The following is a 57,671-nucleotide window of genomic DNA, read 5'->3' as shown; positions in this document are numbered from 1 at the left end:
CCGAGGAGACCACCACAGGCGTCCTGCGGTTGTACCAGTTCGCCGCCGCCGGCGACCTCGCGTTCCCCGCGATCAACGTCAACGACTCGGTCACCAAGTCGAAGTTCGACAACAAGTACGGCACCCGTCACTCGCTGATCGACGGCATCAACCGCGGTACCGATGTTCTCATCGGCGGCAAGAAGGTGCTGATCTGCGGCTACGGCGACGTGGGCAAGGGATGCGCCGAGTCGCTCGCCGGCCAGGGCGCCCGTGTCCAGGTCACCGAGATCGACCCGATCAACGCGCTGCAGGCGCTCATGGACGGCTTCGACGTCGTCACCGTCGAGGATGCGATCGGCAACGCCGACATCGTCATCACCTCGACCGGCAACCTCGGCATCATCACCCTCGAGCACATGCGAGCGATGAAGCACCAGGCGATCCTCGGCAACATCGGTCACTTCGACAACGAGATCGACATGGCCGGACTCGAGCGGTCGGGCGCCAAGCGCATCACCGTCAAGCCGCAGGTCGATCAGTGGATCTTCGAGAACGGCAAGTCGATCATCGTGCTGTCCGAGGGGCGACTGCTCAACCTCGGCAACGCGACCGGCCATCCGTCGTTCGTGATGAGCAACAGCTTCTCGAATCAGGTCATCGCCCAGATCGAGCTGTGGACCAAGAACGACGAATACGACAACGAGGTCTACCGACTGCCCAAGCATCTCGACGAGAAGGTGGCCCGGATCCACGTCGAGGCGCTCGGCGGCAAGCTCACCAAGCTCACCAAGGAGCAGGCCGAGTACATCAACGTCGACGTCGAGGGTCCGTACAAGCCCGAGCACTACCGCTACTGATCCAGTAGCTGGAAAGGGAGCCCCGCTGTGCCGGTGGGGCTCCCTTTTCGGTTCGGTGCCGACATCTAAGGCGGCGATCGAGGTGCCGGTGATCAGGTACCGATGATTCAGGCGCCGATGTCGGGTTCGGCGTCGGGGCAGTAGATCCACGAACCCTGCTCCTTGAGGAACCGCTCCCGCGACTTCTCCGAAGCCGTTCTCTCCGTGCCCTTCTCGAGGTGGGATACGACCTCGGACTGGGCGACGTCGCCGTCGAAGACCGTGTCGAGGAACCCGTCGAGGACGATGTCTCCGCCGTCCGAGGGCGGTGCACCGGTGATCCGGTCCCGAGACTGGGTGCACACCGCGGCGCGCATTCGGCCGACGTCGCGCGCGTTGCGGGCGGTGATGTAGGCGAGGAGGGCCGCGCGGATCTCCGTCAGCGCGGCGGAATCGGCCGACTCCGGCTCCGACCCGGTCCCGCTCGGGGACGGGTCGCTCGACGTCGAGGTCGGGTCCGACGACCGGGTCGACGCACCGGCGACCACGGAGTCGTCCGACGTCGACCTGGTCACGACGACGGTCACCACCAGTGCGATCACCGCCACCACCGCGACGCCGCCGAGCACCCACGCGACGATCACGCCGGTGTTGCGGGGAGGCCGCGGCGGAGGCCCGGGCGGGCCGCCGAAGCCAGGGCCCCCGGGCCCCTGCGGGCCGTACTGTCCGGGAACGAACGGGGGACGGCCATACGAGACGCCGGGAGGCGGCACCGGTCCGCGGACGGGTGGGCCGTACCCACCGGGTCCCGGTGGACCGGGGTGGCGACGTCCGAAGCCCTGCTGACCCGGACCCTGCTGACCTGAACCCTGCTGACCCGGCCCCTGCCGCCCGGGGCCTCGCGGACCGTACGGCGGCGGTCCGCCACCGGGTGGAGGTGGCTGATAGGTCATCGAACGCCTTCCGAAATCGTTGGCCCAAGGCTATCGAAACGGTGCGGCAAGAGCATCGACCGTGTCATTCGGTCGGTGCCGTCCGGCCGGTGCCGAGATCATCGGCCAAGTCGTCGATGTTCTCTCCGTCGAACCGGTACCAGGGCGACATCCAGGCGGAGTCGGCGAGCTCGCGGTAGACGGCGTCGACGCGGCGCTGGAGTGCGTCGTCGCGTTCGTAGGCGTCCCGGGCGCGAGTGGCGTCCTGCTCGGCGCGCGCCGCGGCGCGGCGCATCGCCACCTCTGGTGAGACGCCGAGCAGCACCTGGCGGTCGGGGACGGGCATGCCGAATCGCCCGAACTCCAGATCGACGACCCAGCGCACCACCTCACCGCCGGCGTCCTGCCCGAGCCGCGCCGCGTTGTAGGCGGCGTTGGAAGCGACATAGCGGTCGAGGATCACGATGTCGTGGGTCTCGGTGGCGGCACGGATGTCGTCGGCCGCGCCTGCCCGGTCGAGGGCGAACAGCAAGGCCATCGCGTACACGCTGTCGCGGAGGTCACCATGCGAACCGTGGAGGGCTTCGGCGGCGATGTCGGCGGTCGCGGACCGGCCGTAGCGCGGAAAGGTGAATGTCGCGACCCGCAGTCCGGCCGTCGACCACCGGTCGATCAGACCGGTGACCAGAGTGTTCTTGCCGGCGCCGTCGAGTCCTTCGACGGCTATCAAATGACCCACGCGGGGGAGTCTAGGTGCGAGTGACCAATCGGGTCAGAAGGCCGGTCCCGGCGCGTCGATCACCACGGTTTCATCACGGTGATGTCACCATTGACAACATGAAGCCCCGCATCCTTGTCGTCGACGACGACGCCGCGCTCGCCGAGATGCTGACGATCGTGCTGCGCGGAGAGGGTTTCGAGCCCTTCGTGGTGGGCGACGGGACGCAGGCCCTGACCGCCGTCCGGGAGATCCGTCCGGACCTCGTGCTCCTCGACCTCATGCTGCCCGGCATGAACGGCATCGACGTGTGCCGGGTGCTGCGCGCCGATTCCGGTGTGCCGATCGTGATGCTGACCGCGAAATCCGACACCGTCGACGTCGTGCTGGGCCTCGAGTCCGGCGCCGACGACTACATGGTGAAGCCGTTCAAGCCGAAGGAACTGGTGGCCCGGGTGCGCGCTCGACTGCGCCGGACCGACGAGGAACCAGCCGAATTGCTGTCCATCGGACCGGTGGAGATCGACGTGCCCGCGCACAAGGTCACCCGCGACGGTGTGCCGATCTCGCTGACCCCTCTCGAGTTCGACCTGCTCGTCGCCCTCGCCCGCAAACCGCGGCAGGTGTTCACGCGCGATGTCCTCCTGGAACAGGTGTGGGGATACCGGCATCCGGCGGACACTAGACTCGTCAACGTGCATGTCCAGCGGTTACGCGCCAAGGTCGAAACCGACCCGGAGAACCCCGAGGTCGTCCTGACGGTGAGGGGGGTCGGCTACAAGGCCGGCCCGCCGTGATCGGGCGATCTCGACGACGGGTCAACAGCACTCTCGGACGCTTCACCCGCACCGCCGGCGCTGTCGGACGTGCCTTCGGGCACATCTGGCGGCGCTCGCTGCAGTTGCGGGTCGTCGTGTCCACGTTGGTGCTGTCGGTCGTCGTGCTCCTGGTACTCGGATTCGTGTTGGTCTCTCAGATCACCGACCGGTTGCTCGACGTGAAGCTGGCGGCGGCGACCGAGGAGATCGACCGCGCCCGCATATCCGTGGAGCGTGATCTCTCGAGCGGCGCGGGGAACATGTCGGTACAGAACCGCCTGCGCCAGACTCGATCACTGCTCACCGACCGGGATGCCGACACCGGCCAGGCGTCGGGCACTGTCGGCGCGTTCGACACCGTGCTGCTGGTGCCGGGCGGCTCGGACAACGGCGTCGCCAGCGGCGTCGGGCCGACCGCGGAGGTGCCGTCGAACCTGCGCGACATGGTGCGCGGCGGGCAGGTGGCCTATCAGTACACCCAGGTTCCCGACGGCACCGGCGGGCGGGCGCCCGCGCTGATCGTCGGCACGCCGACCAATGCGTCGGTCCCGGGCTTGGAGCTGTATCTGGTGTTCCCGCTGACCGCCGAGCAGAACACCCTCGACCTCGTCCGCGGGACCCTGCTGACGGGCGGCATCGTGCTGCTCGGGCTCCTCGCCGCGATCGCCTGGCTGGTCTCGCGGCAGGTCGTCATCCCGGTGCGTTCGGCCTCCCGGATCGCGGTGCGCTTCGCCGACGGGCGGCTCAAGGAACGAATGCCGGTTCGCGGCGAGGACGACATGGCACGCCTGGCCATGTCGTTCAACGACATGGCCGAGAGCCTGTCCAAGCAGATCACCCACCTCGAGGAGTTCGGCGGTCTGCAGCGCCAGTTCACCTCCGACGTCAGTCACGAGCTGCGCACCCCGCTGACGACGGTGCGGATGGCCTCCGACGTGCTCTACGAGGGCCGAGACGAACTCGACCCGGTCCGTAAGCGCTCGGTGGAGCTGCTCGACAAGGAACTCGATCGATTCGAGACGCTGCTCAACGAGCTGCTCGAGATCTCCCGCCACGACGCCGGTATGGCCGAACTGGCCGCCGAGCGAATGGACATGGCGATCCCGATCGACGGTGCGCTGGCCACGGTCGGCCATCTCGCCGAGGAGACCGGCACCGAGCTCATCCTCGACCTCCCGGCCGAACCGGTCCTGGCCGAGATCGACCCGCGTCGCGTCGAGCGCATCCTGCGCAACCTACTTGCCAACGCCATCGACCACGGTGAGCGGAAACCGGTCACGCTCACCATGCGTTCGGATGGTGACGCGGTGGCGATCACCGTGCGCGACCAGGGCATCGGCCTGCGTCCGGGGGAGGAGAAGCTGGTGTTCAACCGATTCTGGCGTTCCGACCCGTCCCGGTTCCGACGCTCGGGCGGTACCGGGCTCGGGTTGGCCATCAGCATCGAGGACGCGCGCCTGCATCAGGGTCGGCTCGAGGCGTGGGGCGAGCCGGGCAAGGGTGCGTGCTTCCGCCTGACCCTGCCGCTCGTGCGGGGTCACAAGGTCCTCGGCTCGCCGTTGCCCCTGAAGTCGGTGGGGACTGTGCAACGCACGTCCACCCCGAAGACCACCGGGCGCGCTCCGGCCGGGCCAGGAGTGGGTGCCGAATGACCCGGTCATCCCGCGGCGTTCTCGCGGCGGCACTGGCCGTCGCGGCGCTGCTCCTGGTCGCCGCATGCGGTGCGATCCCCAACGACTCCTCACCGCAGCCCATCAAGTCGTTCGAGCGGGAGGGCGCGACCAACGCGGTCCCGGTGCCCCAGTCCGACATGGATCCCGAGGCGCTGGTCCGGGCCTTCCTCAAGTCCACCGTCGACCCGGATTCGGCGCATCGCGCGGCACGGGCGTTTCTCACCCCGGTCGCGTCCCAGCAGTGGGACGACCGCGGGGACGCGCTGATCGTCGACGAGATCAACACCTTCGTCGACCAGCGCAACGAGGACTCGGTGCGGATGCGGTTGATCGGCGACAACGTCGGGACCCTCAAGTCCGACGGCCAGCTGCTGCCCGCCTCGGGGCGGGTGGAGACCAGCATCAGCCTCACGCGCTCGGGCGACCAGTGGCGGATCGACGGGCCGCTGCCGACCGGCACGATGATCGACCGCGACCAGTTCGACAACACCTATCGCCCGGTGTCGCTGTACTTCAGCGACCGCACGGGGCGCCGGCTGGTGCCCGACCCGCGCTGGCTCTACGCCGGACAGGCCACCGACCCGACCGTCCTGGTGAACCGGCTGATCGCCGGTCCCGCAACGGATCTCGCGGCGGCCGTGGACAGCGGCTTCCCCAACGACGCCGCACTGCGGGGCCCGGTGGTGGGCCTGGCCGGCGGCGGGGTGCGGGTGGACCTCGACGGCATCGGGAGCGCGCCGGCCCGCGACCGGACCGTGCTCGCGGCACAGATCATCTGGACCCTTGACGGCGCGGACATCTCCGGGCCGTATGTCATCGACGCCGACGGCGCCCCGCTGGCCGCCGAGCGCGCCTCGGGCTGGCAGACCGCCGACGTGCGCGCCTTCGACCCGAACTCCGTGCCGACGACCGACGTCGGGCTCAACATCGTCGCCGGCGGGGCCCTGCGCGCGGTGACCGACACCGCGACCGTGGCCGTCCAGGGACCGTTGGGGGCCGCACGCGACGTGCGTTCGGCGACCATCTCCGACACCGGCGTACGGGTTGCCGCGGTCCGTGGCCCGTCCGGTCCCGACCGCAGGCTCGAGCTGGTGATCGGCGACTACGGCGGCGACGTCGGGCCGGTCGTCGGTGGCTCCTCCATCACCCGGCCGTCGTTCGGTTCCGACGAGAACACCGTCTGGGTCGTCGTCGACGGCAGGCCGGTCCAGTGGCAACGCGACGACGACGGCACCCAGACGGTGCCCGTCGAGGCGTCGTCGATCCCGACGGTGGCGCGCGGGGCGATCACCGAGATGCAGGTGGCACCGGACGGTGTGCGAGCCGCGCTGGTGGTCGGCGGCCAGATCGTCTTCGCCGTCCTGTCGATGAACGCCGAGGGCCAGGTGTCGCTGACGAGCCCGCGGATCGCGGCCTACAACATCGGCAATCGCGCGGTCTCGGTGGACTGGGCGTCGCCGACGACGCTGATGATCGCGCGGGAGGCGCCGGAATCGCCCGTCGTGCAGCTGTCGATCGACGGCACCCCGGCGGTGGGTTTGCTGAGCGGGAACGTGTCGCCGCCGGTGCGCGCGGTGGTCGCCAACACGTCCACGATCTACGTCGGCGATCAACGTGGGGTGCTCCGGCTCGGCAGCAGCAACGGACAACCCGACCAGTACTGGACCGAGGTCGAGCCGGCGATGATCGAGGGCGCGATCCCGGTCCTGCCCTGAGGCGCAGGTCGCCCCAGCGCGGATCCATGTCAGGTGGCGCTCCTGTCGCGCCGACGCGAGTCAGGCCGCCGCAAGCACGACGACGGCCACGACGTCGAACCCGTTCTCGGACAGCACGCGCACGGACTCGGCCGCGGTCGCGCCGGTGGTCAGCACGTCGTCGACCAGGATGGCGGCGGCCCCGCGGGTGGGTGCGACGCCCGCGCGCAGCCGCACGGCGCCGCGGAGATTGCGGGCGCGCTCTCGGGCGTCGAGTCCGGCGGAGTCCCGTGCCGTCGCCGAGGTCCTCAGCAGCGGTGCCACCTGTACGCGTCGGCCGAGCGCCGGTGCCGCATGCGTCGCCACCGAGGTGACCGGGTCTCCACCGCGGCGTCGGGCGGTCATGCGGCGCGTCGGGGCCGGGATCAACAGCATCCGGTCGGCGTCGGGCAGCTCGCCCCAGCCGGCGAGCACGCGGATACCGCGTGCGAGTGCGGCGCCGAGTGGCCGCGCGAGATCGCGCCGGTCGTGTTCCTTGATCGCGATGATCGCCTGCCGGTGCGGACCGCGGTACCGGCCCAGCGCCCACACCGCGACGCCCGCCTCCACCCGCGGATGGGCGGCGACCGGCACGTCGGACAACGCCGCCTCGCACCGCCGACACCACCCGGATCCCGGGCGTCCGCACCCGCCGCAGAGCACGGGGAACACCAGATCGGCACCCGCGTCGAAGACCTCCCGCCGCCATGTCACGCGCCGACGGTAGAACACCTCGCAACGGTGTGACGGGATCCCGGCTCGGGTGTGGACAACCGGCGCCGGGGCTCGGCCGGAGCACGAAACCGTCGCCGATCCGGATCGACTGAGACCCGGCGACCCCGATCGTCCCGACATGCCGACGCGGCACCGGCAAAACGTGGCCGATACCGGAACTTGCGGCTACGGTCGGGGGTACAGCAGGTTGCCGGTGGCCCTCGAGGCCGGTGCCGGCCACGACCGCTTCTGCCGGAGGTGATGCCCCTGTCGCCAGAGTGTCAGCTGTCAGCTGACATGGACACATCCTCGATGCTGTTCGAATCATCAGTGCGACAACAGATCACGATGGTTCAACCGGTTTCGGGACAATTCAGGAGGTAGTTGAATGTCCACAGTCATCCACCGCAAAGGCCAGCGCGAACCGAAGACCGCCGACCCACGACCGACCGTGGAGGAGGGCCTCGCGCCCGACCGCCGGCAAGCCGAGAACGATTCCTACGACCCAGAGTTCGCCTTCGTCCGCCCACCGGGAACGAAGGACTCCGACGATCCAGCCGAACCAACAGCGAAGGTCGTGTTCAGCGGCCGCAACGTCGAGATCCCCGACCACTACCGCATCTACGTCGGTGACAAGCTCGCTCGCCTCGAGCGATTCGATCCGACCATCTACCGATTCGACGTCGAGCTGAACCACGAACGCAACCGGAGACAGTCCAAGGTCTGTCAGCAGGTGGAGATCACCGCGACGGGCAAGGGGCCGATCGTGCGAGCGCAGGCCTGTGGCGAGAACTTCTACGCCGCGCTCGAGCACGCGCTGGACAAGGTCGAATCCCGACTACGACGGGTCAAGGACCGGCGGCGTGTCCACCACGGCAACCGCCGGCCGCTCTCGGTCGCCGAAGCCACCGAGATCGGTGCCCCGCCCCTGCGCGACAATCAGCTCTCGGTCGACGGCTTCGTCGGTGATCCCGGGGCCGATTCCGCACGTGCCGCCGATCAGTGGGACGACGGCGTGGAGGATCACACGCCAGGTCAGATCGTCCGCGTGAAGGAACACACCGCGGTACCGATGACCGTCGACGACGCGCTCTACGAGATGGAGCTGGTCGGTCACGACTTCTTCCTGTTCCACGACAAGGAGACCGACAAGGCGTCCGTGGTCTACCGCAGACACGCCTTCGACTACGGGCTCATCAGGTTGACGTGAACCCCGGGCGGGCACCCGTCGGCGGTCACCCGGTGGGCATCCGACGTCCACCTCGTCGACCCACCTGACGGTCCGATCAGGGTCTGCTCAGCTCACATCGCTACCATGGGATCCGGTCTGTGCGTTCGCGCGGGCCGGATTCCGTGTGTTTTCTACAGGTGAGGGACTCGATCCACGGTGCTGAACAAGCTGTTGCGTGTCGGCGAAGGCCGCATGGTCAAGCGACTCGATGCGATCGCATCGCACGTCGAGACGCTGTCCGATGACGTCGAGGCGTTGACCGACGCCGAGTTGCGTGCCAAGACAGACGAGTTCAAGGAGCGGATCGCCGACGGGGCGTCGCTCGACGAGCTTCTGCCCGAGGCGTTCGCGGTGGCCCGCGAGGCCGCGTGGCGAGTCCTGGACCAGAAGCACTTCCACGTCCAGATCATGGGTGGCGCGGCGCTGCACTACGGAAACATCGCCGAGATGAAGACCGGTGAGGGCAAGACGCTCACCTGTGTGCTCCCGGCGTACCTGAACGCACTCGCCGGGGACGGCGTCCACGTCGTCACCGTCAACGACTACCTGGCCAAACGTGACTCCGAGTGGATGGGTCGCGTGCACCGGTTCCTGGGTCTGGACACCGCGGTGATCCTGACCGGCATGAGTTCGGCCGCACGTCGCGAGGCCTACGCCGCCGACATCACCTACGGCACGAACAACGAGTTCGGCTTCGACTACCTGCGCGACAACATGGCGCATTCCCTCGAGGATCTCGTCCAGCGCGGCCACGCCTTCGCGATCGTCGACGAGGTCGACTCGATCCTCGTCGACGAGGCCCGCACGCCGCTGATCATCTCCGGCCCGGCCGAGGGGTCGAGCAAGTGGTACACCGAGTTCGCCCGGATCGCGCCGCTCCTCGAGCGCGATGTGCACTACGAGGTCGACATCAAGAAGAAGACGGTCGGCGTCCACGAGGCCGGCGTCGAGTTCGTCGAGGATCGCCTCGGCATCGACAATCTGTACGAGGCCGCCAATTCGCCCCTGGTCAGCTATCTGAACAACGCGATCAAGGTCAAGGAGCTGTTCCAGCGCGACAAGGACTACATCGTCCGCAACGGCAACGTGATGATCGTCGACGAGTTCACCGGCCGTGTGCTCGACGGGCGTCGCTTCAACGAGGGCCTGCATCAGGCCATCGAGGCGAAGGAGGGCGTCGAGATCAAGGCCGAGAATCAGACGCTGGCCACGATCACGCTGCAGAACTACTTCCGCCTCTACGAGAAGCTGGCCGGCATGACCGGTACCGCCGAGACCGAGGCCGCCGAGTTCGACCAGATCTACAAGCTCGGGGTGCTGCCGATCCCGACGAACAAGCCGATGATCCGCAAGGACCAGGGTGACCTGATCTACAAGACCGAAGAGGCGAAGTTCGCCGCCGTGGTCGACGACGTCACCGAGCGCCATGAGGCGGGCCAGCCCGTCCTGATCGGTACGACGAGCGTCGAACGTTCCGAGTACCTGTCACGCCAGCTCAAGAAGCGCGAGGTGCCGCACAGCGTCCTGAACGCGAAGTTCCACGAGCAGGAAGCGCAGATCATCGCCGAGGCGGGTCGGCTCGGTGCGGTGACCGTGGCCACCAACATGGCCGGTCGCGGCACCGACGTGGTGCTCGGCGGCAACCCCGACATCATCGCCGACACCCGGCTACGCAAGGCCGGACTCGACCCGGTGCACACCCCGGACGAGTACGAGGCGGCGTGGGACGAGGCCATCGAGGTCGCCCGCAACGATGCTGCGAAGGACGCCGAGAAGGTCCGCGCGGCGGGCGGGCTCTACGTGCTCGGCACCGAACGCCACGAGTCGCGCCGTATCGACAACCAGCTGCGCGGTCGCTCCGGCCGTCAGGGCGACCCGGGCGAGTCACGGTTCTACCTGTCGGTCGCCGACGAACTCATGCGCCGGTTCAACGGCGGCGCGCTCGAGGCGATCATGAACCGCCTTCCCGACGACGTGCCCATCGAGGCCAAGATGGTCACCAAGGCCATCCGCAGCGCTCAGACGCAGGTCGAGCAGCAGAACTTCGAGATGCGCAAGAACGTGCTCAAGTACGACGAGGTGATGAACGAGCAGCGCAAGGTCATCTACGCCGAGCGCCGCACGATCCTCGAGGGCGAGGATCACCACGAGCAGGTCAAGGAGATGGTCTCCGACGTCGTCGGAGCCTACGTCGACGGCGCGACGGCCGAGGGCTACGCCGAGGACTGGGATCTCGACGAGTTGTGGTCCGCCCTGCGCGCGCTGTATCCGATCGAACTCGAGCCGAAAGATGTCGTCGGCGAGTCCGAATACGGTGAGCGCGATGACATCTCGGCCGAAGAGTTGCGGGAGAGGCTCGTCGCCGACGCGCGCGCCGCCTACGACGCCCGTGAGAAGCAGATCGACTCGATCGCCGGTGAGGGTGCGATGCGCCAGCTCGAGCGCAGCGTGCTGCTGAGCGTGCTCGACCGCAAGTGGCGAGACCACCTGTACGAGATGGACTACCTGCGCGAGGGCATTCACCTGCGTTCGATGGCCCAGCGCGACCCGGTCGTCGAGTACCAGCGCGAGGGCTTCGACATGTTCCACGGCATGCTCGAGGGCCTGAAGGAAGAAGCGCTGACCATCCTGTTCAACGCGCAGGTGCAGACCGAGCAGCCGGCCCAGCAGCAACCGCTCCCGAGCGCGGCGGATCTGCGAGCGGCAGTCGGCGCGGGCGCCCCGGCGCCCGTCCCCGCGGCCCCGGTCGCGGACTCGGGTGCGCAGGCCCCGGCCGCCCTGCGGGCTCCGTCCCAGTCCGGTGACCCGGCGGTCACGTACTCCGGTCCGGGGGAGGGCGGCGGTACGGTCGTCCATTCCGAGGAAGAGGAGCTCTCGGGCGCGGCGGAATCCGCCAGCCGCCGTGAGCGTCGCGCCGCGGCCCGTGCGAAGGGGGGCACGGCCCAAGCCCCCGAAGTCGAAGAAACAGCGCCGCTGACGAGCAGTCGGCCGCCGGTGGCCGGTCCCGGATTCTCCGAGGGTCGACCGCCGGCGGTTTTTTTTTTCGTACTTGATGGAACCGGGACGGCGCCTGGTGCGTCCAATCCCCATGCGTCCACTCCTCACGGGTCCCGAACTCGCCCACACGGGCACATCCGGGCCACACGAGCCCCGGCCGATGCAGACACCGCGGGTCCGGGTTCGTCCGGCCCCGCCGTACGAGCCCGACGGTCCGGTGGTGACGGCAGTCCGCAAGGTTGCCCATGTCCCCTCACCCCGTCCGTATCCGGCAGCCGCCCCCGGCACGACGTCGGCACGCAAGACCGCGTCGGCCGCCGCCGAGGCCCGCCGCTTCACCGTGGCGGTGTCCCGGGTGCTCTTCGAGGTGCTCGACCGACGCCGCTCGATCGCCCACCTCGGCGATGTCGTGGCGCCGGCGGTCGCCGACCAGATCGCGGCGCTCGTGCGGCACGACGCCTTCCGCATTCCCGAGGCATCCGGCTCCGGCACATCCGGGACCGGACCGGCGCCCTCGGCGACGCAGGTCCCGACCGGGAACGTGCTGCGGCGGGTGCATGTCCAGTTGTGCGATCCCAGCGCTGCCGAGGTGTTCGGGTCATATGAGGGCGGTGGACGGACCCGGGCGTTCGCCGGACGCATCGAGCGCAAGCCGATCCGGGTTCGAGGTGCTATGCCCGCGGGCCGGCGCTCACTGGGTCGCGTCGAGTACCGCTGGCAACTGGTCGCGCTCGAGTTCGGCTGACAGTGCGCGTGGCCGAACGTTCATCGCGCGGCCATCGCGCTGCGCCGACCACGAAACCCAGCATCGGCGATTAGGATCGGCGACGTGGTCACCCGTCTGTCGCCCCGCGACGCGATGTACTACTTCCTCGACGATTCGCGTTCGACGACCCACCTCGGGGCGTTGCTGATCGTCGATCCCGTGGCCAAGCGCGACACCGCGGGCGGTTCCGAGCCGTCCGAACGTGCGGCGCGCGAGCCGATGTTCGACTACTCGCGTCTGGTGTCGCTGGTGGAGAACCGTCTGCAACTCATCCCGCGGTACCGCCAGACGGTTCGCGAGGTGACCCTCGGACTCGCACGCCCGGTCTGGGTCGACGACCGCGACTTCGACATCAACTTCCACATCCGTCGTGCCGGCCTGCCCCGTCGAGGTGAGAGTGTCGACCTCGACGACTTGGTCGCCCGCGTGATGTCCCGGCCCCTCGACCGCACCCGACCGCTGTGGGAGATGTACCTCATCGAGGGTCTCGCCGACGGCCGGCTGGCGATCCTCACCAAGTCGCACCGATGCCTCATCGACGAGCACGGGAGTCGCGAGATCAGCGAGGTCATCTGCGACGGCGCCGAGGCGGCCGAGCCGCTGCCCGAGGAGTTGTGGATGCCCGGGTCGCCACCGGGGGGCACCAACCTCGTCGTCGGCGCGCTGGCCGAGGCGCTCGCGCGGCCGGGCGACCTGGTGGACACGATGCTGCACGGCAACGGAATCGTGTCCGAGATGCGCGCCGCGATGGGCACGACCGTGCGACGCGTCGGAGATGTGGTGTCGCAGCTGAGCGACTCCGCACCGCGCAGCCCGCTGAACAATCCGGGCACGACGACCCGGTCCATCACGACCGCCCGGTTGCCGCGTCGGGGATGTGCGAAGGTCGCCGAACACCACGGGTGCACGATCAACGACGTCGAACTCGCGATCATCTCCGGGGTCATGCGCAAGTGGATGCTGTCGTTCGATCCGGCGGAGGTACCCGCCGACACGGTGCGCGTGGTGGTCCCGTTGTCCGCGCGCGATCCGGGAGTGGAGCGCACCGCCGAGCCCGAACCCGGGTGGATCGGCGTGGGCAAGCCGAGTTTCGTGACGGATCTGCCGGTGGGAGAGAGCAATCCGGTGGTTCGGCTGTCCCAGGTGGCTGGCCTGGCGGATCGGTACGCGCAGTCGTCACGACGGATGACCCTCGGCCCGAGTCCGTTGTTCCCGGAGCTCGGTGCGGTGCCCTTCCCGGAGTTCAGTTCGCGGGCGTTCCGGTCGCTGAACAGTCGTGCCTACAACGTGCCGGTGGCGATGAGCACCGCCCCCGTCCCGGACCGGTTCGTCCTCGGCGCACCGGTGTCGCAGATGTTCTCGATCCCCACCCTCGTGTCGCAGCGTGCACTGGCGATCAGCATCGTCGAGTACCGTGACCAACTGCACTTCGCCTTCGTCGCCGACCGCGGTGTCATCGCCGATCTGCCGGCGATGGCCGATTACGTGTACGAGTCCTACGAAGAGCTGTCCCAGCCCTACCGCGAGCCGACAGGAGCAATCGACGAATGAGGGTGTACCTGCCGGCGACGTTGGCGATGGTGTCGCGACTGACCACCGACGGCGAGTTCCGTCCGCTCGGTGGTACCGGCTTCGCGCTGACGCCCGCGCTCCGGGAGGCCTTCGTGTCCGGGGACGACGAGGAGCTGTCCGAGGTCGCGTTGCGCGAGGCCGCGCGGGCATCGCTGCGCCTGCTCGCCGGGGAGGCGCCGGAGCCGGGCGATGTGGATGCCGACGCCGATCTCGCCGCCGACGAGGCGGTCACCTCGCCGGGCGACACCCCGCGCCTGCCACCGCGGCGGGTGGTCGTCGCGGCCGATGTCGAGGACGTGACACCGCGTCCCGATCTCGACGACGCGGTGGTCAAGATCTCCGGTGCCGTACCGCTGTCGGCGATCGCGTCCGTTCACGTCGACGTCGCCGAGGCGGAGCCGAAGGTCCGGGCCGCGGTGGTGGTGATCGACGCCGCCGACATGGGTGACCTCGATGCCGAACTCGCCGTCGGTGACGTCGAGGACTTCGACCTCGCGTGGTACGCCACCCAGGAGCTGCCTTTCCTCCTCGAACTGCTCTGAGCCGGCACGCCAACCTACGGTTCCGTAGGTTACTGTGTGTCCGACACGCTCCCGACGAAGGCGGTTAGTGAGATGGGCTTGCTCGAGCGATTCGAGGAACCGGTTTCGGGGGTCGCGGCCCGCAGCCGCGGCGCGCAATGGGCGCGAGCCGCGCTCACCCGGATCACGACGCCGCTGCTTCCCGACGACTACCTCCACCTGGCGAATCCGCTGTGGTCGGCCCGCGAACTGCGCGGCAAGGTCGTCTCGGTGACCCGGGAGACCGAGGACACCGCGACGATCCGCATCCGGCCGGGATGGGGCTTCTCCTTCGACTACGTGCCGGGACAGTACGTCGGCATCGGCGTGCTGATGGAGGGTCGCTGGGCATGGCGGTCCTATTCCCTCACCTCGACCCCCGATTCGTCGGCGAACGACAAGACGATCTCGATCACGGTCAAGGCGATGCCCGAGGGATTTCTGTCGAGCCACCTGGTCAACGGCCTGACGCCCGGTACGGTCGTTCGTCTCGCCGCACCTCGCGGCGAGTTCGTACTGCCCGACCCGCTGCCGGAGAAGGTCCTCTTCGTGACCGCGGGAAGTGGTCTCACACCGATCATCTCGATGCTGCGCACCGTCCGGCACCGGGGCCAGCACACCGACATCCGGCTCATCCACTCGACGCCGACTCCGGCCGACCTGCTGTTCGCCGACGAGCTCGGGGGACTGGCGGCCGACGGCATCGTCGACCTGCACGTGCAGTACACGCGCTCGGACGGGCAGATCACGCCGGAGGTCCTGCCGTCTCTCTGCGCGGACTGGCGCGAGCGCCAGACCTGGGCGTGCGGACCCGCCGGGTTCCTGGACGGCTTGCAGCGCCTGTACTCGGAGGCCCATCTGGCCGAACGCCTGCACATCGAGCGATTCGCACTCGAACGCGGCGTCGTCGGGGCCCAGGGCGGCACCGTGACGTTCTCGCGGTCCGGGAAGTCGGCAGCCGTCGACGGCGCGACCACACTGCTCGAGGCGGGGGAGTCGGCGGGCGCGATCATGCCGTTCGGGTGCCGGATGGGGATCTGTCAGAGCTGCGTGGTCATGCTCGACAAAGGATGTGTGCGCGATCTGCGTTCGGGCGTCGAACATGTCGAGGGCGAACGGATCCAGACCTGCGTCAGCGCCGCGGCGGGGGATTGCACCCTCGACGTCTGACCGGGGAGTTCGTCGCGAGCCGCTCGTACCGACCGGTGACCCGGTAGGGTGAACGACGTGCGTGGCGAGAGGACACCGGCCCGTGGAAACGCCGGCGAAGGCACCCGTGAGAGCTGAGGCTTCGGTCCCCAGCCAGATCCCCGTCCTGAGTGACGGTGGGGTCACGTTGCGGCCGCATGAGCCCCGCGATCTCGATCGCATGGTGGAGCTGGCGGCAGATCCGGCCATGATGCGGTGGACCCCGATCCCGGCACCGTACAGCCGCGCGGCGGCGGAGCGGTTCGCGCTCGACTATGCGCCCCGGAGCTGGTCGGACGGAACCCGGATGCTGTGGGCCGTCGAGTTCGACGGCAGGTTCGTCGGCACCGTCGACATCGAGGGCGAGGGCCCGCTCACCCGACTCAGCTACGACCTGCACCCCGACGCCCGGGGATGGGGCGTGATGAAGCGCGCCGTCCTGCTGGCCGTGAACTACGCGTTCGGTGAGGCGGGCAAAGAGGTCGTCCGCTGGACGACGGTGGCCGGCAACATCGACGCGCTGCGGGTGGCCCATTCGTGTGGATTCCGCCTCGACGCCGCGGTACAGAACGGTGTCGAGGTCCGTGGTCACATCCGCGACGCCTGGGTGGGATCGCTCCACGCAAACGATCCGCAGCACCCGAAGACCGACTGGCGGACAGACGTTTTCGAGACCGATCGGTTCCGTCTCCGGCCGCTGGCGGAGACCGACGACCCGCGGATCCGGGAGACACTCGACGACCCGGCATCGCGCAAGTACCTGTTCGCACGCCCCGATCCGTTGGAACTCGAGCATGCCGCCGCCGAGCGGCTTCGCAAGTGGTGGACCGCCGCGCAGGGTACGACGTGCACCTGGGCGGTGGCCGACCGCGAGACCGACGCCTATCTGGGTGACATCACGCTGCTGCACATCGACGAGGTCACCGGGGCCGAGGCCGGCTTCTACACGCATCCGGAGGCTCGCGGGAAAGGTGTTCTCGCCGAGGCGTTCCCGGCTGCGGTCCGGTACGCCTTCGACAAGCTGGGCTTTCGTCGCCTCACCCTCTTCGCCGCCGACAGCAACGAGGGCAGCAAGAAGCTCGCCCGCAACGCAGGCTTCCGGGAGTTCGGCACCCAGAAGCTCGCCGCCCGCTCCGCCGGAGTCTTCGAGGACCTCATCGGCTTCGAGCTGTTCCGCGACGATTACGAGGCCAACCGCAACAAGTGACGGCTCCTGCCTGAGGCCCCTTCGTCGACTGGGCGTCGTTTCCCGTCGACTGTGCGTCGTTTCCCGTCGACTGTGCGTCGATCCCCGTCGACTGGGCGTCATTCGCGTCGACTGGGCCTTGACCCGTCCCGCGGCCGGATGTCCCGGGCCGGGTGAGCCCCGTCGAAGCCCTCGTCACACTCACTGGACACATCGCCGTCGCTAACCTACGCTTGCGTAAGTTACGGAAACGTAGGCGTAGGCAGCGGTCACCGGCGCACCTCGAATGCGCGCGACCGACCACCGGCGAAGGGAACCACACATGGCGATCTCCGACATCCCCGAATACGCACATCTGACCGAATCCGACGTGGCCGCTCTGGGAGCGGAGCTCGACGCGATCCGCGCCGACATCGAAGCCGACCGCGGCGAGCGAGATGCGCGATACCTGCGCAACACGATTCGTTTCCAGCGCGGTCTGGAGGTTGCCGGTCGTGCCCTGCTCTTCGGCTCGACCCGTCGATCGGCGTGGTGGGCGGGTGCCTGCACGCTCGGCGTCGCCAAGATCGTGGAGAACATGGAGCTCGGGCACAACGTGATGCACGGGCAGTGGGACTGGATGAACGACCCGGAGGTGCACAGCACCACGTGGGAGTGGGACAACACCGACCCGTCGGCGCACTGGAAGCACACCCACAACTACATCCATCACAAGTACACGAACGTGCTCGGCATGGACGACGACGTGGGCTACGGTCTCCTGCGCGTCACCCGCGATCAGCGGTGGCGTCCGTTCAACTACGGAAACCTGGTCTACAACACGATTCTCGCGCTGGCCTTCCAGTACGGGGTCGCCGTGCAGCACCTCGAGCTGGGCAAGAAGCGCAAGACCCCCGAGGCGCAGGAGGAGTTCCGGCGCAATCGCAACGATGTGCTGTCGAAGATCGGCAAGCAGGTCGCCAAGGACTATCTCGCGTACCCGGCGCTGGTGAGTGCCGCCACGGGGCACAAGGTCGGGTACGGCCGCGCGTACGCCAAGGCCGCGACCGCGACCGCGCTCGGCAACGTGATCCGCAACGTGTGGAGCAACGCCGTCATCTTCTGCGGACACTTCCCCGACGGCGCGGAGAAGTTCACCAGGCAGGACATCGACAACGAGACGCAGGCCGAGTGGTACCTGCGCCAGATGCTCGGCAGCGCCAATTTCGACGCCGGATTCGCCCTCGCCTTCATGAGCGGCAACCTGTCGTACCAGATCGAGCACCACATCTTCCCGGACCTGCCCAGCAACCGGTACGCCGAGATCGCGGTGCGGGTGCGGGCACTGTGCGACAAGTACGACCTGCCGTACACCTCGGGACCCTTCCCGGTGCAGTACGCGAAGGCATGGCGGACGATCGCCAAACTGTCGCTCCCGGACAAGTACCTCTCCGCGACCGCCGACGATGCGCCCGAGACGGCGTCGGAACGTCGCTTCAAGCAGGGGCTCCCCGACGGTGCCCGACTGCAGGCGACGGTCGACGAGACGACCGGTGCCCGCCGCGGGCTGCGCTCGGCGATCGACAGCCTGCGCTCCCGGCGACGGGACAAGCTGGTCCGCTCGCTGCGCAGCCGTCCGGGCCGTGCCGATGTGTCCGAGGGCAACGTCCGCCGCGACGACGAGGCCGCCTGATCCGCGCAGGTCAGACGGTTGCATTTGTCAAACAAACCGCATGTGCGGACGGCGAGGGCATAATGAGGCGTAATGGCAATCACTGACATCAACGAGTACGCGCACCTGACCGACGCCGACGTGGAAGCACTCGGCGCCGAGCTCGACGCGCTCCGTCGCGAGATCGAGGCGGACCGCGGGATGCGTGACGTCCGATATCTCCGGCGGACGATCTTCGCGCATCGCGCCCTCGAGGTCGCGGGTCGCGCCGCGCTGCTGGGCAGCCGCTCCCGGCCCCTCTGGCTGCTCGGTACCGGTGCCCTCGCGCTCTCGAAGATCATCGAGAACATGGAGCTCGGGCACAACGTGATGCACGGGCAGTGGGACTGGATGAACGACCCGGAGGTCCACTCGACCACCTGGGAGTGGGACATGGTGTGCGCCTCGCCGCACTGGAAGCACTCCCACAACTACATCCATCACAAGTACACCAACGTCCTCGACATGGATCACGACGTCGGGTACAAGACGCTGCGTGTCACTCGCGACGAGCCCTGGCAGCCCAAGATGCTGTTCCAGCCGCTCACCAACATCGTGCTCGCCGCGTTGTTCGAGTGGGGCATCGGCCTGCACGACCTCGACCTGAAGGACGCGCTCACCGGGAAGAAGTCCCGAGAGGTGGCTCTCCCGCAGCTGAAGGTCTTCGCACGCAAGGTCGGTAAGCAGCTGGCGAAGGACTACCTCCTGTTCCCGACGATGTCGGGCCCGAACTTCAAGCACACGCTGACGGCGAACCTCACCGCGAATCTGATCCGCAACGTGTGGGCCTACGTGGTGATCTTCTGCGGGCATTTCCCGGACGGCGCGGAGAAGTTCACCGCGGACACGCTCGAGAACGAGACGCAGGGTCAGTGGTACCTGCGGCAGATGCTCGGCACGGCGAACTTCAACGCCGGCCCCGCCATGGCGTTCTTCAGCGGCAACCTGTGCTATCAGATCGAACACCATCTGTATCCGGATCTGCCGAGCAATCGGTACGCCGAGATCGGCGTCCGGGTCCGCGAGCTGTGTGACAAGTACGACCTCCCGTACACGACCGGATCGATTGTCGTGCAATACCTTCAGACGTTGCGCACGATCAACAAGCTCTCGCTGCCCGATTCGTTCCTACGCGCGACGCCCGACGACGCGCCGGAAACCGCGTCGGAGAAGCGTTTCGCGGGGATGACGCCGCGCGCGAACGGTCTCAAGACCGCCATCCGCGAGCTGCGCGCCCGTCGACGTCGGCGCTGACGGCTCGCACCGTCAGTGCGGCTGCTGGGACTCCGGGGACCGGGGCTCCTCGACCGGTTCACCTTCGCCGCCGCTGACCGCCACCAGTAGGTGGCGCACCGCCATGGCGCGTCGGTATGAGTGACCGGCGAGCTCGTCCAGTCTGCACTCCGGGTCCGCCGGCGGGCCCAGATGGGTACAGCCCCTGGGGCATTCGGCGATGGCGGACTGCAGATCGTCGAAGGCGGCGACGATGTCGTCGGGTCCGACGTGCGCGAGTCCGAAGGACCGGATGCCGGGGGTGTCGATCACCCAGCCGCGCGGGCCGGTGTCCTCGGGCAGTGCCAGTGCCACCGACTGTGTCGAGGTGTGCCGGCCCTTGCCGACTCCCGACACGACGCCGGTCGCTCGATATGCATCCGGCACAAGGCGATTGACCAGTGTCGACTTGCCCACCCCGGAATGGCCGATGAACGCGGTGATCCGGCCGCGCAACGTCGCGAGGATCTCGTCGAGCGGGTCGTCGCGACCCGCGCACACCACCGGTAGGTCGAGATCGGCGAAGGCCGCGGTGAACTCGGTCGGATCGGCGAGGTCCGACTTGGTCAGGCACAGGATGGGGGACAGGCCGCCCACATACGCCGCTGCCAGCGCGCGTTCGACGAACCCGGTGCGCGGCGGTGGATCCGCCATGGCGGTCACGATGAGGAGCTGGTCGGCGTTCGCCACGACGATCCGCTCATAGGGATCGGAGTCATCTGCGGTGCGACGCAACACCGTTCGACGATCAGCGACCCTGACGATCCGCGCCAGCGAGTCGGGACGGCCGGACAGGTCGCCCACCACGGACACGTCGTCGCCGACGACGATCGGCGTGCGCCCCAGCTCGCGAGCCCGCATGGTGACGACGCGTCGGGCCGGGTCGCCGCCGAGTACCACGCCCCAGCGGCCGCGATCGACCGACACCACCATCCCCTGCTCGGCGTCGTCATGCGAGGGCCGCTGTTTGGTGCGCGGCCTGGTGCCTTTGCCCGGACGGACCCGGACATCGGATTCGTCGTAACTCGCGGCCCGGCGACTCACCGGGAGGCCCGTTCCCGTCGGGTCATAGGCCCTCGATCATTTTCTGCCACATGGCCGGGAAGTCGGGCAGCGTCTTGCTCGTCGTCTCGATGTCGGCGACGATCACGCCGGGCGTCACGAGGCCGATGATCGCGCCCGCGGTCGCCATCCGGTGATCGGCATAGGACTCCCATGTGCCCCCGTGTAAGGGGGCGCCGGCGGTGCCGGTGATGCGGAGGCCGTCGTCGGTCTCGGCACACGTCCCACCCAGGCGGGTGATCTCCGTGGTGAGTGCGGCGAGCCGATCGGTCTCGTGCCCGCGGAGATGGGCGATCCCCGACAGCACCGACTGCCCGTCGGCCAGCGCGCACAGCGCGGCGATGGTGGGGGTGAGCTCGCCGATGTCACGGAGGTCGAGGTCGACCGCCTTGAGTACCTCGGGTCCGCGAACCGACAGCGTGCCGTCGAGATGCTCCACGGCGCAACCCATCGCGGCCAGCACGTCCGCGATCCGCGCGCCGGGTTGGGTGGTCACGGCGGGCCAGTACGGCACTCGGACGGTTCCGCCGGTCACCGCCGCCGCGGCGAGGAATGCGGCGGCGTTCGAGAGGTCGGGTTCGACCGTCCAGTCGACGGCCGCGATCGGTCCGGGTGCGACACTCCAGACATCGGGTCGGGAGGTGTCGACGACGACTCCGGCCGTCGCCAGCATGTCCACGGTCATGTCGATGTGCGGGGTCGACGGGACGGCCGGCCCGACATGCCGGACCACGACGCCGGCGTCGAATCGGGCCGCCGACAACAGGAGTCCCGACACGAACTGCGAGGACCCGGACGCGTCGATGGTGACCTCGCCGCCGGGAACGGTCCCGCTGCCGTCGATGGTGAACGGCAACCGGTCACCGTCGACGGCGACGCCGAGTCGGCGCAGTGCGTCGAGGATCGTGGTCTGTGGCCGCTCGCGCGCATGAGGGTCGCCGTCGAAGAACACTCGGCCGGTGGCCAGGGCGGCGGCCGGAGGGAGGAAACGCATCACGGTCCCGGCGAGGCCGCAGTCCACCGCGGCGCCGTGGAGGGGTCCGGGTACGACAGAGACGGTGGTCTCGCTGGCGGGGTCGATCCTGATCTCGGCACCCAGTGCCTCCAGCGCGGCCAGCATCAGATCGGTGTCGCGGCTCCGGAGCGTTCCGCGGACGGTGGACGGTCCATCGGCGAGGGCGGCGAGGACGAGTGCACGGTTGGTGATCGACTTCGAACCCGGCAGCTCCACTGTCGCGTCCAGGCCGCGTCCGGCGGGCGCATCGTGTCCTCCGGTGACCGTCGGCGCGTTCCAGGAACTCATGGCGTCCAGTCTGTCATGGTGCGTGCGCGACCTCGGTCGCCGATCGACCCGGAGGCCCGGGTCCGCCGGACGTCCTGCCGCGTGCGGTGAGCGGTGTGGACGGCTATCGCGTGTCCTTGCGCAACGGGTGATCGGCGGGGATCTGGACGACGATGAGGGTGCGGCCGTCCGGATCGCTCGCGTGCATCTCGATCAGACCCCAGGGCTCGGTGCGCGGTTCGCGGGTGACGGGGACGCCGCGCTCCCGAAACTGCTCGGCGACGGCCTCGGCGTCGCGGACTTGCAGCCAGAGAACGGAATCGCTCGTCGCAGGGGGTGCGTCGGTCGCCATGTGTGTCGAGATCTCGATGAGTCCGTTGCCCGCGAAGAAGACGACGCCACCCGGATACTCGCGGTGCACCGGCAGCTCGAGCCGGTCGCGGTAGAAGGACTGCAGGCGTTCGGGATCGGCCGAGAGCAGGAGCACCCGGCTGGACAACACCTCCATCTACTGCCCCTCGGTGCTGCCGGCCGAACCGCCGAGCGCGTGGCCACGATTGACGTCGCTTCCGTGACTCGCCGCGTCGTAGGCCGCGCGTTCGCGAGCGAGTCGGTCGGTCTCGCCGATCGGTGCCGAATCGCCGAACGCGAACGCGGAATCGTGGGGCCACTCGTGCGGGAGATCGGGGTCGACGATGTCCGCATCGTCGTGTGCCGGGTCGGGATCTTGTCTGGAGGACATGGCTTCCACGATAGGCCGAACCGGAGCCCTCGCGGGGGATCCACGACCGACGTGCTTCGATGCGCGATCGTGCGGTCGTCGCAGTACAACCGCAAGGTCGCGGGCCTAGCGTTGTCCTGGTCGGGCGTCCAGCACGCGATCACCGGGAGGGATCATGACCAGCACCGAGCACCGAACCGAACACCGAGCCTTCGCCGAACCCGACGAGGTACGCACGTTCGGGCACGGCCAGATAGACATAGTCAGCGTGGGGCATTCGGACATCGGCCGGATGACCCTGCAGCCCGGCTGGAGGTGGTCGGTCGACGTCAAACCGATCGCCGGCACCGAGCTCTGCGAGGCGCCCCACTTCCAGTACCACGCTGCCGGCGTCCTGCACGTCGTGATGGCCGACGGAACCGAGTTCGACGCGGGACCCGGGGAGATCACGTCCCTGCCCTCCGGTCACGACGCCTGGGTGGTCGGCGACGATCCCGTGGTCCTCGTCGACTTCTACGGCGCCAGCAACTACGCCAAGCAGCAGCACGGGTGACGCCCGTGCCTCGGGGGACGAAGCCGGGTCAGGACCCGCGCCGGGAGAATCCGCCTGAGGTGTAACCGTCCCAGGTGTCGAAGAGCCGCAACACCTTCGGGTCGCCGAGGCTCTTGATGTGGTCGGCCAGGTCCTTGGGCGTCGCCGGATTGGTGACGATGAACGGGTGCAGCGACGGGTCGTGTTCGGCCAGATAGCGGAGGGTGTCCGCCGGGGTGTCGGGGTCTGCGGCCGCCAGCGCGTCCCGGGGGTCGAAGGCGGCGGCACGAACGCCGTCGGCGCCGGAGAGGTCGGTTGTTCCATCGGGAGTCCCGACCACCGCGATGTCCCCGGTGTTGTGGTAATCGACCGGATCGGCGGAGACACTCCGCGTGTTCAACAGGAGGTTCAGCACGATCGCGGTGAGGGCGCCGGCGGAGATCCCTGAATGGAAGATGGTCTGGAACCAGTCGGGGAACTGGGCGTACAGATCGAGGACGACGTTGACCGGCTCCTCACCGAGTTCGCGGTCGGTGTAGTAGATCTTGGCCTCGGTCAGCATCGCCACACCCACGGAGATGGCGACGACCAGGATGTTGGTGTTGTTGAGCTTCGCCTTGGCGAGCGTCCGGATGCCGCTGGCCGCGACCATGCCGAACAGGGCGACCCCGGCGCCGCCGAGCACCGGCAGGGGTATGCCCTCGATGACCGCTGCCATCTTCGGCAGGAGGCCGAGGACGACCAGGATGATGCCCGCGCAGGTCGCGACGTGGCGGGTCTTCACGCCGGTGATCGCGACGAGGCCGACGTTCTGGGCGAACGCCGTGTACGGGAAGGTGTTGAACACGCCGCCGAGCGCGGTGCCCAGGCCGTCGGCGCGCATGCCGTCGGCGAGCTTGCGGGGTGTGATCTTCTCGTCGACGATCTCGCCGACGGCGACGATGTCCCCGGTGGTCTCGGTCATGATCACGACGCCGACGATGATCATCGAGACGATCGCGCTGATCTCGAAGGTGGGTGCGCCGAACTGGAACGGCTGCGGGATGCCGAGCCAGGGGTACTCGCCGACCTGATCCCAGTGCGTCATCCCGAACGGGATCGAGATCAGGGTGCCGGCCGCCAGGCCGAGCAGGATCGACACCCGCCGGATCGCCGGGGGCGCGAATCGCTCGATGCCGATGATGACGGCAAGGGTGAGGAAGCCGAAGGCGATGTTCTTCGGGTCGCCGAAGTCGGGACCCGCGGCGGTGCCCCCGCCGAACCAGCCTGCCGCCACCCGCATCAGGGACACCCCGATGATGAGGATGATGGTCCCGGTGACCAGCGGCGGGAAGAAGCGGATCAGTCGTCCGACGATCGGTGCGACCGCGATCATGAACACGCCGCACGCGATCACCGAACCGTAGATGGCGGTGATGCCGTACGACGTCCCGATGGTGATCATCGGTCCGACGGCGGCGAAGGTCACACCCTGCATCAGCGGGAGGCGCACCCCGAACCGCCAGAAGCCGACCGCCTGCAGGATCGTCGCGATGCCGGCGACGAAGAGGTCGGCCATGATCAGGTGCACGATGTCGCCCTGTTGGAGCTGACCCGCGCTCACCATCGCCCCACCGACGATGAGCGGTACCGCCACCGCTCCGGCGTACATGGCCAGCACATGCTGCAGGCCGAGGGGGAAGAGACGAACGAAGGGTGGGATCTCGTCCACCGGATGCGCGGCGGTCTTCCCGTTCTTGATGACGCCCAGAACCGACATGGGTCGATTTCTACGGCTCGCAGGTTTCCGGAATTGAGCAGCCGTGTATCGGCGGCGTTTCCGGCAAGATATATCGGTGACCGCCACCGCTTCCCGCCGCAGCGCGGGCATTCTGCTCTATCGCCGGGCGCCCGCGGACCGCGCCGGCGTCGAGGTCCTCCTCGTGTTCCCCGGTGGCCCGATCTGGGCGCGCAAGCCGGACGCGGGGTCGTGGTCGTTGCCCAAGGGGCTCGTCGAACCGGGGGAGGACGAGTGGGCCGCCGCCCGGCGTGAGTATGCCGAGGAGATCGGGAGCCCGGTACCGGATGGCCGGCCGATCGAACTCGGCGAGGTGACGCTCAAGAGCGGCAAGCGGGTCATCGGTTTCGGCGTGGCGGGTGACCTCGACGTCGCGTCTGTCGTCAGCAACACGTTCGATCTGATGTGGCCGCCCCGGTCGGGCCGGATGCGGGCGTTCCCGGAGATCGATCGCGCCGAGTGGTGTTCGACCGATCTCGCGCGGACCAGGCTCAATCCCACTCAGGTCCCGTTCGTCGACCGGCTGCTCGAGGCGCTGGCATCGTCCGGGGACGTGGCGGACTCGGGGGACCCGGCGGATCCGGCGGACTGAGACGACGACTCGGCGGACCGGGTGACCCCGGCGTCGCCGAGGAGGTACACGCGGGTGAGGTCCCGCCACAGGGGGAGGTGGGGATCGGTCGTCGGGTCGCGCTGGTCGATGAGGTAGGTCGTCGCCGCGCCGCGCATGCTTGTCAGGAGCAGCGGATACAGATCGGCGTAACGCGGCGACGCGGTGAGCTCGGGACCGAGGAAACCGGCCACCGCACGTCGCACGGTCTGGCCGATCTCACGCTCGGTCGGTAGCAGCGCCGTACGCAGATTGGCATTGGTCCGCGCGGCCACCCACAGTTCCATCGACGCGACGAAATACGGCTGGTGGAAGGTCGACCACCCGACGTCGGTGGCCAGCGCGATGCGCTGGATCGGATCTGCCGGCCAGTCCACGCGACTGGGCAGTTCGGCGATCCGGGTACGGGCGAGGTGTCCGACGGCCGCCATCAGCAGCGCGTCGCGCGAGGGATAGTGGTGCAACAACCTGCCCCGGCTGACGCCCGCCTCGTTCTGGATCGCGACCGTACTGGCGGCGGCGTACCCGCTGTCGACGAGGACGCGGATCGCGGCATCGAGGATGCGGGTCTGGGTGACCCCGCTGCGTTGCTGCCGCGCGCGCCGGGCGGCGCCGGGGGAGGTGGTCACGGAGGCATCGTAGTTCGGAGCGTCGCTGATTATCGACGGCCTCAGACGTCGAGGATGTGCGGGAGTCCCGCCCGGTAGCGATCGCGATCGATCTGTTTCAGCGGCTCGAGCATCGGCAGCTCCCAGAGCGGGAACACGGTGGCCGCGCGGGCGGGGCTGTCGGCGGCCGCGATGATCGCGTTGGTCACCCGACGCCCGGATTCGTTGGCGCCTTCCATCGTGGCGAGATCGATGTTGCTCCGGACGTGGTCGCCGCCGATGAACAGATTCGGGATGGATGTGTAGGCGTTCGGCCGGTTCTTGTACGAGCCGGCGGTGTTCACCATCAGCGGGGTGGCGTTGGCGATCGACGGCGACCAGGTGATGCCCGGGTCGAGGGACCAGGTGACGATCTCCTCCGACCGCAGGATCTTTCGCGACCCGGAGTTCATCGCGCGGCTCATCTGTGCCCACACCTCGCGCGCGATCTCGTTCCGGGTGCATTGCCTGGCGGGTTTGCCGTAGAGGATGCCCGGCTTCTCCCATTCCGAGATGTCGATGGACAGACAGTCTTTCACCCGGCCGTCCCCGTAGGTACGCGCGAAGTCGACGTTCCACGGACGGGCCTGGAAGAGTCCGGTCAGCGCCCACGGAGTACCCAGCGCCGCGATATGGCTCGGCGGCATGTCGGCGCGCCGGGAGAGGAAGTACTGGATGCCGACCATCCAGTCGTCCTTCAGGGCATGAATCCCGGCCAGCGACGGGTCGGCGCTGATCAGCTCGGGCGACAGCAGCGGGCTGAGCCGGTCGATCGGCATCGCGGCGACGTACCAGTCGGCATCCACCGACGCGCCCGAAGCGAGTTGCGCACCGCTGATCCGGCCGCGGGCGAGAGTCAGCCGCGCCAGACCGGTCCCCATCTCGAACCGGACGCCACGACGGCGGAGGTGGGCGACCCAGGGATCGATCCACGCATGGCTGGTGGGGCGGTTGAGGATCCGGTCGACTCCGCCGTGCACGAGCCCGGCGTCGTAGCCGCTGATCAGTCCGGTCGCCGACGTGGCCAGGGCGAGTCCGATCTGGCCGATGGTGCGGGCCGACGCGGTGTCCGGTTTGGCCGCGACGAGTGCTCGCGTGAGCGCTCCGACGAGGTATCGCTGGTAGGCCCGGGACTTGCCCTTGGACTTCACGAACTGCATCCAGGACTGGTTCTCCCACTGGCCGATCCGGCGCTCGGTGCAGCTCGTCGCGATGATCAGCTCGCGGGTGACGAAGAAGGCGAGTTCGGGAGGCGGGACATCGGCGACGAACTTCAGCCCGGTCATGAACGCGTTGCGCAGATTGTCCAGCGTCACCATCTCGGACGCGTGTTGGACAAAACCCATGATCGATGCCGGGGCGGTGGTCGGCGCGTATCCGGCGTCGTCGAAAGCGATCACCGCCGACTCGACGTCGACGAGATGACGATCCCGAACATTGCTCGCGCCCAGCGGAATTCGCTCCATGGTGTCCGGCACGTGCTGGTAGCAGCCGGGGAAGAAGCGGAAACCGTGCTCGCCGGGGAGCGCGAGGCGCCCGCCCCGCGCGGTGCCCGGGACGTCGTGGCTGTAGGCCTTGCCGCCGAGCCGGGACGGTTCGTAGACCGTGACCGCGAAGCCCCGTTCGACGAGCTCATGCGCCGCGGACAAGCCGGCCATCCCGCCGCCGAAGATCGCGACGTCGCGACCGCGCCCGCGGCCGTGACGTGGCACCGCCCGTGCGGTGGGTACGCCGACGCCCGGCAACGCCACCGCGGTTCCGGCGAGCACCGCGGCGGCCGCCGACCCGCGCAACGCGGATCGACGCGGAAAACCGTTCGGAGAGTTGAGTTTCGAGTTGGAATTGGCGTCCGTCATCCCCACGACCCCTTCGTCGACACGATCTCGGCCGACCGAGAACAGTCAGCGTTGACTCATCTGGTGTGATGTCTACCACAGCGCGAATGCGGGTCGGACGGTTTTGGCGAATCGTCTCAGTCGGTCGGTGTCGGCGTCCCTGCGGTGGGATCGCGGTCGGCCCACGCCGGCGGCTGGTCGCGCACGATGGTGAGGTGCGGCCGGGTTCCGGCGGTGGGTGCCGGGTCGGTGTCGACGCAGTCGGGACAGAAGTCGGTCAGGCCGGTGGTCGACCATCCGGCCGCTCCGAGCACAGCGTCGATGCGTGCGGCGCGCTGAACTGCGGATATCCCTCGTCCGCCGGTGATCCTCACCGATATCTCGGCCCCACATCCGTCACAGCGCACTCGTAGTGTTTCCCCCATGAATGCAGAATGGCACACTAGAAGATGCAGTTGATTGAACTTTTCGGGGGAAGAGAGCGCGATGTTCGTCACCACGCCGGCCGAGATCTTCACGGCCGCAGACAGGTCACGAGTGGCCGCGGCTCAGCGTCGGCGGCCGGAGGTGCGTCTCGACGGGGACCTTTGTGCGCGCATGCCGGCCGCCGCGTGGGCGGTCTATCTCGAGGCGCTGGACCTGCCGGACCTGGCGCAGCGGGTACGCACCCGGCTGCCCCTGTCCTACTCGGACCTGGCCGACCCTCCCGATGCACGGCGAGCAGGGTCCACGAGGCACCGGCGGGCATCGTGAGTGCCACTCGGAAGCGGTCTGTGCATCTACCACGACCGCGCCCCGTGGAGCACTCGCTCACGACGGTTCGCGGCCGGTGAGGGTGCGCTGGCGGTAGTACTCGTACAGGCCGTCGAAGATGGCGTCGGCGACCTGGAGTGTCCGGGTGTCGTCGCCGGAGAGTGACAACCCGCGGAGGACGACGTCGAGTCCCGGTGCCTCCGGGGCGTCGTACCGGTCGTCTTCGATGTCGGCCTCGTGGACGATCTCGGCGATCGCCCACAGGACGGGGTCGCTCAGGTCGTGCCTGCGCAGGATTGTCTCGAAGGTGCAGTCGCCGTCGTGATGGCCCAGCTCGACCCCGCGCATGTCGAAAGCGGTGGCATCCGAGGGGATTTCGGTGGGATCGGTGACGAAGACGAACTCCGCGGCGGGATCGACGTAACGGCGGATGAGCCATGCGCAGGCCGCCCGGTCGATGTGAACGCCGGCGCGCGTCGCCCACCTCATGACGGCCGCGCCGGTTCGGCCTCGACGACCTGGTCGGCCAGGGTGCGGAGCGCTTGGCGGGCGGTCTCGCGCGATTCGGTCGGAAAATGATCCCGGCGGGTGATCTCGCGGAACCTGCGACGCAGCGCGCCCAGCTGTTTGGCTGCGTCGGCGTGCTCGGCCACGTGTTGTGCCTCGGCCACGATCTCGGCGTACTCGGCGCCGCGCGCCTCCTGGAGTTCGGTCCGGATCCGTTCGAGCTCAGCCGGATTGGTGGGCGCGGCCTCCCAGACCTCGCCCGAGCCGCCGGCGCTGACCGCGTCCTCGGCCACCCATTCGAGTTGTTCGCGGGTTCGGGGGCTCGCGGGCAGCAGGACCACCCCGTCGGTCAGCTGGTATGCGCCGTACCTGCGGAGTTTGCGCCAGATCGCGATTCGCGGCGTCGACGGCTCCCGCGGTACCCGGTACACGAGCATCACCCAGGCTTCGGTCACCGATCACCTCCTCGACATGTCCATCAGATCATGCAACGGCAACCGATGTCGTGACCCGTCGCTCACCGTGCATCAAAACCTGGACAACTCGATTGTAACCGTGGTTGCATCTGCTGGAGTTGCACGACGGCCGTGGCACCAGAAGCCCGCGGCACGCGAGAGAGGGTTGGGTGTGGCGATGTCGGAGAGATCCGGTCTGCCCGGAGGTTCGGATTCGTCGAGGCGGTCGGAGGTGCCGTCGGAGCCGGTGGCCGGTGAGTCGGCTGCCGGTGGGACGGGCGCAGTGGTCGACCCGTCGGCGGGTGTGTCGTTGCGCACCGCGACCTGGGCGTGGTTCCTGATCTCGCTGCAGACCTTCGGAGGCCCCGCGGGCCAGATCGCGGTGATGCAGCGCGCGCTGGTCGACGACCGGCGCTGGATCGGTCAGCGCCGGTTCCTGCACGCTCTCAACTACTGCATGCTGCTGCCGGGACCCGAGGCGCAGCAACTCGCCATCTACGTCGGCTGGCTGCTCAACGGCACCGCCGGGGGATTGATCGCCGGCATCCTCTTCGTCTTGCCGGGCGCGATCGCGATCCTGGGACTCTCGGCCGTCTACGTCGCGTTCGGGGCAACCACCATCGTGGCCGCGCTGTTCGCCGGTATCGGCCCGGCAGTGCTGGCGATCGTCGCCCAGGCGGTCACCCGGGTCAGCAAGCGGGCACTCACCGGGCGTATCCAGATCGCCATCGCCGTCGCCGCATTCATCGCGCTCGCGGTCTTCGCCCTTCCCTTCCCGATCGTCATCGCGGTGGCCGGCCTCGTCGGCTGGTTGACCGGCCGCCACCATGTCACCGCCCGTGCCGAGACATCGGACGACGGGCCGGCGCCGGTCATCGCCGACGACGCGATCCACACGGCGTCCCCGAGCTGGCGTCGCGCCGCGATCGTGCTCGGCGTCGGTGTGCTGGCCTGGGTCATCCCGATGGGCATCGTCGTGGCAACCACCGGGACGGGCAGTGTGTTCACCCAGCAGGGCACGTTCTTCACCTGGACCGCCCTCATCACCTTCGGCGGTGCCTATGCCGTCCTGGCCTACATCGCCCAGCAGGCGGTCGACGTCTACGGCTGGGTCACCCCCGGTGAGATGGTGCGCGGACTGGGACTGGCCGAGACGACGCCCGGCCCCCTCATCATGGTCGTCCAGTTCGTCGCGTTCCTCGGCGCCTACCGCGATCCCGGCGGACTCGATCCCTGGGTCGCGGCGACCATCGGCGCGCTGTTGACCACCTGGGTCACCTTCGTGCCGAGTTTCGTGTTCATCTTCCTCGGGGCACCGTTCATCGAAAAGCTGCGCAACAACCGGCATCTCACGTCCGCGCTGAACGGCGTCACCGCGGCGGTGGTGGGCGTGATCGCGAACCTCGCCCTCTACTTCGCCCTGCACACGCTCTTCCGCGACACCACGGTCGTCACCGCCGGACCGCTGCACCTCGCGGTTCCGCACCTCGACACGCTGCGGCCGCTCGCGGTCGTGATCACGGTGATCGCCTTCGTCCTCATCTATCCGCTCAAGCAGTCCGTGCTCCGCACCCTCGGCGTCTGCGCGGTGCTCGGATTGCTCGCCGCCGCGGCCGGCCTGCCCCTGTACTGACCGTCGAGGTCAGCGTGTGAGGAACGGGCGGATCCAGTCGGGCGAGACGTCGTGGGCCACGGCCGCCGCGGTCTCCTCCTCGACGTCGACGAGCGCGTAGTGCTCGGCGCCCGCGGCCGTGGCGAGGATCAGCGTGGTCACGCCGCCCCGGCGTTGGAAGAGCGACGTGCGGCTGGCCCAGCCGATCACGCCGTCCCGGTCGACGACCACGCGTTGCCGGGCGACGCTCGGCGGGGCGATGACCACCGAGCGAGCCGTCAACCGATGTCCGAGATGACGGGCGCGGACGACGCCGAGTGCGGTCGAGAAGAGGACTGCGACGACTCCCACCACGAGCCAGGGTGCCGGGATGGCGCGGGTGACGACGGCGATGCCGATGACGACGAGTGCGGCGGCCCCGCACAGGAATCCGCGGTTGAGGCGGCGCAACCGGGCGGTGGTGCCGTGTCCGACGAGCGGTGTGGTCAGCTCGGCCCGTTCGTGGGTGACGAGTCCCGCGACGCGCATGGCCTCGTCGATGGGTGCCGGCGGGAGCAGCAGCGGGTGTTTGGTGCTGCCGGTGGCGATCGCCTGCAGCCGAGCACCTTTCAGTGGCCGCATGAGTACCGGCTCGGTGAGGTGACTGCCACGGATACGCCGCTCGTCGAAGCTGATCGCGTTGGTGGTGAGCAGTCCGCGTTCGGTGCGCAGGGTCCCGTCGGGATGGCGGAGGAGCCGGAAGTTCCAGTAGTTCAGGACGTACCCCAGGACCGACAGGACGCCGCCGACGATGATCACGAGGAGGCACGCCCCCAGGACGACGAATCCGATCGCGGTGTCGCGCACCGCGTCGACGGCGTCGCGCGCGATGCCGATCCCCTCGTCGAAGACCCCGGCGTCGTTGGCGATCTGCGCGGTGAGGCCGGCCGCGCCGGCGGCCAGCGCGAGCCCGGCGACCGAGAAGGGGGAGTAGCGCAGCCAGGAGGTCTGGAACCGGGCCAGCACCTCGGCTTCGGGTTCCGCGGCGGCCGGATCGTCGGGATGTGTCCCGTCGGCCGCCGATGACGGTCCCCGGTGGGTGCGCGTCGCCATCAGGTTGTCGTGCAGTGCCCGCGCCTGGTCCACGGGGAGAGCGGTGAGGACGACCGTCGACGACTCGTCGTCACCGCCGGTGCCGATCTTGACCTTCTGCAGTTTCAGCACGCGGTGCACCGGGGAGGCCGTGAGGTCGACGCTGCGGATCCGGTCCCGGCGCGCGGTCGCGACCTTGCGGGTGATCAGTCCGCTGCGCACCCGGACGTGTTCATCGGTGACCTGGTAGCGCGTGGTCAGCCAGGGCACCACCGTCACGAACGGCACGATCACCGCCGTGGCGATCAGGGTGAAGAGCGGTGCGCCCGAACCGGCGAAGACCAGCGCGATCACGACCGGCACCAGTGAGGGCAGGAGTTCGACGGGTTTGACCGCCATCATCCACGGCGACAGCCGGTGCCAGTCGTCGGGCCCGTCGACGGCGAACGGCTCAGGTCGCGTCATCGGTGAAAGCCTGTGTGCGGATGGTCAGGTCGGCGGCGGTCGTCCGCGCGACCTCGGCGTCGAGGCCGGCGATGTGGATGGTGCCGGCCGACGACGCCGTGGTGACGGTGAGAGTCGCCAGCCCGAGGAACTGCTCGAACGGGCCGGCCTCGGTGTCCACCACCTGTATTCGGGCGATCGGGATGATCACGCGGTGCCGGACGAACCAGCCCGATTGCGAGTACACCGCGTCCTCACTGACCTCCCACCGATGGAAGCGGTAGCGCCACTGCGGGACAACCGCGATGTAGGCGGTGGTCAGGACGGCGATGGCGACGGAGCCCAGCACGGCGGCCCATCGGGCCTCATCGACGACGACGGCCACGACTACGGCGGCGACGAAGGCCGCGCCACCGAGGACCAGCGGGCCGATGCGCCACAGGGTCTTGGCGCGCGGATCGACTCGGTTGACCGGCTCGCGCAGGGTCGGGTGCAGCTGTGGCCTAGATGAAGGGTCCATTGCCGTCAGTCTAGGGGTGGGAGAACCCTGCTCCCCGATTCCGTAGCGAAAGATGGCTTATAGCGCGCACTTTTGCTACGAAATCCCGGGCGGGGTCTAGGTGACCGTGATCCCGCCATCGACGGGGAGCGTCTGACCGGTGACGTATCCGGCGGCGGCCGAGGACAACCAGATCGCGGTGGCCGCGAGTTCTTCGCCGTGTCCGGTGCGGCCGAGCAGGACTCGCGGCATCTGTGAGTCGAGGTATCCGGGCTGGTAGGTGTCGGTCATCTCGCTCTCGAAGAAGCCGGGGGCGATGGCATTGACCCGAATGCCCTTGCGCGCGCCCCATTGCTGGGCGAGGTCTCGGGTGAGGCCGATGACGCCGGCCTTGCTCGCCGCGTAGGCCGCTTGCGGCAGCCCGGCGGTGGTGATGCCGAGGATCGACGAGATGTTGATGATGGCGCTTCCCGGCTGCATGACCCGCCCGCAGGCCTGGGCCATCCAGTACGAACCGTTCAGGTTGACGTCGATGACGCCTCGGAACTGTTCCGGGGTCTCGCGTGTCGCCGGGTAGGCGGTCCCGACGCCCGCGTTGTTGATGAGTACGTCGACTTTGCCGAACGTTTCCATGGCGGCGTCAACGACGCGCTGGCACTGTTCGGGTTCGGCGACGTCGGCGGGCACCACGAGTGCCTTACGGCCCAGGGCCTCGACGGCCGCCGCGGTGTCGGCGAGCTTCTCCGCCCGACGGGCGGCGAGGACCACGTCGGCGCCGGCCTCGGCGAATCCGCGCGCGAACGAGACGCCCAACCCGGACGACGCGCCGGTCACGATGACCACCTTGCCGGTGGTGTCGAACAGATCCATCACGGACATCGTTGTCTCCCTTGCATACTCACCGATGGGCCGGCGCGGTACGCCGGCCGTGGGGTGGAACTCGTCAGAACCAGGCCGGTTCGACGTCGAGTGTCGTGCTGTCGAGGGCCGTCAGCAGGTCGAGCTGCGGGCCGGTCTTGGGCAGTTCGTACCGGAAGAAGTACTGCGCCGCCGCGCGTTTGCCCTCGTAGAAGTCGCCGGTGCGGCCGTCGGCGGCCAGGAGTTGCTCGAGCCACACCCACGCGAGGACGATGTGCCCGGTGGTCTCGAGGTAGATCGTGGCGTTGGCCAGTGACAGCTTGGGGTCGTCGGCCGACCAGATGTGGGCGGTGACCTTCACCAGGCGGTCCACGGCGGACTGCAGGGTGTCGGCGTAGCCGGAGGCCGCGTCGACCTCGCGTGCACGGGTGATCGTGGCGCCGATGGTCTCCGCGAGCGCGGCGAGTCCGGCCCCGCCCTGCATGATCACCTTGCGGCCGAGCAGGTCGATGCCGTGGATGCCGTGTGCGCCTTCGTGGATCGGGTTCAGGCGGTTGTCGCGGTAGTACTGCTCGACATCGAACTCGCGGGTGTAGCCGTAGCCGCCGAGGACCTGGATGGCGAGACTGTTGGCCTCGAGGCACCACTGCGACGGCCAGCTCTTCGCGATCGGGGTGAGTACCTCGAGCAGCAGGTTCAACCGGGCACGTTCGTCGGCGTCCTGGGTGGTGGCCGCTTCGTCGACGAGGGTGCTGCAGTACAGCCCGAAGGCCAGTGCGCCCTCGACGTAGGACTTCTGGGCCAGCAGCATGCGTCGGACGTCGGCGTGTTCGATGATCGGAACCGGTTTGGTCGCAGGATCTTTCTGGTCGACTGGCCGGCCCTGTGTGCGCACCTTGGCGTAATCCAGTGACGCCCGGTAGCCGGCGTATCCCAGTGCGGTGGCGAGGAATCCGACGCCGATGCGGGCTTCGTTCATCATGTGGAACATGTAGGAGAGGCCGCGGTGTTCGTGGCCGACGAGGTAGCCCACAGCGCCGGGAGCGGAGCGAGCGGGCTGGTCGTCTGCAGCGCCGGGAGCGGAGCGAGCGGGCTGATCGTCTACAGCGCCGGGAGCGGCGTCTGTGGCGAACGTGCCGTCGCCGAAGTTGAGCAGGGTGTTGGTGGTGGCGCGGTTGCCCATCTTGTGGTTGAGGCCGACGAGTGCGACGTCGTTGCGGGTGCCGTCGGCGAGGTACTTGGGCACGATGAACAGCGAGATGCCCTTGACGCCGGGGCCGCCGCCGGGGATCTTCGCGAGCACGAGGTGGACGATGTTCTCGGTCAGTTCGTGGTCGCCGGCTGAGATCCACATCTTGGTGCCGGTGATCCGGTAGGTGCCGTCGCCTGCGGGTTCGGCCTTGGTGGTGATGTCGGCCAGCGACGACCCGGCTTGTGGTTCGGACAGGCACATGGTGCCCGAGAAGCGGCCGTCGACCAGCGGACGGACCCAGGTGTCGAGTTGTTCGGGGGTGGCGTACTCGGCGAGCAGGTTGGCGTTGCCGACGGTGAGGAAGTTGTACGACGACATCGCGGCGTTGGCGGCCTGGAACCACACGGCGGAGGCCTGGCGGATGACGGTGGGCAGTTGCATGCCGCCGAGTTCGTCGTCGAAGGAGGCCGAGATGAGACCGGCCTTGCGGTACTCGGTGAGGCCGGCGACGATCTCGTCGGGCAGGACGACCTTGCCGTCGTCGCCGATGTAGGGCTCGTTGGCGTCGCCGATCTTGTTGGCGGGTGCGAAGCACTTCATCGCGATGTCGGCGCTGAGTTCGAGCACGGCGTCGAAGGTCTCCCGCGAGTGTGCCGAGAAGCGCTCCCGCGAGGTCAGCGCCTCGACATCGAGCCATTCGTAGAGCAGGAACTCGAGGTCCCGCCGGGACATGGGTGTGGTCATCGCACTTCCTCGTCGGTCAGGTGGGCGGACGCTGGTACGCGGATGTCCGTCGCCCGTCCATCATGCCCCGGCACGCCGCGGCCGCGTGCGAGACCCCGGCCCGTTCGTCACACGGTGTGGCAGGGCGTACGTCTCACAGTGAGACGACGACGAACCCGCCCGGTGCGATACGCGCACTGGGCGGGTACGGGGGAGGGGCTGCTAGAGCTCGCTGTCGGCGGCGGCGAACGATCCGGACGGCAGCAGCGGATCGTTGAGGCGCTGGGCGTACTGGTCGAAGTAGATCCGCGCGATCAGCTCGCGCCGGCTGCGGACGCCGGCCTTGTCGAAGATGGATTTCAAGTGGTCCTGCACGGTGTAGGCGGAAACGTGCAGGGCGGTGGCGATGTCCTTGGTGGCCACACTCTGCAGCACCATCTGGGTGACGTCGCGTTCACGGGCGGTGAGCCCGAAAGCCTCGACGACCAGCGGGATGATCTCGGGCGGGCGGGCCTCCTCGATGGTCACCACGACCTCGCCGACCCGGCCGTCGGCCGACGACAGCGGCGACGCGTGGATGACGAGCCACATGCCCGACGCCCCGCGCACCCGGAGGCGCGGCGGGACGGAGGACTCACCCGAGCCGTAACGGCGTGCGGCTCCGATAAGGCCGTAGATCGGGTTCATCACCGCCGCGCCGTTCGGACCGGACGCGAGGTCGGCGATGCGCTCCTGGCTGCCGGCGCTCATCTGCACGATCTCGTTGCTGCGGTCGATGATCAGCACCGCCGGACCGTGGCCGGTCGGCGGTGGCGGACTCGGCGCGTCGACGGTGGCAGGGGCGGCGGCGCTCGCCCCGCCGGCGACCACACTGCTCAGCAACCCCACGCGCACGCCGTAGGCGAGAGTGCGCGACAGCGAACCCAGGAAGTCGATCTCGTCGGCGTCGAAGGGCCGGCATCCGGCCCCGCTGCGGAACATCGCGATCCCGGCCCACGCCCGGTCCCCGTCACGCAGCACCAAGCGGGCCTCGTCGTGGAAGCAGTATTCGGGAATCATCAACTGCGACATCCGATTAGACCGTTCGGTGGCGCCCCGGTTGAGGAGGTTGAGTCCGACCGCATCGCGTTTGGCGGCCACCATCTCGCGGTATGCCGTCGGCTCGACCTGCCCGTATTCGAGGAGACCCCAGTCCGGGTCCCGGTGATCCTCGCCGAGCAGTGATCCGTACTTTCGGGCGCTGGTGAGCAGGACGGTGTTGGGATCGAAGGTGCCGATGCAGACCGCGTCGACGGGCACCGCGCGGCTCAGGGAGTCGACGGTCTCGGCGAAGAAGTCGTCGAGACCGAGGCCGGCGTGGGCCACGACCTCGATGTCGCGGCGCACACGCTCGGCGGTCAGACTCGATGTCATTCGACAATTGTGGGCATGAGCTGCACGGATGTCTATCCCACAATAGTGGGGTCCCCCGGACGGAGGACACCGGCCGGATCGTGGCGTCGTCGGATGGTCTCCAGGCGCGTCCGCTGGTCGGTCGACCACAGCGCGTCGCGTTCGGTTGCCGTCCGCCCGGAGAAGTTGAGCAGCGCTCCACAGGAGTGGGCGGCCACCGCGTCGGTGACGGCCGTGAGATGCTCACCGACCTGTTCGCCCAGCGGGCCGGCGGGTACGCCGATGGCGAGGACGGAGAACGCGCCATCGCGTCCCACGACGGCGTTGGGTACGCGCTGCGGCGACCGCAACCGGCCACCCAGGAGACGGACCTCGACGATGGCCAGCGGGCTCGCGACCTGCGGCCCGGCTACCGCGAGCAGCGCGTCCACAGCAGACGCCGGGAAGTCGGCGAGTACGCAGCCGCGTTCGGCACTCGGCATCGGCCCGGGCGGGTCCATGTGTACCGCGTCGAGCGCAGCGGTCGGGAGGACGTCGATGTTCTCCAGGAGGATCGGACCCGCCGACCGCATCGGTGCGAGCAACGCGGCGGCGGTGGCCGGGTCCCCGGTGTGGGTGTAGCGGACGTGCACGGCGAGCTGACCCTGTAGGGGCGGGGGCAGGTTGGGGTCCGGCGGGAGGCGGAGGATCGCCACCGAGGTCCCGGCTTCCTCGGGGAGCGTCGGGGCCCACTCACGCCACGCATGGAGGACATCGCCCGCCGCGGAACCGGCGAAGAAGATCCCGCCGCCGTAGACGGTCGGCAGATCGAACAGCTCGAATTCGAGTGCGGTGACGATGCCGAAGCCGTCGCGTCCGCCGAGCAGTGCCCAGAACAGGTCCGAACCCGCGGATGCGTCGACCGTGCGGACGATACCGTCGGCGGTGACGAGCTCGATCGAACGGACATGGTCGGCGGCGTAACCGAATTGGCGACCGAGAGGACTCAGGCCACCGCCGAGTGTGTATCCGACGACGCCCACCGACGACGACGAGCCGACGAGCCCGGTGAGACCGTGGGGCGCGGTCGCGGCGGCCACATCGCGCCACCGCACACCGGCGCCGACCCGTGCGGTCCTGGTGACCGGGTCGACGCTGATCTCGGTCATCCGGGACGTGGTGACCACGACCGTGCCCCGCCCCTCGATGGGGGAACCGTGCCCGGTGGCCCGCGCACTGACGCGCAGCCCGTTGGAGCGCGCGTACCGTACGGCGGCGGCGACATCGGCGGCGTTCGTCGCCCCGACGACCACGTCGGCAGCCGGGATCGCCGCGAGGTTGAAGCCGGTCAGCTCGGCGGTGTAACCCTCGTCGGCCGGGGTCAGGACGGGGCCGGCGGCGGCGGACAGCAGGGCGTCGAAGTCGGTGGAGTCGATGGGTTCGGAGGTGATGGACACGGTGATTCCTTCGAGTCGGTGGTGCGCCGGGGCCGGCTGCTCCATGCGACTCAGAGTGGCTGAGGCCCTTTTGTTCCCGCCATCCCTCGAACGCGGGAATTGCCCGGGCCAGAGTTCTGGGTTCGCGAGCGTCCCAGAAGTCTGGGGGTGTCGATGCATCGGCCGGTTCCGGCCGCCGCTGGTTGCCGGCGCCGAGTCGAAGCCACCCCCCGCTGGTTGAGCCGGCACCGAGCGGAGCGAGGCGCCGAGTCGAAGCCACGCCCTCGCTGGTTGAGCCGGCACCGAGCGGAGCGAGGCGCCGAGTCGAAGCCACCCCCCGCTGGTTGAGCCGGCACCGAGCGAAGCGAGGAGCCGAGTCGAAGCCACTTGGTGACCGGACTCCCCAACCCGGCGACGATCTCTCCGCCTCCCGAGTCAAAACGCGACCGGAGCCCACACCTGTCAACGATCTACGCACAGTCAACGCCAATCGACGCACAGTCGACGAAATTGACTGCACAGTCGACGATTTCGCGGATATGACCTGTGGAAAACCCTCGTGATCGAACCTATGTTCCTGTACCTTGGAGTCATGCCAGAGCTCGCCACTCTCCTCGATCAACTCATCGAGACCGCCCCACCCACCGACGACCCCACGGGCAGGGCAACGTTCGACGCCCTCGAGACGCTGCGCCTGATCCGCAACACCGTCGATCACCAGATCGCCACGTATGCAGCGCAACTCGACGACCTGGGTGTTGCACAGAAGGCGGGTGGCACCACCAAGAAGATGTTGATCGAGATGGGGTACCCACCCGCCGCAGCGTTACGCACCATGCGGAGCATCGACGCTCTCCCCGCACTGCCCGCCATGGCTCGTCATGCCGCCGACGGACGCCTGTCCGCGGAAGTCGCCGACGCCATCATCCGCGGCGTGGCGCAGATCGAGAAGTGTTGCGCCGAAAGTATTTCCGATGACGAGCGCTCACGGTACGAGATCGAACTCATCGCCCAAGCACTCTCGGGCGCAACACCGACTGAAGTGCTCAAGCATGCTCGGGCCATCGGCAACACACTCGCCGACGCCTCCGACACCGGGATCCCACCGTCGGACGATGCCAGCCGGAACGCGGTCAACGTCCACACCACCGACGACGGACGCGTCGACATCCGCGCCGACCTCACACAGGTCGTCGGCGAAAAGTTCCTGTCCATGATCGACGAACGCTCCTGCCCACGACCTGAACCCGACGGCGCCGACGACCGCCGCACCGCCGAACAACGCCGCGCCGACGCCTTCGAACTCATCCTCGACCAAGCCGCGATCGGTGCCACCCTCGACACCGTCGGTTCCCCACGTACCCAACTGATGCTGACCATTCCCGCCACCGGCGCTGATCCCGCAACCCTGCCGTGGACCGGATCCGTCAGCCAGGCAACAGCGAAACAGCTGTCGTGCGACGGGTTGCTCACCGAGATCATCCTCGACGGGGAAGGCGTACCCCTGCAGATGGGCCACACGCACCGCCTGTTCCCGGCACATATCCGTAAGGCCGTGATCGTGCGAGACGCCTGCTGTGTCAAATGCGGTGCGCCACCAGCACATACGCAAGTTCACCACGTCGCCCATTGGGCCGACGGTGGTCCCACCGACCTCGATAACGGCTGCCTGCTCTGCCAACGCTGTCATACCCAGGTCCACCACCACGGCTGGGACATCGTCATGGGCTTCGACCGACACCCGTGGCTCGTGCCGCCCGCCACCGTCGACCCCCAACGCCGACCCCTACCCGCCTACAACCGTCGCACCATGCGACTCGACGACGCCGCCTGAAGGTCCGCCCGACAACCGTTCTCACGTAGCACCTTCCGCACCCGGACGCTGCCCGGGACCGCGACTGTACCTTGACAACTCCATAGTGAATGTCCCTCCGTACTCCGTTCCCGCAGCGGATAACCTTCGCGCGGGAACGGAGTACTGGACGAATTCGCGACGGCCCAGTTTGCCGGCAATCGGATCGCGAGACATGCTCCGAACCGGCAGACTCTGAGTGCGTCGTGATGTCGCACCGGGGCTTGCGCTCTCACCGGGTAGGACAACTGGGCATCGCTCAGTGTCACCTACTGCTGGACGCGCCGCGAGGTCAGGCGTGAAGCGACCGGTACGTGGCGGTTTCGAAGTCGCGGAACCCGCCGACCGACGCAGGGTCGAAGAAGGGGAAGATCTGGGTGGCCCAGAAACCGCCGATCCGGGTGCTGGGATCGATCCAGTAGTAGAGGTTGGCCAGTCCCGCCCACGACTGCGATCCTGCCTTCCGGCCGGTTGGTGTGTCGGTGTCGTTCACCATGAACGGATAGGACCAGGATTTCGGTGCCCCTGGATCGAATTCGACGTCGTGGCTCAGCGGTGGGATCACGCCGGGCAGCCGGCGCACCGCGAGATCGCCGATCTGGTTCCGTAACGCGACCTCGACGGTGTCCGGCCGCAGGATCTGTTCGCCGTTGTCGGAACGTCCGCCGCGCAACCACATTCGCAGGAATCGCAGATAGTCGGGGACCGTCGACCAGAGGCCTTGCCCGCCCATGTCGATCTCCGGGTCGACGGGTTGTTCCCACCGGTGGTTGGGCACGAGCTCGCCCCGCTTGCGCATATGGAGGACGGCCCGCCGGCTCCGGGTGTCGTCGGTGAGCGCGAAGCCGGTGTCGGACATGCCGAGTGGTCTGAGAACCCGTTCGTCCATCACCTCGCGGAGACGGCGTCCGGCGACGGCCTCGATCACCTGTCCGGCCCAGTCCAGCCCGGAACCGTATTCCCACTGTGTGCCGGGATCGAACAGGAGCGGGGTCCGCAACGATGCCCGGGTCGCCGTGGCAACGGCCGGTACGCCGTGGTCCGCGGTCAGTCGACGATACGTCTCGTTGAAGAAGTCGTAGCCGAAACCTGCGGTGTGCGTCAGCAACTGATGTGTCGTGACGTCGGAGGCCGCCGGACGGAGACGTGGCCGACCGTCGTCGTCGAAGCCCTCGATCACCTGGAGTTCGCCGAGCGCCGGTACGTAAGAGCGTGCGGGTGCGTGCAGGTCGAGATCCCCGTCCTCGACGAGCTGGAGTGCAACCGTCGCGGTGACCGCTTTGGTCGCGGAGAACATCGCGAACACCGAGTCGACGGTCATCGGTTGTGGGTCGTCCAGGGCACGAACTCCGGCGGCGCCCAGGAACACGGTCTCCTCGTCGGTCGTCACGCCCGCGACCACACCCGGTACCCGTGGATCGCCCTCGGTGCGCGCCGCCAGTATCGGGGTCACCTCGTCGGCGAGGCGTTCGGAACGGACTGTGCGCGTGGAGCTCATGTACTCGGTTCTCCTCATCGAAGTGGGACGTGCCCGGCGCCCACGAACGTACGGAGCCGTTCGAGGGCGAGGGTGAGGTCGTCGGTGGATGCGGCATAGGACAGGCGGACGTATCGGTCCGCGCCCGCCACCCCGAAGTCGTTGCCCGGGGTCATGGCGACGTGGGCCTCGGCGAGCACCCGGTCGCAGAACTCGGCCGATGTCATCCCGGTGGAACCGACGTCGAGGTAGACGTAGAACGCGCCGTCGGGGATGACCGGCACCTCGAGTCCGATGCCGGCGAGTCCGTCGACGACGAGTTGCCGCCGCCGCGCGAATTCACGGCGGTTGTGTTCGGCGACCGCGAGCGAGTCCGGGGTGAAGCAGGCCAGCGCCGCATACTGCGACGGTGTCGGCGGGCACACATAGAAGTTCTGTGCCAGCCTCTCCAATACCCCGATGAGTTCGTCGGGGACGATGCACCATCCCAACCGCCACCCGGTCATCCCGAAGTACTTGGAGAAACTGTTGATCACGACCGTCTCGGCGATGCTCGGCGAGTCGGCGGCCAGGACGCTGCGCGGCGGCCGACCGTCTGGGGCGGGGTCGGACAGGCCGAGATAGATCTCGTCGACGATCGACCATCCCTCGCGCGCGGCAGCCAGATCGCACATGGCCACGAGCTCATCGTAGGGCATCGAGGTGCCGGTCGGGTTCGAGGGGGTGGCCACGATGACCCCGCGGGCGGAGTCCGACCACGCGTCGTCCACCTGGGCGGTGGTGAGCTGGAACCGGGTCGCGGGGGTGGTCGGCAGCAGCCTCACCCGCGCGCCGAAAGCGTGCGCGAACTGGCGGTTGCACGGATAGGAGGGATCGCCGATGAGCACCTCGTCGCCCGGGTCGATCAATGCTGCGCAGGCCATCAGGAGCGCCGCCGACGCGCCGGCGGTGACCGCCACCCGTGCCGGATCCACCGAAGCCCCGAAGTGGTGGCCGTAGAACTCCGCGATGGCCTCCCGCAGTTGCGGCAGGCCGAGGGCACCGGTGTAGGCGAGAGGGCGTTGGGTCGCCTCGCGGGCCGCGGCGAGGACGTCCGGCGGCGGCCCGAAGTCGGGTTCGCCGATGTTCAGCTTCACGACGGAATGGCCCGCCGCCTCGAGTTCGGCCGCCCGCTTCGCGAACTCCATGGCCTGGAACGGTGCGATCCCGTCGGCACGTCGGGAGATCCTCATGGGTCACATTGTGCGCGGGGCGGAAATCAGCGTCCGACCCGCACTCCCGACGATCCGCCCCGTCCGGCATCGTTCGCCCCCGGCGGGCAGGATGTGGAGGTGCCCATTCCCGAATTCATCCGAGACCTGCGAGCGCAGGTCGGTCACCGCGAACTCTGGCTGTCCGGCGTCAGCGTCGTCGTCCTCGACGACTCCGGGCGGGTGCTGCTCACCCGGCGCGTCGACAACGGGCAGTGGGCCGTCGTGTCCGGCGTCCTCGAACCGGGGGAGGAACCGGCGCGGGCCGCCCTGCGCGAGGTCCGGGAGGAGACCGCGGTCACCGCCGAGATAGTCCGGCTGACCAGCATCGACGTCACCCCGCTGATCACCTACCCGAACGGCGACCAGACCCGCTATCTGGATGTCTGTTTCCTCGCGCGGTACGTCGACGGCGACCCGCGGGCGGCCGACGACGAGAACTCCGACGTCGCGTGGTTCGCGCCCGACGCACTGCCGTCCGACCTGACCGACACGTCCGCGCTGCGCATCGAGAAGGCGCTCAGCGGCAACGCCGAGGCCTGGTTCGCGCGGTAGGGGCCCAGGGGTGGGGGCTTTCTCGGGGAAGTCCCTGAAGTTCGCCCCAGAAGTGCCGTCGACCATCGCTTTCCGGCTTCGGCGGGCGCAGACTGGGCGCATGAGCACATCGACGAACACCACCGGCATGACCTTCTGGAAGGTCCTGGGCGTCATCGCGGTCGTACTGATCGCGCTGGCCGTCCTCGGCCCGCTACTCGAGGGACTCTTCTGGATCGCCCTCATCGCGCTCGCCCTCTACGGCGGCTACATGTTGTTCCGCTCGAACAAGAAGGGCACCCCGCCGACCACCTACTGACCTCGGCTCACCGGCCGGCGGCCCTATCCGCCGAACAGCAGGTACAGGCCGAGGAACGTATAGAAGACCATCGTCACCATCATGGTGAGCTGCCCGGTCAACTGGTGCCTTCGGGGTAGGAGGCGCAGCGACGCGTCGTGCGCGGCGGCGACCCCGAGCAGGTGCCCGCCGAGGACGAATGCCACCTTCAGGGTGACGGTGATCGTCGGATGATCCGACATCACGTAGACCGGATGGGCATCGCTGAGCCACAGCACATTCCAGCCCCGACCCAGCGGATCCCCCAGCGCGAGAACGGTCTCCTGACCTTGCTCGACCAGCGACTGCAGGTAGTGGGCGAGGATGTAGCCGATCACGATCGGGACGAGCGAGTGCGCCATCAGACCCGGCAGGCGGCGACGGAGGTCCGGTTGCACACCGCCGACCGCGCGGGCCGCCGTCCAGAACGTCACCGCGACGATGCTGATGAACACCAGCAAACCCGCGGTCGAGTAGACGGTGGCGATCAGCTGACTGTCACCGGCGCCGTCGGCGACGAGATCCTGCCACACGGGGATCGCCGAGAAACTGTCGAATGCGGTGGAACCGAGCAGGATCGCAAGAACGGTGACGGTCCCCGGGAGCACGGGCAGCGTGGTCAGCGAGTTCATCGGACTCCAGACGATCACCCGGCCCGTGCGGTTCCGGGCGAACGGGGACAAGCGTGATGCGACCGTGCTGTACACCGCGAACGGGTCCGCGTCCTCGGTCCAGCGCAGCCCGAAGACGACACCACCGGCGAGGGTGACGACGAGGTAGCAGATCAGCCAGATCCGCACCGACGCCATCGAACTCGGGTCGGGCGACGCCAGCTCCAGCCAGACGAAGGCGAACAGGCCCGCCGCCGCCGGCCACCACCCCAGGCGTCGGGGATAGTCCGTCAGACCGACGACCCGTGGGCCCGCCACGCCCTGTGCCAGTCGCAGGACGGTCCGGACCGGAGACAGCAGTCGCCACACCGGTCCGAGAAGCGCGGACACCACGGTCATGCCGACCCAGAGCAGCACGTAGAACGCGCCGGGCAGGGGATTCTCGTCGGTGTCGGGGCCGAAGGCGGCGACGATGAGCCACGCGGTGAGAGCGAGGGCGAGTCCGCTGATCACACCGCGAACCCAGCGGTTGTCCACGGTCGTCGTCGCCCACGACGGAAGTTCGCGGCCCGCGTCGGGTCGCCCGTAACGCGGTGTGCGCCAGGCGAAGGCGATGATCGCGAAAGAGATCGTCAGCGCCCACGCGCAGCCGATCAACACCGCGGTCAGTGGGACGGGCAGGTACTCCGAACCTCCCAGTCCGTGGGCGAGCAGAGTGTCAGTCGGCCTCACGGGCGGGGTCATCGGCCTCGTTCCGGGTCGGGGGAGCGGTGGGATCTGGGCGGGCGCGGTGATCGACGCCGATGTCGCCATCGCCGTCGCCGTCGGTGTCGTCCTCGTCTCCGCGACGACGGTCGAGGATCGCGATCGTGACGATCGCGCCCACCAGCAGGAACGCGGGGATCACGGCCGGTAGGGCCAGCACGAGCGGATGCGTCGCGAGGTGGTGGACGGCGGGGGCCACGGAACCGGTCACGGCTGCGGCTGGAGCTCTGGCTTCCGTGCGCCCGAGGTCGCCTCGCGGGCGTTCACCCGACCGGCCCCCCAGGAGAGCGCGGCGATGAGCAGCAGCGAACACACGAGCACCACCAGGGATGCGGCGCCGAACAGCCACGACGGGTAGTCGAAGGTGCGTTCACGCTGCAGGATCGAGATCTCCGCGACGAACGGCTTCGTCGATGTCTGCTGCGCCGGTTCGCCTTCCGCGCCGATTGCGGGATCTGCCGGGAGGTACACCGGGACACCGGCCATGGTGGTCCCGTCCTGCACACGCAGGATGGTCTTCCACGATCCCGACACCGGCATCGGTGCGGTGGACCGGAACTGGTTGGGCCCGACGCGCTCGAGGCGGTCGATGACGATGCCGCGGTCGTTGTCGATGCCGCCCTGCCAGGACATCAACGTGACCCACTCCGGGTCACTGCTGAGCGCGTCGGACGGCTCGAGGAAGACCTCGGCGGTGACGTTCTGCTCGGCGGCCGCGTTCGGGCCGGCGGGGGTCAGGACGATCCGTGCGGTGGTGTCCGCGGGTACGGAGACACGCAGTCCGTTGGCGACGGCGCCGCCGATCACCAGGACGGAGAGCACGACAGCGGTGACGCTGATCCAGCGCCTGGGAAGCCGTTCACCGACGCTGACGATCCCGAGCAGGCCACCGCACACACCGGCGACGATGCCCACCGGGACCGCCATCGCCAGCGCCTCGCCCCACATGCCGGTGACCCACGGGAAGGGGTAGGCCGCGGCGATCCACCAGGACTCGATCCAGAGCCCGAGCGTCGCCACACCCAGGCCGGCCACCGCACCGAAGAGCACCCGGCGCTTCAGGAGCGGGGTCAGCGCGAGCAGCTCGATGACCACCGCCGCGCCCAGGTAGAGCGGGAACACGTTGATCGGTGCGCCCAGCGCGGGCCCGACGACGACGGCGACCACCCCGCGCAGCAGGATCGCGAACACCGCCGCGACGAGTGCCGCACCCGGTCCGAGGCTGATCCGGGCCGCGACGAGCGCGAATGCCCCGGCGCCGGCGATCATCATGGGCTGCAACACGAGTCGGAACTGTTCGACACCGAAGTCGTACTCGATCTGGAACACCGACATGCCGATGACGAGTCCGCCGAAGGCCAGGCAACGCACCAGCCACTGGCTACGGCCGTCCTGCGGGGCGTCGGGACCCATCGCGGCTCGGCCTTCGCGGTCGAGGATCACGACTGCGATGAGCGACAGGCCGGCGCCGCCGATCAGCATCAGGTGCGTCGGCCCCCACAACGTGACGTCCTGGCCGAAGATGCGATGCCAGACGTCGTCCAGCGGAAAGCCCAGCAGTGCGTAGAAACCGCAGCCCGCCAACAGGATTCCGCCGACCGGGGCGTACCAGTGGCGAGTGATCCGGACTGCTGACCGGCCGGGCTTCTCGAACGGCAGGAACACCGACAGCATGCCGGAGATGAACAGCAGGAACAGGCCCACGAGGATGAAGTAGTGCGCGGGATTCGCGAGCGGGCCCTCGTCGCGGCCGTCGCCGATGTGCAGGCTCACGTCCCAGAGGAAACCGAACAGGGCGCAGATGATCGTGCTGGTGAACAGGAAGATCGGCAGGGCCGCCCACGGCGGGCGGTTCACGCGGCGCGCGGCCCACTCGGACAGGGTGGTCAGCCAGGTGATCTTGCGCGTGCGGTGCAGATATCCGATCCAGAGCAGCCCGACGGACACGACGGCGGCCACCGCGGACATCAGGAAGACCTGGTCGAGCGCCGCCCCGCCACCCTCGGCAGCGAGATGCAGTGTCGTGACATCGCTTGTTGGCATGGTCGAAGTATGCACAACGGCACCCGGATCCCGGAAGGGGAATGCCCAAACCGGCGCCGATGCGACGCAGAGCGGTCTGGGTTCACCGACGACGGTGCTCAGGCCGGCCGCCCGTGGCGATCAGTCGACCGGGTGCCGGACGGCTCGCACTCGTTGCGAACCGCCGGCGATGCGGAACGAGCGGGCGTGGTACCCGGTCGTTCGCGGGTCTGCCTTCTCGGTCAGGAAGTACCAGTCCATCTGCGCGGCCTGCGGAGTCACGGTGAGAACGGCGTAACCGTGCGCATCGAAGTCGTTCCAGCGGACGTGCTGATTGGCTGCGACGATCGCCGCCGAGACCGCGAGCCCGGCAGTGCGCTCGGGAACACCGAGAATGTCGTCGACGTTCGACGACGTGACCGAGGGCACCACGAGTTCGGTCGCGGCCGACCCCGCCGCGGGATAGCGGGCCGCATCCACCGGCACATCACATGCCCAGGACGAGTGGATGTCACCGGTCAGGAACACCACGTTGTCGACACCGTGATCGGTGATCGCCGTCATCACGCGGTTCCGGTCGGCGACGAAGCCGTCCCATTGGTCGGCGTTGTAGGGGACGCCGCCCGTCGGCAGCCCGAGGACCTCGGTCAGTGCCTCGGTGGTGCGTCGATCGAGCGGGGGAAAGACGACCGGCGAGATCATCACGGAGTTGCCGATGAGTTTCCACCGCGCCGGCGAGGTGGAAAGACCTGTCGTCAGCCAGCGCATCTGTTCGGTGCCCGTGATCGTTCGGCGCACGTCGTCGACCGCGGGGGAGGTCGGTGACACCTCGGCATCGCGATGCGTGCGAAGGTCGAGCATGGACAGTTCGACGAGACGCCCGAAGCGCAACCGTCGGTAGAGGTGTCGACCGTTGTCAGTGGGCTCGGGCCGCACCGGCATCCACTCGTGATACGCACGTTCGGCGGCGGCCTTGCGCGTCGACCAGTCACCCTCGCCGGGGTTGTGGTTCTCCGCCCCACCTCGCCACGCGTTGTTGGCGGACTCGTGGTCGTCCCAGGTGCAGATCCACGGCAGCATCTGATGCAGTTCGGCCAGGTCGGGATCGGTCTTGTACTGCGCGTGCCGAATTCTGTAGTCGCGCAGAGAGATGGCCTCGTGGGCCGGTTCGGTTCGGCGGATCGGCCCGGTCTTGCCCGTGTAGCCCCCGGCCTCGTACTCGTAGATGTAGTCCCCGAGATGGATGATCGCAGTGAGGTCGCGATGTCGGCCGAGGAGCCGGTAGGCGCCGAAGTACCCGGCCTCCCAGTTGGAGCAGGAGACCACGCCGAAACGCAGCCGGCTCGGGTCGGCGTCGGGCGCAGGCGCGGTGCGAGTGCGACCGGTGGGTGAGACCGCCCCCGCCGCGGGGCCGTCGGCGACCCGGAATCGGTAGAAGTACGTGGTGCCGGCCTGTAGGCCACGGGCGTCGAGCTTCATCGTGTGATCGGTCGCTGCGGTCACCCGCCTGCGGCCCTGCGCGACGACCGCGTCGAAGGAGTTGTCGTGCGCGATCTCCCAGACCACCGTCGTCGGCGGTCCGAGTCCCGAACCCGGACGAGCGTGCGGGGTCGGTGTGACCCTGGTCCACAGGATCACCCCGTCAGGTAGCGGGTCGCCCGACGCCACTCCGTGAGCGAACACGTCGACCGGACGTGTCGGCGTCGCGCCTGCGCGGCCCGCGGTGAGAGGCAGCGCAGCGGCTCCGGTCACCACGAGGCCGGATCGCAAGAAGGTGCGACGTGGCGTGGCGCGCATCGATTCGGTCGTGCTGTGGGTGTTGCGTCGTGTCACTGCGTGTTCCCCCGATGCCGAGACAGCCCTCGGTTCCGTTGCGGCGAGTCCGAGAGCGAGGTGCGATGCCGAACATCATGCGATGACGGACGACGGCGCGCAGGAGTGCCGCACGGGATGAAGGCGAATCGCGGGCCAGGGTTCATCTCGAGGGGGCCGGGTGTTCATCTGCCGGCGCCCCGGCACGGCCCGGCAGGTGACCCACGCCGCATATGGTCGGTGAAGTCGACTGCTTGACAACCATTTTCGTGCACAGGTGACGGGCACGCGAACGTTGTTCGAATTGCGTGACGGTCGGGCTGCTGCGGGTTGCGAGGGCAGACCACCGTCGTGATACTGTCGTTCGGCGCAGAACGCGCGCGTCGTCTGTCGGGAGGAGACAGTATGAAGTCGTTTCGATCGTTGATCGCAGTGGTCGTGTCGGGGGTGACGGTGGCCGGGATGTGCGCGGCGGTCGCGTCCGCGGCCCCGGGCCCGTCGAGAATCGCGATGTGTGCCGACGTCGGCGCGCCACGGGTCATCGTCGTGGGTCAACCCCGTACGTTCGAGGCGGTCGCCTTCGACGACCGCGGCGCGATGCTGCTGTCGGACACGCTCGGCAACCGGCTGGATGTCGTGGACCGCCCGGGAGCCGCACCGCGCATGCTGGCACCGGTGTATTCGCCGGGTGGCATCGCCCCGATGCCGGACGGCACCGTTCTCGTCGGGTCGGGTCTTTTCGCCGCACCGGCGTTGGCGTCGCCTGCCGTCGGCGTCGCGACACTGATCCGGGTCAATCCCCGGAACGGACACCATCGCCTGTACGCCGAGGGGTTGTCGATGGGCAACGGCGTCGTCCGGGCACCCGACGGGACCGTGTATGCATCCAACGACCTGACGTCCACCATCGACCGCATCGGAACCGACGGCCGTGTCCGGCGCGGGTGGTACCAGGAGTCTCCGGGCAACGGCCTGGCGATGTCGGCCGATGGCCGGACGCTCTATGCGAACGTTTCTTTCGGCGATACCCGGATCGTGGCCATCGACACCGCGACCGGAAAGGGCCGAACCCATTTCCGGCCACCCGCCGGGATGAATTGGACGGCTCTCGACGCTCTCGACGATCTCGACATCGACCGGCGGGGCCGGTTGTACGCACCGCTGTATTTCAGCGGACAGGTCCTGCGCGTCGATTCCGACGGGTCACATTGTGCGATCGCCGCGGGGCTGACACGGCCCGCGGGTATTTCGCTCGGCCGACCGGGCGCCGGCTTCTCGGCGGACAGCGTGTACGTCACGACGCACGCGGGTGCGGTGATCGAGATCCCGAAGGCCGTTCCGGCGGTGTGACTGCCAGACGCCCCGGCCATGCCGTCAGGTCACCCGATGGGCACGCAGGACGACGTCGTGCAGATCTCCGAAGGCAGCTCGATCTCGGGGAGTCCGGGGATGTTCGGCAGTCCCGGGATGGTCGGCAGCGCCGGAGTCGCCGGTGCGTCGGGCTTCGGGGCGGGTGGTGCTGCCGCCCCGCCCGGGACGGTCACCCGGAGCGGCTCGGCGACCGTCGGGGTCATGCCCGTCAGCGGCGGGTTGGTGCCCCAGAACTCCTCGGCTGCCCCCGTGCCCGGTGGGAGCGTGATCGTGGTGCAGCCCCAATAGATGTCGTACGCGCCGTCCGGGATCGTCGTCGTCCCGGTGGGGGCGGGCGGTGTGCCCTGAGAAATCCGCAGCGGCAACGACTTCGATGATCCGGCGGTGATGAGCGCGCCCAGTTCCTCGGGGGTCTGGTATCCGAAGACGACGTTCGTCGGGGGTCCGCCGGCCGGGACCCCGACGATCTCGCAGCCGATGCGCTTGGAAGCGTTGTTCGTGACGGTCAGCGTCACGGTGCTGCCGGACACGGACGCCGTCGCGGTGACGTCGGTCGGCGCGGCCTCGGCGTCGGGCGCCTGTGCGGCGCCGAAAGCCGCCGCGGCGCAGACTGCCAGGCCGGCGGTGACCTTCCGGACTCGGATGCTCATGCGGTGTCCTTCCCTATGGATCCTGCGCGTCTGTATTCGTGAGAGTTCGCATTTCGACGAATTCGCGACAATGATTGTCTGAACGTTTCCCGGCTGGCTGGAAAAGTCGATATCGAATACTCCGATATCGCCGATCAATGCTCTCGACGCGATCATTGTTACAGATTCGGAGAATTCCCGCAGAATGGGTTCTCCGCGACCACCGGACATCAACTCGACCGGACGACGTCGATTGAGGGCCGCGGGACGGGGTCGACGTCCGGGGACGGGGTTGCGGTTACGCCCGGTGGGGCCGGCATCGGCTCGGTAATCTGACTCGCGACGCACGACGACCGAACAGACCGGGGACACCATGCCGACGGTGATCGCGACCATCAGCCTCAAGGGCGGGGTCGGGAAAACCACGCTCACGGGCGGTCTCGCCGACTTCCTCGCCGGAGTCTTCGGTAAGAAGGTCCTCCTGGTGGATCTCGACGCGCAGACCAATCTGACGACCATGATGATCGGGCCGGAGCACTGGCTGGCGTGCAACGCCAGGCGGCACACCGTCGCCACCTTGTTCGCCGACGTGCTCGACGGCACGCGGAACTTCGATCTCGAGGCGAGCGTGCAACGCGATGTCTCGACCGTGAGCGGACTGACCGGGATCGACCTGCTGCCGTCCTCGCTCGACCTCATCGAACTGGCCGAAGAGCTGAGTGCCCATCGGGTCGCGGCCGACGACCATCTGGCGGCCGTCGAGGTCCTCACGAATGCGCTGGAACCGGTCGCCGGGAGATACGACTACATCCTCATCGACTGCCCGCCCAACGTCGGACCGTTCAGCCTCAACGGGCTGGCGATGGCCGACGGATACCTGATCCCGACGATCCCGGATGTGCTCTCCACCTACGCGATTCCACACATCCAGCGGCAGGTCGCCGGTTTCGGCGCCGAACTGGGCCGCGACATCGTCGAGCTGGGGGTCGTGATCACCAAGTACCGTGCCTCGTCGGCCCTGCACCAGGACACGGTGCGGCGACTCCGGCGGGACCCCTCGATCCAGAATGTCCTCCCCGCCTACCTGCACGAGGCCAACGCGATCGGCGCCGCCGCCGAGTTCGCGTCGTGGCCGAGCGTGCACGCGAAGTACGGCTACCACGGACACTACGAGCAGTTCCGCGACCTCGCCCGCGCGGTCATGGTCGAAGCCGACACCAAACTCTCCGCGACCTCCGCGAGTTCCCGCGCCCATTCGATCAACTGACGCCGAACCGCAGCTCAGGCGTCTAAATTCATCTCAGCCGCCGACCGGTGGCGTCTCGTCGACTCCTCAGGAGACCTCCCATCATGCGCAAAGTGCACATCACCTCGGTTCTCGGCGCCGCGGCACTGGCCGTCGCCCTCACCGCGTGCGGTTCCGACGACTCGGCGTCGGGTGGCACCGACGCGGAGGCCACCGTGACCGTCGACGGCAAAGAACTGGAACTGGCGGACAAGACGGTCGGATGCACCGATGCCGGGGGCAAGGTGACCATCGGGATCGGCTCGGGTACGGGATCGGGTGTCGGCGTCGTCCTGACGTCGGGTGACTCACCCGAGGTCGAGTCGGTGGGGCTGGGCTCACTCGACGGTGTGACGCTCGGCTACCAGAAGGGTGCAGGCGAAGGGGGTGCCGAGGTCACCAAGGACGGCGACACCTACACGGTGAGCGGTGAGGCAACCGGTATCGACCTCGCCAATCCGACCCAGCAGGTCACCAAGTCCTACGAGATCAAGGTGACCTGTCCCTGAGCGGTTTACGCCCTTGGTCTCGGTACGGTCACCGGACCGGTCTCGATGTGTACACATTTTGCGTGGAGGCTGTTTGAAGCTCGGTTCCCCTGGGTACGTTCCGATTTGTAGCGATTCGAGGGATCTTCGCGATCCCGAAACGTCTCGCACAACGGATCAACGACGACCCTCAGGAGGCAGACATGCTGGGAATTGGCATCATCGCGTGGATCATCATCGGCGGACTGGCCGGCTGGATCGCCAGCAAGATCATGAAGACCGATGCGCAGCAGGGAATCATCCTCAACATCGTGGTCGGTGTCATCGGCGGCCTGCTCGGTGGCTGGCTGCTGACCTTGTTCGGGGTCGATGTCGAAGGCGGTGGCTGGATCTTCAGCTTCATCACCTGCCTGGCCGGCGCGTGCATCCTGCTGTTCCTCGTCAAGTTGGTGACCGGGCGCGGCCGTACCCGCGTCTGAGGTCTCTTTCGAGCCATACCGCTCGACCCCGCCCCGGCGCGTCCGTTTCGGACATCCGCCGGGGCGGAGTCGTGCCGAGCGCATGTGCGTACGTTGGATTGGGTACGAGACGGTGAGTACCGAACGAGGCGACCGAACCAGTGAGCAACCGAAAGTGAGCATCCAGTGACTCGAGTGGCGATCATCGGCGGGCACGGCAAGATCGCGTTGCGACTGGCCCGGATACTGACGGCCCGCGGTGACGAGGTGACCTCGATCATCCGCAATCCCGAACATGCCGAGGACGTCGCGGACACCGGTGCCGTTCCCGTGGTCGCCGACGTCGAGACACTCGACACCACCGGCATCGCCACCGCGGTCTCCGGCCACGACGCCGTGGTGTGGACCGCGGGCGCCGGAGGCGGGGACCCGTCACGGACATACGCCGTCGATCGCGATGCCGCGATCCGGTCCATGGACGCCGCCGTGCGCGCGGGAGTCCGCCGGTACGTGATGGTGTCCTACTTCGGGGCCGGACCCGATCATGGTGTGCCGGAGGACAACTCGTTCCACGCCTATGCCGAGGCCAAGGCGGCGGCGGACACGTACCTGAAGTCCACCGAACTCGACTGGACGATCCTCGGACCCAGCAAGCTGACCGACGAGGACGGCACCGGCAACATCACGCTCGGTGGCGACCGGGTCGAGGGCGACGAGGTCAGCCGTGACAACGTCGCCCGGGTGGCGGCGGCCGTCCTCGGACAACCCGCGACCGTGCACGAGGTGATCGAGTTCAACGACGGCGACACCCCGATCCTCGATGCGTTCCCACGGTCCTGAGGACTCCGATTCTCGGCGGGTCGGTTCCGGCCCTGATCATCTGACGGTCGTCGACCGCGCCCTGGTCTGCTTTCGCGAGATCGTCGGTGAGGCGAATGTCCTGACCGACCCGGACGAAACGGCGGGCTTCCTGACCGACTGGACCGGCCGGTACCGCGGTGAGGCCGACGCGGTGATCCGCCCCCGCACCACCGACGAGGTCTCGCGCGTGGTCGCCGAATGTGCCCGTTCGGGCGTGCGGATCTGCGTGCAGGGCGGCAACACCGGGCTCGTCGGTGGCTCGGTCCCGCCGGCGCGTGACCGGTCGGCGAGCCCGCTGATCGTGTTGTCGACGGTGCGGATGACCGACATCGACGACGTCGACACCGTCGGCCGTTGCGTCGGCGCCCAGGCGGGTGCGACGGTCGAGTCCATCGACGACCGGGCGGGGAGGTCCGGTCTGGCGTTCGGCATCGACCTCGCCTCCCGGCAGAGCGCGACCGCGGGCGGGGTCGTGTCGACCAACGCCGGTGGGACGCGGATGATCCGCCGGGGCAACGCGAGATCACAGATCCTGGGAATCGAGGCGGTCCTCGCCGACGGCAGCGTCCTGCGCCGGTGGACCTCGTTGGTCAAGGACAACGTGGGATACGACCTCCCATCTCTGCTCGCCGGGAGCGAGGGGACCCTCGCGGTGATCACCCGCGTCCTGTTCACGCTCGTCAGTCCGCCGGCCGCGGCCACGGTCGCGGTCGCGGCGGTCGAACGTGTCGAGAACGCCATCGACCTGATCGGTGCGGCGTCCTCGGCGGGGCTGACCGTCGAGGCCGCCGAACTGATGACCGAGGCCGGTGTCGCCCTCGTGGCGGATCACGGGCATCGGCGACCGACCACGACGCCGGGGCCGTTCTACGTCCTCGTGGAGCTGTCGGGGACCGGTGACATCGAGTCCGCGACAACCGAACTCCTCGGCGCGGCCGCCGGGATCGTCGACGCCGTGCTCGAACCGGCGCCGGCCCGCGCACTCTGGGCCGGTCGCGAGGGTCACACCGAGGCCATCGCCCGTTCGAGTTCGACGCCGGTCGTCAAACTCGACATCTCGGTGCCGATCAGGGCGCTGCCCGAGGCGTTCGCGGAACTGTCCCGGGTCGGTGCGGATGGTCGATTCCCCTGCCGGCCGATCCTCTTCGGACACGTCGGAGACGGCAACATCCACGTCAACCTGCTCGACGTCCCGCCGGAACATGCGGCCGCGGTGACCGATTCCGTGTTCGGGATCGTGGCCGCCAACGGGGGCAGCATCAGCGCCGAGCACGGCATCGGGCGCGCGAAGGTGGCCTGGACCCATCTCGGCCGCGACACCACCGATCTCGCGACCATGCGCGCGATCAAGGCAGCGCTCGACCCGCGAGGGTTGCTGAATCCGGGGGTGCTGTTCGGGTGAGAACCGCGCCTGTGGGGGAGCCGGGTGACGCGCCCGGCGAGCGGGCGGAAATACTGCGATCATGCATGGGTGGCTGAAGTGAACCTCGATCGGTTGACCGCACTGGCGGACCGCTACGGCGTCGCCACCAGCTATGTCGGTTGGGGCGAGACGCGCCACGACGTCGAACCCGAGACACTCGTCGCGGTCCTCCGGGCGCTCGAAGTGCCCGCGGGGTCGCCCGACGAGATCGAGGAGTCGATCCGCGAGATCGACGAACAGCCATGGCGCGAGTTCGTGCCGGCGGTGACGGTCGTGACCGAGGGCTCCGGTGCCACGTTCACCGTCCATGTCCCGCACGGTCATCGGGTGAAGGTGTGGATCGTCAGCGAGACCGGCGACGACGTCGCGGCGCCGCAACTCGACGTCTGGGTCGAACCGCGCGAGGTCGACGCGGTCCTCGTCGGTCGCGCGACGTTCGCCGTGCCCGATGACCTGCCACCCGGGTATCACCAGATCAAAGCGCTCGACCTCGACGACTCGTCGGCGACGAGTGCGCCGCTGATCGTGACGCCGCGCCGCCTGCACACCGCGGACCGGTTGATCGGACGCAAGCGGTGGGGACTCGCCGCGCAGCTGTATTCGATCCGGTCGGCGGACTCGTGGGGCGTGGGCGACTTCGCCGATCTCGCCGGTGTCTGTGAGGTCGCCGCGAGCGCGTACGGCGCCGACTTCGTCCAGGTCAATCCGCTGCATGCGGCCCAGCCGCAGGCGCCGATCGAGGCGTCCCCGTATCTGCCGGTGACGAGGCGCTTCGTCAATCCGCTCTACATCCGGATCACCGACATCCCCGAACTGGACGGGCTGTCGAAGTCGCAGCGCAAGTGGGTCAAGGCACTGGGTCGCAGTTTCCTCACCGAGAACACCGCGACCGACAAGATCCGGCGCAACAAGTCCTTCCGCGCCAAGATGGAGGCGCTCGAACTGATCTACGGCGTCCCGCTCGCACCCGCGCGTGCAAGCGCCTACCGCGACTTTCGGCGTCGGGAGGGCAAGGGCCTCAAGCGTTTCGCGACGTGGTGCGCACTCGCCGAACGCTACGACGCCGACGACCCGCGCTGGCACGGAAAGTTCCTCGACCGCGCGTACATGAAGAAGAAGCGCCGAAAGCTGGCCCGGCGCATCGACTTCTACATGTGGCTGCAGTGGATCTGCGACGAACAGCTCGCCACCGCCGCGCATGCGGCGCGCTCCGCGGGCATGGGGATCGGCGTGATGGCCGA

General features: G+C 68.5%; 51 protein-coding genes and 2 pseudogenes (2 of these 53 cut by a window edge). 27 read left to right on the top strand and 26 right to left on the bottom strand.

Annotated features, from left to right (window positions below):
- Positions 1–839, top strand: the 3' portion of a protein-coding gene (gene ahcY / locus AC3B5T_RS00500) for an adenosylhomocysteinase (RefSeq protein WP_010842176.1). Its footprint begins 631 nt before the window's first position; 839 of the gene's 1,470 nt are visible here — the last part of the coding sequence; its start codon lies beyond the left edge, outside the window; the stop codon is at positions 837–839.
- Between the two features lie 107 nt (positions 840–946).
- On the opposite strand, the gene AC3B5T_RS00495 is transcribed toward ahcY, so the two are convergent.
- Both AC3B5T_RS00495 and AC3B5T_RS00490 read right to left on the bottom strand, forming a co-directional pair.
- Entirely contained in the window at positions 947–1,462 is a 516-nt protein-coding gene (locus tag AC3B5T_RS00495) for a hypothetical protein (RefSeq protein WP_084817239.1), read from the bottom strand.
- A gap of 373 nt (positions 1,463–1,835) precedes the next feature.
- Positions 1,836–2,489, bottom strand: coding sequence for a dTMP kinase (locus AC3B5T_RS00490; RefSeq protein WP_035717169.1), 654 nt, complete (start codon positions 2,487–2,489; stop codon positions 1,836–1,838).
- A gap of 89 nt (positions 2,490–2,578) precedes the next feature.
- On the opposite strand from AC3B5T_RS00490, the gene mtrA reads away from it, so the two are divergent.
- The 3 genes from mtrA to lpqB are packed head-to-tail and all read left to right on the top strand — an operon-like array spanning position 2,579 to position 6,674.
- A complete protein-coding gene (mtrA, locus tag AC3B5T_RS00485) occupies positions 2,579–3,265 on the top strand; it encodes an MtrAB system response regulator MtrA (RefSeq protein WP_091344371.1) in 687 nt (228 codons plus the stop codon).
- A complete protein-coding gene (mtrB, locus tag AC3B5T_RS00480) occupies positions 3,262–4,938 on the top strand; it encodes an MtrAB system histidine kinase MtrB (protein WP_055475595.1) in 1,677 nt (558 codons plus the stop codon). Before mtrA ends, mtrB begins: the two co-directional genes overlap by 4 nt.
- A complete protein-coding gene (gene lpqB, locus AC3B5T_RS00475; RefSeq protein ID WP_488358104.1) occupies positions 4,935–6,674 on the top strand; it encodes an MtrAB system accessory lipoprotein LpqB in 1,740 nt (579 codons plus the stop codon). Before mtrB ends, lpqB begins: the two co-directional genes overlap by 4 nt.
- A gap of 60 nt (positions 6,675–6,734) precedes the next feature.
- On the opposite strand, the gene AC3B5T_RS00470 is transcribed toward lpqB, so the two are convergent.
- Positions 6,735–7,406: a ComF family protein gene (locus AC3B5T_RS00470; protein WP_488358103.1), complete on the bottom strand. Its 672-nt coding sequence runs from the start codon at positions 7,404–7,406 to the stop codon at positions 6,735–6,737.
- A gap of 388 nt (positions 7,407–7,794) precedes the next feature.
- Between AC3B5T_RS00470 and hpf the strand changes: the two genes are divergently transcribed.
- The 9 genes and pseudogenes from hpf to AC3B5T_RS00425 all read left to right on the top strand — a co-directional run bounded on the left by hpf (position 7,795) and on the right by AC3B5T_RS00425 (position 19,850).
- The gene (gene hpf, locus AC3B5T_RS00465) at positions 7,795–8,616 is read left to right on the top strand and encodes a ribosome hibernation-promoting factor, HPF/YfiA family (RefSeq protein ID WP_488358102.1); all 822 of its coding nucleotides are present in this window, start codon (positions 7,795–7,797) and stop codon (positions 8,614–8,616) included.
- A 177-nt stretch (positions 8,617–8,793) separates the two neighbouring features.
- A pseudogene (secA, locus tag AC3B5T_RS00460) lies at positions 8,794–11,614 on the top strand (preprotein translocase subunit SecA).
- A 111-nt stretch (positions 11,615–11,725) separates the two neighbouring features.
- Positions 11,726–12,379: an Rv3235 family protein gene (locus tag AC3B5T_RS00455; protein ID WP_010842168.1), complete on the top strand. Its 654-nt coding sequence runs from the start codon at positions 11,726–11,728 to the stop codon at positions 12,377–12,379.
- An 84-nt stretch (positions 12,380–12,463) separates the two neighbouring features.
- Positions 12,464–13,951 carry a wax ester/triacylglycerol synthase domain-containing protein gene (locus tag AC3B5T_RS00450; protein ID WP_488358100.1) on the top strand — a complete coding sequence of 496 codons (1,488 nt, stop codon included), beginning with the start codon at positions 12,464–12,466 and terminating at the stop codon, positions 13,949–13,951.
- A complete protein-coding gene (locus tag AC3B5T_RS00445) occupies positions 13,948–14,514 on the top strand; it encodes a DUF6912 family protein (RefSeq protein ID WP_035717168.1) in 567 nt (188 codons plus the stop codon). Before AC3B5T_RS00450 ends, AC3B5T_RS00445 begins: the two co-directional genes overlap by 4 nt.
- 72 nt (positions 14,515–14,586) lie before the next feature.
- Complete coding sequence (locus AC3B5T_RS00440) at positions 14,587–15,702, top strand: ferredoxin reductase (protein WP_010842165.1); 1,116 nt, start codon at positions 14,587–14,589, stop codon at positions 15,700–15,702.
- A gap of 82 nt (positions 15,703–15,784) precedes the next feature.
- The gene (locus tag AC3B5T_RS00435; protein ID WP_010842164.1) at positions 15,785–16,927 is read left to right on the top strand and encodes a GNAT family N-acetyltransferase; all 1,143 of its coding nucleotides are present in this window, start codon (positions 15,785–15,787) and stop codon (positions 16,925–16,927) included.
- Between the two features lie 301 nt (positions 16,928–17,228).
- A complete protein-coding gene (locus tag AC3B5T_RS00430) occupies positions 17,229–18,578 on the top strand; it encodes a fatty acid desaturase family protein (protein WP_488358099.1) in 1,350 nt (449 codons plus the stop codon).
- A 72-nt stretch (positions 18,579–18,650) separates the two neighbouring features.
- The gene (locus AC3B5T_RS00425; protein WP_488358098.1) at positions 18,651–19,850 is read left to right on the top strand and encodes a fatty acid desaturase family protein; all 1,200 of its coding nucleotides are present in this window, start codon (positions 18,651–18,653) and stop codon (positions 19,848–19,850) included.
- Between the two features lie 12 nt (positions 19,851–19,862).
- On the opposite strand, the gene rsgA is transcribed toward AC3B5T_RS00425, so the two are convergent.
- From rsgA to AC3B5T_RS00405, 4 genes are all read right to left on the bottom strand, one after another.
- Positions 19,863–20,912, bottom strand: a complete 1,050-nt coding sequence (gene rsgA / locus AC3B5T_RS00420; protein WP_488358096.1) for a ribosome small subunit-dependent GTPase A — start codon at positions 20,910–20,912, stop codon at positions 19,863–19,865.
- A 22-nt stretch (positions 20,913–20,934) separates the two neighbouring features.
- Positions 20,935–22,233: a 3-phosphoshikimate 1-carboxyvinyltransferase gene (gene aroA / locus AC3B5T_RS00415; RefSeq protein ID WP_488358094.1), complete on the bottom strand. Its 1,299-nt coding sequence runs from the start codon at positions 22,231–22,233 to the stop codon at positions 20,935–20,937.
- Between the two features lie 103 nt (positions 22,234–22,336).
- Entirely contained in the window at positions 22,337–22,720 is a 384-nt protein-coding gene (locus AC3B5T_RS00410; RefSeq protein WP_014927770.1) for a VOC family protein, read from the bottom strand.
- Positions 22,721–22,954: a hypothetical protein gene (locus AC3B5T_RS00405; protein WP_010844631.1), complete on the bottom strand. Its 234-nt coding sequence runs from the start codon at positions 22,952–22,954 to the stop codon at positions 22,721–22,723.
- 154 nt (positions 22,955–23,108) lie between these two features.
- On the opposite strand from AC3B5T_RS00405, the gene AC3B5T_RS00400 reads away from it, so the two are divergent.
- Positions 23,109–23,486, top strand: coding sequence for a cupin domain-containing protein (locus AC3B5T_RS00400; protein ID WP_010844630.1), 378 nt, complete (start codon positions 23,109–23,111; stop codon positions 23,484–23,486).
- A gap of 28 nt (positions 23,487–23,514) precedes the next feature.
- Here the strand turns inward: AC3B5T_RS00400 and AC3B5T_RS00395 are convergent, their stop codons facing one another.
- Positions 23,515–25,224, bottom strand: coding sequence for a nucleobase:cation symporter-2 family protein (locus AC3B5T_RS00395; protein WP_010844629.1), 1,710 nt, complete (start codon positions 25,222–25,224; stop codon positions 23,515–23,517).
- A 76-nt stretch (positions 25,225–25,300) separates the two neighbouring features.
- On the opposite strand from AC3B5T_RS00395, the gene AC3B5T_RS00390 reads away from it, so the two are divergent.
- Positions 25,301–25,834 (top strand): NUDIX hydrolase, encoded by a 534-nt coding sequence (locus AC3B5T_RS00390; protein ID WP_488358093.1) that lies wholly within the window; start codon positions 25,301–25,303, stop codon positions 25,832–25,834.
- 32 nt (positions 25,835–25,866) lie between these two features.
- Here AC3B5T_RS00390 and AC3B5T_RS00385 read toward each other — a convergent pair.
- From AC3B5T_RS00385 to AC3B5T_RS00375, 3 genes and pseudogenes are all read right to left on the bottom strand, one after another.
- A pseudogene (locus AC3B5T_RS00385) lies at positions 25,867–26,481 on the bottom strand (TetR/AcrR family transcriptional regulator); the annotation flags it as partial.
- Between the two features lie 41 nt (positions 26,482–26,522).
- Positions 26,523–28,355, bottom strand: coding sequence for a hydroxysqualene dehydroxylase (locus tag AC3B5T_RS00380; protein WP_488358091.1), 1,833 nt, complete (start codon positions 28,353–28,355; stop codon positions 26,523–26,525).
- Positions 28,356–28,471: 116 nt separating this feature from the next.
- On the bottom strand, positions 28,472–28,708 hold the full coding sequence (locus AC3B5T_RS00375; protein ID WP_488358090.1) for a hypothetical protein: 237 nt from the start codon (positions 28,706–28,708) through the stop codon (positions 28,472–28,474).
- Between the two features lie 112 nt (positions 28,709–28,820).
- On the opposite strand from AC3B5T_RS00375, the gene AC3B5T_RS00370 reads away from it, so the two are divergent.
- Positions 28,821–29,087: a hypothetical protein gene (locus AC3B5T_RS00370; RefSeq protein WP_010844625.1), complete on the top strand. Its 267-nt coding sequence runs from the start codon at positions 28,821–28,823 to the stop codon at positions 29,085–29,087.
- A 57-nt stretch (positions 29,088–29,144) separates the two neighbouring features.
- On the opposite strand, the gene AC3B5T_RS00365 is transcribed toward AC3B5T_RS00370, so the two are convergent.
- Together AC3B5T_RS00365 and AC3B5T_RS00360 are read right to left on the bottom strand one after the other, a co-directional pair.
- Complete coding sequence (locus AC3B5T_RS00365) at positions 29,145–29,576, bottom strand: chromate resistance protein ChrB domain-containing protein (RefSeq protein ID WP_488358089.1); 432 nt, start codon at positions 29,574–29,576, stop codon at positions 29,145–29,147.
- The gene (locus AC3B5T_RS00360; protein WP_488358088.1) at positions 29,573–30,049 is read right to left on the bottom strand and encodes a Chromate resistance protein ChrB; all 477 of its coding nucleotides are present in this window, start codon (positions 30,047–30,049) and stop codon (positions 29,573–29,575) included. The genes AC3B5T_RS00365 and AC3B5T_RS00360 overlap by 4 nt, the downstream gene beginning before the upstream one ends.
- Before the next feature lie 172 nt (positions 30,050–30,221).
- Here AC3B5T_RS00360 and chrA point away from each other — a divergent pair, with 172 nt between their 5' ends.
- Positions 30,222–31,682 (top strand): chromate efflux transporter, encoded by a 1,461-nt coding sequence (gene chrA, locus AC3B5T_RS00355; RefSeq protein WP_488358087.1) that lies wholly within the window; start codon positions 30,222–30,224, stop codon positions 31,680–31,682.
- A gap of 9 nt (positions 31,683–31,691) precedes the next feature.
- Here the strand turns inward: chrA and AC3B5T_RS00350 are convergent, their stop codons facing one another.
- The 6 genes from AC3B5T_RS00350 to AC3B5T_RS00325 all read right to left on the bottom strand — a co-directional run bounded on the left by AC3B5T_RS00350 (position 31,692) and on the right by AC3B5T_RS00325 (position 39,276).
- Positions 31,692–33,197, bottom strand: a complete 1,506-nt coding sequence (locus tag AC3B5T_RS00350; RefSeq protein WP_488358086.1) for a PH domain-containing protein — start codon at positions 33,195–33,197, stop codon at positions 31,692–31,694.
- Positions 33,184–33,696, bottom strand: a complete 513-nt coding sequence (locus AC3B5T_RS00345) for a PH domain-containing protein (RefSeq protein ID WP_488358085.1) — start codon at positions 33,694–33,696, stop codon at positions 33,184–33,186. Before AC3B5T_RS00345 ends, AC3B5T_RS00350 begins: the two co-directional genes overlap by 14 nt.
- Before the next feature lie 96 nt (positions 33,697–33,792).
- On the bottom strand, positions 33,793–34,554 hold the full coding sequence (locus AC3B5T_RS00340; protein WP_439029673.1) for an SDR family NAD(P)-dependent oxidoreductase: 762 nt from the start codon (positions 34,552–34,554) through the stop codon (positions 33,793–33,795).
- A 64-nt stretch (positions 34,555–34,618) separates the two neighbouring features.
- Complete coding sequence (locus AC3B5T_RS00335) at positions 34,619–36,469, bottom strand: acyl-CoA dehydrogenase (protein ID WP_488358084.1); 1,851 nt, start codon at positions 36,467–36,469, stop codon at positions 34,619–34,621.
- Positions 36,470–36,670: 201 nt separating this feature from the next.
- Positions 36,671–37,861, bottom strand: a complete 1,191-nt coding sequence (locus tag AC3B5T_RS00330) for a helix-turn-helix transcriptional regulator (protein WP_488358083.1) — start codon at positions 37,859–37,861, stop codon at positions 36,671–36,673.
- 32 nt (positions 37,862–37,893) lie between these two features.
- Positions 37,894–39,276 carry an FAD-binding oxidoreductase gene (locus AC3B5T_RS00325; protein WP_488358081.1) on the bottom strand — a complete coding sequence of 461 codons (1,383 nt, stop codon included), beginning with the start codon at positions 39,274–39,276 and terminating at the stop codon, positions 37,894–37,896.
- A gap of 550 nt (positions 39,277–39,826) precedes the next feature.
- On the opposite strand from AC3B5T_RS00325, the gene AC3B5T_RS00320 reads away from it, so the two are divergent.
- Positions 39,827–41,089, top strand: coding sequence for an HNH endonuclease (locus AC3B5T_RS00320; RefSeq protein WP_488358736.1), 1,263 nt, complete (start codon positions 39,827–39,829; stop codon positions 41,087–41,089).
- A gap of 310 nt (positions 41,090–41,399) precedes the next feature.
- Here the strand turns inward: AC3B5T_RS00320 and acmB are convergent, their stop codons facing one another.
- A complete protein-coding gene (gene acmB / locus AC3B5T_RS00315) occupies positions 41,400–42,605 on the bottom strand; it encodes a methyl acetate hydrolase AcmB (protein WP_488358080.1) in 1,206 nt (401 codons plus the stop codon).
- A gap of 14 nt (positions 42,606–42,619) precedes the next feature.
- Entirely contained in the window at positions 42,620–43,816 is a 1,197-nt protein-coding gene (locus AC3B5T_RS00310) for a pyridoxal phosphate-dependent aminotransferase (RefSeq protein ID WP_488358078.1), read from the bottom strand.
- Positions 43,817–43,915: 99 nt separating this feature from the next.
- On the opposite strand from AC3B5T_RS00310, the gene AC3B5T_RS00305 reads away from it, so the two are divergent.
- Positions 43,916–44,389 (top strand): NUDIX hydrolase, encoded by a 474-nt coding sequence (locus tag AC3B5T_RS00305; protein WP_488358076.1) that lies wholly within the window; start codon positions 43,916–43,918, stop codon positions 44,387–44,389.
- A gap of 100 nt (positions 44,390–44,489) precedes the next feature.
- Entirely contained in the window at positions 44,490–44,687 is a 198-nt protein-coding gene (locus AC3B5T_RS00300; protein WP_488358074.1) for a hypothetical protein, read from the top strand.
- Positions 44,688–44,710: 23 nt separating this feature from the next.
- Here AC3B5T_RS00300 and AC3B5T_RS00295 read toward each other — a convergent pair whose 3' ends face one another.
- The 4 genes from AC3B5T_RS00295 to AC3B5T_RS00280 all read right to left on the bottom strand — a co-directional run bounded on the left by AC3B5T_RS00295 (position 44,711) and on the right by AC3B5T_RS00280 (position 49,900).
- The gene (locus AC3B5T_RS00295) at positions 44,711–46,060 is read right to left on the bottom strand and encodes a hypothetical protein (RefSeq protein ID WP_488358073.1); all 1,350 of its coding nucleotides are present in this window, start codon (positions 46,058–46,060) and stop codon (positions 44,711–44,713) included.
- Positions 46,035–46,292 carry a hypothetical protein gene (locus tag AC3B5T_RS00290; protein ID WP_488358071.1) on the bottom strand — a complete coding sequence of 86 codons (258 nt, stop codon included), beginning with the start codon at positions 46,290–46,292 and terminating at the stop codon, positions 46,035–46,037. Before AC3B5T_RS00290 ends, AC3B5T_RS00295 begins: the two co-directional genes overlap by 26 nt.
- The gene (locus AC3B5T_RS00285) at positions 46,289–48,124 is read right to left on the bottom strand and encodes a hypothetical protein (RefSeq protein ID WP_488358070.1); all 1,836 of its coding nucleotides are present in this window, start codon (positions 48,122–48,124) and stop codon (positions 46,289–46,291) included. The genes AC3B5T_RS00290 and AC3B5T_RS00285 overlap by 4 nt, the downstream gene beginning before the upstream one ends.
- A gap of 120 nt (positions 48,125–48,244) precedes the next feature.
- Positions 48,245–49,900: an alkaline phosphatase D family protein gene (locus AC3B5T_RS00280; protein ID WP_488358735.1), complete on the bottom strand. Its 1,656-nt coding sequence runs from the start codon at positions 49,898–49,900 to the stop codon at positions 48,245–48,247.
- 420 nt (positions 49,901–50,320) lie between these two features.
- Between AC3B5T_RS00280 and AC3B5T_RS00275 the strand changes: the two genes are divergently transcribed.
- Positions 50,321–51,265, top strand: coding sequence for an SMP-30/gluconolactonase/LRE family protein (locus AC3B5T_RS00275; RefSeq protein ID WP_488358069.1), 945 nt, complete (start codon positions 50,321–50,323; stop codon positions 51,263–51,265).
- A 29-nt stretch (positions 51,266–51,294) separates the two neighbouring features.
- Here the strand turns inward: AC3B5T_RS00275 and AC3B5T_RS00270 are convergent, their stop codons facing one another.
- On the bottom strand, positions 51,295–51,936 hold the full coding sequence (locus tag AC3B5T_RS00270) for a hypothetical protein (protein WP_488358068.1): 642 nt from the start codon (positions 51,934–51,936) through the stop codon (positions 51,295–51,297).
- Positions 51,937–52,288: 352 nt separating this feature from the next.
- Here AC3B5T_RS00270 and AC3B5T_RS00265 point away from each other — a divergent pair, with 352 nt between their 5' ends.
- From AC3B5T_RS00265 to malQ, 6 genes are all read left to right on the top strand, one after another.
- Positions 52,289–53,182: a ParA family protein gene (locus tag AC3B5T_RS00265; protein WP_488358067.1), complete on the top strand. Its 894-nt coding sequence runs from the start codon at positions 52,289–52,291 to the stop codon at positions 53,180–53,182.
- A gap of 83 nt (positions 53,183–53,265) precedes the next feature.
- Positions 53,266–53,709, top strand: coding sequence for a lipoprotein LpqH (locus AC3B5T_RS00260; protein ID WP_488358066.1), 444 nt, complete (start codon positions 53,266–53,268; stop codon positions 53,707–53,709).
- 182 nt (positions 53,710–53,891) lie between these two features.
- The gene (locus AC3B5T_RS00255) at positions 53,892–54,167 is read left to right on the top strand and encodes a GlsB/YeaQ/YmgE family stress response membrane protein (RefSeq protein ID WP_004023462.1); all 276 of its coding nucleotides are present in this window, start codon (positions 53,892–53,894) and stop codon (positions 54,165–54,167) included.
- Positions 54,168–54,332: 165 nt separating this feature from the next.
- Entirely contained in the window at positions 54,333–54,986 is a 654-nt protein-coding gene (locus AC3B5T_RS00250) for an SDR family oxidoreductase (protein ID WP_488358065.1), read from the top strand.
- Complete coding sequence (locus AC3B5T_RS00245) at positions 54,967–56,409, top strand: FAD-binding oxidoreductase (protein WP_488358064.1); 1,443 nt, start codon at positions 54,967–54,969, stop codon at positions 56,407–56,409. The genes AC3B5T_RS00250 and AC3B5T_RS00245 overlap by 20 nt, the downstream gene beginning before the upstream one ends.
- A gap of 78 nt (positions 56,410–56,487) precedes the next feature.
- A protein-coding gene (gene malQ / locus AC3B5T_RS00240; protein WP_488358734.1) for a 4-alpha-glucanotransferase crosses the window boundary here: on the top strand, positions 56,488–57,671 show its 5' portion. It continues 949 nt past the right edge of the window; the window shows 1,184 of its 2,133 coding nt (coding positions 1–1,184); it begins with the start codon at positions 56,488–56,490; its stop codon lies off the right edge, out of view.

The organism is Gordonia sp. G4, from assembly GCF_057770005.1.
The sequence above is the reverse complement of the archived record's forward strand: the minus strand, read 5'-3'. Positions and strand labels throughout refer to the sequence as shown.

What these genes read in the sequence shown, in the direction of transcription:
- lpqB (WP_488358104.1), top strand. Translation starts at nt 4,935, where the DNA reads ATGACCCGGTCATCCCGCGGCGTTCTCGCGGCGGCACTGGCCGTCGCG.
- hpf (WP_488358102.1), top strand. Translation starts at nt 7,795, where the DNA reads ATGTCCACAGTCATCCACCGCAAAGGCCAGCGCGAACCGAAGACCGCC.
- AC3B5T_RS00455 (WP_010842168.1), top strand. Translation starts at nt 11,726, where the DNA reads ATGCGTCCACTCCTCACGGGTCCCGAACTCGCCCACACGGGCACATCC.
- AC3B5T_RS00445 (WP_035717168.1), top strand. Translation starts at nt 13,948, where the DNA reads ATGAGGGTGTACCTGCCGGCGACGTTGGCGATGGTGTCGCGACTGACC.
- AC3B5T_RS00440 (WP_010842165.1), top strand. Translation starts at nt 14,587, where the DNA reads ATGGGCTTGCTCGAGCGATTCGAGGAACCGGTTTCGGGGGTCGCGGCC.
- AC3B5T_RS00430 (WP_488358099.1), top strand. Translation starts at nt 17,229, where the DNA reads ATGGCGATCTCCGACATCCCCGAATACGCACATCTGACCGAATCCGAC.
- AC3B5T_RS00425 (WP_488358098.1), top strand. Translation starts at nt 18,651, where the DNA reads ATGGCAATCACTGACATCAACGAGTACGCGCACCTGACCGACGCCGAC.
- aroA (WP_488358094.1), bottom strand. Translation starts at nt 22,233, where the DNA reads ATGAGTTCCTGGAACGCGCCGACGGTCACCGGAGGACACGATGCGCCC.
- AC3B5T_RS00410 (WP_014927770.1), bottom strand. Translation starts at nt 22,720, where the DNA reads ATGGAGGTGTTGTCCAGCCGGGTGCTCCTGCTCTCGGCCGATCCCGAA.
- AC3B5T_RS00405 (WP_010844631.1), bottom strand. Translation starts at nt 22,954, where the DNA reads ATGTCCTCCAGACAAGATCCCGACCCGGCACACGACGATGCGGACATC.
- AC3B5T_RS00400 (WP_010844630.1), top strand. Translation starts at nt 23,109, where the DNA reads ATGACCAGCACCGAGCACCGAACCGAACACCGAGCCTTCGCCGAACCC.
- AC3B5T_RS00395 (WP_010844629.1), bottom strand. Translation starts at nt 25,224, where the DNA reads ATGTCGGTTCTGGGCGTCATCAAGAACGGGAAGACCGCCGCGCATCCG.
- AC3B5T_RS00380 (WP_488358091.1), bottom strand. Translation starts at nt 28,355, where the DNA reads ATGACGGACGCCAATTCCAACTCGAAACTCAACTCTCCGAACGGTTTT.
- AC3B5T_RS00370 (WP_010844625.1), top strand. Translation starts at nt 28,821, where the DNA reads ATGTTCGTCACCACGCCGGCCGAGATCTTCACGGCCGCAGACAGGTCA.
- AC3B5T_RS00365 (WP_488358089.1), bottom strand. Translation starts at nt 29,576, where the DNA reads ATGAGGTGGGCGACGCGCGCCGGCGTTCACATCGACCGGGCGGCCTGC.
- AC3B5T_RS00350 (WP_488358086.1), bottom strand. Translation starts at nt 33,197, where the DNA reads ATGACGCGACCTGAGCCGTTCGCCGTCGACGGGCCCGACGACTGGCAC.
- AC3B5T_RS00345 (WP_488358085.1), bottom strand. Translation starts at nt 33,696, where the DNA reads ATGGACCCTTCATCTAGGCCACAGCTGCACCCGACCCTGCGCGAGCCG.
- AC3B5T_RS00340 (WP_439029673.1), bottom strand. Translation starts at nt 34,554, where the DNA reads ATGTCCGTGATGGATCTGTTCGACACCACCGGCAAGGTGGTCATCGTG.
- AC3B5T_RS00335 (WP_488358084.1), bottom strand. Translation starts at nt 36,469, where the DNA reads ATGACCACACCCATGTCCCGGCGGGACCTCGAGTTCCTGCTCTACGAA.
- AC3B5T_RS00330 (WP_488358083.1), bottom strand. Translation starts at nt 37,861, where the DNA reads ATGACATCGAGTCTGACCGCCGAGCGTGTGCGCCGCGACATCGAGGTC.
- AC3B5T_RS00320 (WP_488358736.1), top strand. Translation starts at nt 39,827, where the DNA reads ATGTTCCTGTACCTTGGAGTCATGCCAGAGCTCGCCACTCTCCTCGAT.
- acmB (WP_488358080.1), bottom strand. Translation starts at nt 42,605, where the DNA reads ATGAGCTCCACGCGCACAGTCCGTTCCGAACGCCTCGCCGACGAGGTG.
- AC3B5T_RS00310 (WP_488358078.1), bottom strand. Translation starts at nt 43,816, where the DNA reads ATGAGGATCTCCCGACGTGCCGACGGGATCGCACCGTTCCAGGCCATG.
- AC3B5T_RS00300 (WP_488358074.1), top strand. Translation starts at nt 44,490, where the DNA reads ATGAGCACATCGACGAACACCACCGGCATGACCTTCTGGAAGGTCCTG.
- AC3B5T_RS00295 (WP_488358073.1), bottom strand. Translation starts at nt 46,060, where the DNA reads ATGACCCCGCCCGTGAGGCCGACTGACACTCTGCTCGCCCACGGACTG.
- AC3B5T_RS00285 (WP_488358070.1), bottom strand. Translation starts at nt 48,124, where the DNA reads ATGCCAACAAGCGATGTCACGACACTGCATCTCGCTGCCGAGGGTGGC.
- AC3B5T_RS00280 (WP_488358735.1), bottom strand. Translation starts at nt 49,900, where the DNA reads ATGCGCGCCACGCCACGTCGCACCTTCTTGCGATCCGGCCTCGTGGTG.
- AC3B5T_RS00275 (WP_488358069.1), top strand. Translation starts at nt 50,321, where the DNA reads ATGAAGTCGTTTCGATCGTTGATCGCAGTGGTCGTGTCGGGGGTGACG.
- AC3B5T_RS00270 (WP_488358068.1), bottom strand. Translation starts at nt 51,936, where the DNA reads ATGAGCATCCGAGTCCGGAAGGTCACCGCCGGCCTGGCAGTCTGCGCC.
- AC3B5T_RS00265 (WP_488358067.1), top strand. Translation starts at nt 52,289, where the DNA reads ATGCCGACGGTGATCGCGACCATCAGCCTCAAGGGCGGGGTCGGGAAA.
- AC3B5T_RS00260 (WP_488358066.1), top strand. Translation starts at nt 53,266, where the DNA reads ATGCGCAAAGTGCACATCACCTCGGTTCTCGGCGCCGCGGCACTGGCC.
- AC3B5T_RS00255 (WP_004023462.1), top strand. Translation starts at nt 53,892, where the DNA reads ATGCTGGGAATTGGCATCATCGCGTGGATCATCATCGGCGGACTGGCC.
- AC3B5T_RS00245 (WP_488358064.1), top strand. Translation starts at nt 54,967, where the DNA reads ATGCGTTCCCACGGTCCTGAGGACTCCGATTCTCGGCGGGTCGGTTCC.